This window comes from Acinetobacter sp. YH12231, assembly GCF_013417755.1.
GTDB classification, from domain to species: domain Bacteria; phylum Pseudomonadota; class Gammaproteobacteria; order Pseudomonadales; family Moraxellaceae; genus Acinetobacter; species Acinetobacter amyesii.
Window position 1 is genome coordinate 1 of sequence record NZ_VPDJ01000010.1, and the last position, 54,572, is coordinate 54,572.

73 protein-coding genes and 1 pseudogene (1 of these 74 running past the window's edge) are annotated in these 54,572 nt (G+C 40.1%); 56 read left to right on the forward strand and 18 right to left on the reverse strand.

Annotated elements, in window-relative coordinates; translation table 11 throughout:
- Positions 1-111: 111 nt before the first annotated feature.
- The 9 genes from FTV11_RS07230 to FTV11_RS07270 form a co-directional block, all read right to left on the reverse strand.
- Complete coding sequence (locus tag FTV11_RS07230; RefSeq protein WP_180073655.1) at positions 112-723, reverse strand: hypothetical protein; 612 nt, start codon at positions 721-723, stop codon at positions 112-114.
- A 105-nt stretch (positions 724-828) separates the two neighbouring features.
- The gene (trpC, locus tag FTV11_RS07235) at positions 829-1,635 is read right to left on the reverse strand and encodes an indole-3-glycerol phosphate synthase TrpC (protein WP_180073656.1); all 807 of its coding nucleotides are present in this window, start codon (positions 1,633-1,635) and stop codon (positions 829-831) included.
- Positions 1,636-1,651: 16 nt separating this feature from the next.
- Positions 1,652-2,698, reverse strand: a complete 1,047-nt coding sequence (trpD, locus tag FTV11_RS07240) for an anthranilate phosphoribosyltransferase (RefSeq protein WP_180073657.1) — start codon at positions 2,696-2,698, stop codon at positions 1,652-1,654.
- Between the two features lie 18 nt (positions 2,699-2,716).
- The gene (locus FTV11_RS07245; protein WP_078190263.1) at positions 2,717-3,301 is read right to left on the reverse strand and encodes an aminodeoxychorismate/anthranilate synthase component II; all 585 of its coding nucleotides are present in this window, start codon (positions 3,299-3,301) and stop codon (positions 2,717-2,719) included.
- 116 nt (positions 3,302-3,417) lie between these two features.
- Positions 3,418-3,621 carry an AlpA family transcriptional regulator gene (locus FTV11_RS07250; RefSeq protein WP_111884584.1) on the reverse strand — a complete coding sequence of 68 codons (204 nt, stop codon included), beginning with the start codon at positions 3,619-3,621 and terminating at the stop codon, positions 3,418-3,420.
- A 94-nt stretch (positions 3,622-3,715) separates the two neighbouring features.
- Positions 3,716-3,973: a hypothetical protein gene (locus FTV11_RS07255; protein WP_180026396.1), complete on the reverse strand. Its 258-nt coding sequence runs from the start codon at positions 3,971-3,973 to the stop codon at positions 3,716-3,718.
- Positions 3,970-5,109 (reverse strand): hypothetical protein, encoded by a 1,140-nt coding sequence (locus tag FTV11_RS07260; protein WP_257223201.1) that lies wholly within the window; start codon positions 5,107-5,109, stop codon positions 3,970-3,972. Before FTV11_RS07260 ends, FTV11_RS07255 begins: the two co-directional genes overlap by 4 nt.
- A gap of 57 nt (positions 5,110-5,166) precedes the next feature.
- Complete coding sequence (locus FTV11_RS07265) at positions 5,167-5,844, reverse strand: ERF family protein (protein WP_180073659.1); 678 nt, start codon at positions 5,842-5,844, stop codon at positions 5,167-5,169.
- Complete coding sequence (locus FTV11_RS07270) at positions 5,844-6,269, reverse strand: hypothetical protein (RefSeq protein ID WP_257223202.1); 426 nt, start codon at positions 6,267-6,269, stop codon at positions 5,844-5,846. The genes FTV11_RS07265 and FTV11_RS07270 overlap by 1 nt, the downstream gene beginning before the upstream one ends.
- A 231-nt stretch (positions 6,270-6,500) precedes the next feature.
- On the opposite strand from FTV11_RS07270, the gene FTV11_RS07275 reads away from it, so the two are divergent.
- Entirely contained in the window at positions 6,501-6,848 is a 348-nt protein-coding gene (locus FTV11_RS07275; RefSeq protein WP_180073661.1) for a hypothetical protein, read from the forward strand.
- Here FTV11_RS07275 and FTV11_RS07280 read toward each other — a convergent pair.
- From FTV11_RS07280 to FTV11_RS07300, 5 genes are all read right to left on the reverse strand, one after another.
- Entirely contained in the window at positions 6,845-7,174 is a 330-nt protein-coding gene (locus FTV11_RS07280; RefSeq protein ID WP_180073662.1) for a hypothetical protein, read from the reverse strand. The genes FTV11_RS07275 and FTV11_RS07280 overlap by 4 nt on opposite strands.
- Positions 7,175-7,860: 686 nt before the next feature.
- Positions 7,861-8,331, reverse strand: coding sequence for a hypothetical protein (locus tag FTV11_RS07285; protein ID WP_180073663.1), 471 nt, complete (start codon positions 8,329-8,331; stop codon positions 7,861-7,863).
- A gap of 10 nt (positions 8,332-8,341) precedes the next feature.
- Positions 8,342-8,935, reverse strand: a complete 594-nt coding sequence (locus FTV11_RS07290; RefSeq protein WP_180073664.1) for a hypothetical protein — start codon at positions 8,933-8,935, stop codon at positions 8,342-8,344.
- A 131-nt stretch (positions 8,936-9,066) separates the two neighbouring features.
- Positions 9,067-9,393 carry a hypothetical protein gene (locus FTV11_RS07295; protein WP_180073665.1) on the reverse strand — a complete coding sequence of 109 codons (327 nt, stop codon included), beginning with the start codon at positions 9,391-9,393 and terminating at the stop codon, positions 9,067-9,069.
- Between the two features lie 184 nt (positions 9,394-9,577).
- Positions 9,578-10,357 carry a LexA family transcriptional regulator gene (locus tag FTV11_RS07300; RefSeq protein WP_180073666.1) on the reverse strand — a complete coding sequence of 260 codons (780 nt, stop codon included), beginning with the start codon at positions 10,355-10,357 and terminating at the stop codon, positions 9,578-9,580.
- Between the two features lies 1 nt (position 10,358).
- Between FTV11_RS07300 and FTV11_RS07305 the strand changes: the two genes are divergently transcribed.
- The 48 genes from FTV11_RS07305 to FTV11_RS07540 all read left to right on the forward strand — a co-directional run bounded on the left by FTV11_RS07305 (position 10,359) and on the right by FTV11_RS07540 (position 45,189).
- Complete coding sequence (locus FTV11_RS07305) at positions 10,359-10,538, forward strand: Cro/CI family transcriptional regulator (protein ID WP_180073667.1); 180 nt, start codon at positions 10,359-10,361, stop codon at positions 10,536-10,538.
- 90 nt (positions 10,539-10,628) lie between these two features.
- Complete coding sequence (locus FTV11_RS07310) at positions 10,629-11,075, forward strand: phage regulatory CII family protein (RefSeq protein WP_180073668.1); 447 nt, start codon at positions 10,629-10,631, stop codon at positions 11,073-11,075.
- Positions 11,076-11,130: 55 nt separating this feature from the next.
- Positions 11,131-11,388, forward strand: a complete 258-nt coding sequence (locus tag FTV11_RS07315; protein ID WP_257223203.1) for a hypothetical protein — start codon at positions 11,131-11,133, stop codon at positions 11,386-11,388.
- Positions 11,385-11,681 carry a hypothetical protein gene (locus FTV11_RS07320; RefSeq protein WP_180073669.1) on the forward strand — a complete coding sequence of 99 codons (297 nt, stop codon included), beginning with the start codon at positions 11,385-11,387 and terminating at the stop codon, positions 11,679-11,681. Before FTV11_RS07315 ends, FTV11_RS07320 begins: the two co-directional genes overlap by 4 nt.
- A complete protein-coding gene (locus FTV11_RS07325; protein ID WP_180073670.1) occupies positions 11,681-12,514 on the forward strand; it encodes a YdaU family protein in 834 nt (277 codons plus the stop codon). The genes FTV11_RS07320 and FTV11_RS07325 overlap by 1 nt, the downstream gene beginning before the upstream one ends.
- Entirely contained in the window at positions 12,511-13,254 is a 744-nt protein-coding gene (locus tag FTV11_RS07330; protein ID WP_180073671.1) for an ATP-binding protein, read from the forward strand. The genes FTV11_RS07325 and FTV11_RS07330 overlap by 4 nt, the downstream gene beginning before the upstream one ends.
- A 151-nt stretch (positions 13,255-13,405) precedes the next feature.
- Complete coding sequence (locus FTV11_RS07335; protein ID WP_180073672.1) at positions 13,406-13,663, forward strand: hypothetical protein; 258 nt, start codon at positions 13,406-13,408, stop codon at positions 13,661-13,663.
- Positions 13,660-13,965, forward strand: a complete 306-nt coding sequence (locus FTV11_RS07340; RefSeq protein ID WP_180073673.1) for a hypothetical protein — start codon at positions 13,660-13,662, stop codon at positions 13,963-13,965. Before FTV11_RS07335 ends, FTV11_RS07340 begins: the two co-directional genes overlap by 4 nt.
- Complete coding sequence (locus FTV11_RS07345) at positions 13,962-14,429, forward strand: hypothetical protein (RefSeq protein ID WP_180073654.1); 468 nt, start codon at positions 13,962-13,964, stop codon at positions 14,427-14,429. Before FTV11_RS07340 ends, FTV11_RS07345 begins: the two co-directional genes overlap by 4 nt.
- A complete protein-coding gene (locus FTV11_RS07350) occupies positions 14,422-14,760 on the forward strand; it encodes a DUF1064 domain-containing protein (protein WP_180073674.1) in 339 nt (112 codons plus the stop codon). Before FTV11_RS07345 ends, FTV11_RS07350 begins: the two co-directional genes overlap by 8 nt.
- Positions 14,761-14,770: 10 nt before the next feature.
- A complete protein-coding gene (locus tag FTV11_RS07355) occupies positions 14,771-15,322 on the forward strand; it encodes a hypothetical protein (RefSeq protein ID WP_180073675.1) in 552 nt (183 codons plus the stop codon).
- A 151-nt stretch (positions 15,323-15,473) separates the two neighbouring features.
- Positions 15,474-15,779, forward strand: a complete 306-nt coding sequence (locus tag FTV11_RS07360) for a hypothetical protein (RefSeq protein WP_180073676.1) — start codon at positions 15,474-15,476, stop codon at positions 15,777-15,779.
- 1,237 nt (positions 15,780-17,016) lie between these two features.
- The gene (locus FTV11_RS07365; RefSeq protein ID WP_180063595.1) at positions 17,017-17,238 is read left to right on the forward strand and encodes a transposase; all 222 of its coding nucleotides are present in this window, start codon (positions 17,017-17,019) and stop codon (positions 17,236-17,238) included.
- Positions 17,239-17,363: 125 nt separating this feature from the next.
- Positions 17,364-17,579 (forward strand): cold-shock protein, encoded by a 216-nt coding sequence (locus tag FTV11_RS07370; protein WP_180073677.1) that lies wholly within the window; start codon positions 17,364-17,366, stop codon positions 17,577-17,579.
- A 2-nt stretch (positions 17,580-17,581) separates the two neighbouring features.
- Positions 17,582-17,794, forward strand: coding sequence for a hypothetical protein (locus FTV11_RS07375; protein WP_180073678.1), 213 nt, complete (start codon positions 17,582-17,584; stop codon positions 17,792-17,794).
- A 54-nt stretch (positions 17,795-17,848) separates the two neighbouring features.
- Complete coding sequence (locus FTV11_RS07380) at positions 17,849-18,277, forward strand: hypothetical protein (protein WP_180073679.1); 429 nt, start codon at positions 17,849-17,851, stop codon at positions 18,275-18,277.
- Positions 18,246-18,887 (forward strand): putative metallopeptidase, encoded by a 642-nt coding sequence (locus tag FTV11_RS07385; protein ID WP_180073680.1) that lies wholly within the window; start codon positions 18,246-18,248, stop codon positions 18,885-18,887. The genes FTV11_RS07380 and FTV11_RS07385 overlap by 32 nt, the downstream gene beginning before the upstream one ends.
- 57 nt (positions 18,888-18,944) lie before the next feature.
- Positions 18,945-19,403, forward strand: a complete 459-nt coding sequence (locus tag FTV11_RS07390) for a DUF2280 domain-containing protein (protein WP_180073681.1) — start codon at positions 18,945-18,947, stop codon at positions 19,401-19,403.
- Position 19,404: 1 nt separating this feature from the next.
- Positions 19,405-20,940 (forward strand): phage terminase large subunit, encoded by a 1,536-nt coding sequence (gene terL, locus FTV11_RS07395; protein WP_180073682.1) that lies wholly within the window; start codon positions 19,405-19,407, stop codon positions 20,938-20,940.
- A 9-nt stretch (positions 20,941-20,949) separates the two neighbouring features.
- Positions 20,950-22,437 (forward strand): DUF935 family protein, encoded by a 1,488-nt coding sequence (locus FTV11_RS07400; RefSeq protein WP_180073683.1) that lies wholly within the window; start codon positions 20,950-20,952, stop codon positions 22,435-22,437.
- Positions 22,438-22,499: 62 nt separating this feature from the next.
- Positions 22,500-22,694 carry a hypothetical protein gene (locus tag FTV11_RS07405; RefSeq protein ID WP_180073684.1) on the forward strand — a complete coding sequence of 65 codons (195 nt, stop codon included), beginning with the start codon at positions 22,500-22,502 and terminating at the stop codon, positions 22,692-22,694.
- Positions 22,695-22,746: 52 nt separating this feature from the next.
- The gene (locus FTV11_RS07410) at positions 22,747-23,949 is read left to right on the forward strand and encodes a phage minor head protein (protein WP_180073685.1); all 1,203 of its coding nucleotides are present in this window, start codon (positions 22,747-22,749) and stop codon (positions 23,947-23,949) included.
- Between the two features lie 54 nt (positions 23,950-24,003).
- Positions 24,004-24,975, forward strand: a complete 972-nt coding sequence (locus FTV11_RS07415; protein ID WP_180073686.1) for a hypothetical protein — start codon at positions 24,004-24,006, stop codon at positions 24,973-24,975.
- A complete protein-coding gene (locus FTV11_RS07420; RefSeq protein ID WP_180073687.1) occupies positions 24,975-25,358 on the forward strand; it encodes a hypothetical protein in 384 nt (127 codons plus the stop codon). Before FTV11_RS07415 ends, FTV11_RS07420 begins: the two co-directional genes overlap by 1 nt.
- 3 nt (positions 25,359-25,361) lie before the next feature.
- Entirely contained in the window at positions 25,362-26,438 is a 1,077-nt protein-coding gene (locus tag FTV11_RS07425) for a major capsid protein (protein ID WP_180073688.1), read from the forward strand.
- 10 nt (positions 26,439-26,448) lie between these two features.
- Positions 26,449-26,805: a hypothetical protein gene (locus tag FTV11_RS07430; RefSeq protein WP_180073689.1), complete on the forward strand. Its 357-nt coding sequence runs from the start codon at positions 26,449-26,451 to the stop codon at positions 26,803-26,805.
- Positions 26,806-26,812: 7 nt separating this feature from the next.
- Positions 26,813-27,253, forward strand: a complete 441-nt coding sequence (locus FTV11_RS07435) for a gp436 family protein (protein ID WP_180073690.1) — start codon at positions 26,813-26,815, stop codon at positions 27,251-27,253.
- A gap of 7 nt (positions 27,254-27,260) precedes the next feature.
- Positions 27,261-27,776, forward strand: coding sequence for a phage virion morphogenesis protein (locus FTV11_RS07440; RefSeq protein WP_180073691.1), 516 nt, complete (start codon positions 27,261-27,263; stop codon positions 27,774-27,776).
- A complete protein-coding gene (locus tag FTV11_RS07445) occupies positions 27,751-28,173 on the forward strand; it encodes a hypothetical protein (RefSeq protein WP_180073692.1) in 423 nt (140 codons plus the stop codon). The genes FTV11_RS07440 and FTV11_RS07445 overlap by 26 nt, the downstream gene beginning before the upstream one ends.
- Before the next feature lie 9 nt (positions 28,174-28,182).
- Complete coding sequence (locus FTV11_RS07450) at positions 28,183-28,353, forward strand: hypothetical protein (protein ID WP_168377671.1); 171 nt, start codon at positions 28,183-28,185, stop codon at positions 28,351-28,353.
- Entirely contained in the window at positions 28,346-29,080 is a 735-nt protein-coding gene (locus FTV11_RS07455; protein ID WP_180026371.1) for a hypothetical protein, read from the forward strand. The genes FTV11_RS07450 and FTV11_RS07455 overlap by 8 nt, the downstream gene beginning before the upstream one ends.
- Before the next feature lie 212 nt (positions 29,081-29,292).
- On the forward strand, positions 29,293-29,811 hold the full coding sequence (locus FTV11_RS07460) for a Rha family transcriptional regulator (protein ID WP_180026370.1): 519 nt from the start codon (positions 29,293-29,295) through the stop codon (positions 29,809-29,811).
- Positions 29,812-29,852: 41 nt separating this feature from the next.
- Positions 29,853-30,443 (forward strand): hypothetical protein, encoded by a 591-nt coding sequence (locus FTV11_RS07465; protein WP_180073693.1) that lies wholly within the window; start codon positions 29,853-29,855, stop codon positions 30,441-30,443.
- 56 nt (positions 30,444-30,499) lie between these two features.
- The gene (locus tag FTV11_RS07470) at positions 30,500-30,781 is read left to right on the forward strand and encodes a hypothetical protein (protein ID WP_078193403.1); all 282 of its coding nucleotides are present in this window, start codon (positions 30,500-30,502) and stop codon (positions 30,779-30,781) included.
- A 97-nt stretch (positions 30,782-30,878) separates the two neighbouring features.
- On the forward strand, positions 30,879-31,928 hold the full coding sequence (locus FTV11_RS07475; protein WP_257223204.1) for a hypothetical protein: 1,050 nt from the start codon (positions 30,879-30,881) through the stop codon (positions 31,926-31,928).
- A 70-nt stretch (positions 31,929-31,998) separates the two neighbouring features.
- Positions 31,999-35,235, forward strand: coding sequence for a tape measure protein (locus FTV11_RS07480; protein ID WP_180073694.1), 3,237 nt, complete (start codon positions 31,999-32,001; stop codon positions 35,233-35,235).
- On the forward strand, positions 35,232-35,636 hold the full coding sequence (locus tag FTV11_RS07485; protein WP_180073695.1) for a hypothetical protein: 405 nt from the start codon (positions 35,232-35,234) through the stop codon (positions 35,634-35,636). The genes FTV11_RS07480 and FTV11_RS07485 overlap by 4 nt, the downstream gene beginning before the upstream one ends.
- Positions 35,636-37,606, forward strand: coding sequence for a hypothetical protein (locus FTV11_RS07490; RefSeq protein WP_180073696.1), 1,971 nt, complete (start codon positions 35,636-35,638; stop codon positions 37,604-37,606). Before FTV11_RS07485 ends, FTV11_RS07490 begins: the two co-directional genes overlap by 1 nt.
- Positions 37,607-37,615: 9 nt before the next feature.
- Positions 37,616-39,229 (forward strand): hypothetical protein, encoded by a 1,614-nt coding sequence (locus FTV11_RS07495; protein ID WP_180073697.1) that lies wholly within the window; start codon positions 37,616-37,618, stop codon positions 39,227-39,229.
- Between the two features lie 54 nt (positions 39,230-39,283).
- Entirely contained in the window at positions 39,284-40,582 is a 1,299-nt protein-coding gene (locus FTV11_RS07500; RefSeq protein WP_180073698.1) for a hypothetical protein, read from the forward strand.
- Positions 40,579-40,875, forward strand: a complete 297-nt coding sequence (locus FTV11_RS07505; RefSeq protein ID WP_180073699.1) for a hypothetical protein — start codon at positions 40,579-40,581, stop codon at positions 40,873-40,875. Before FTV11_RS07500 ends, FTV11_RS07505 begins: the two co-directional genes overlap by 4 nt.
- On the forward strand, positions 40,872-41,258 hold the full coding sequence (locus FTV11_RS07510) for a hypothetical protein (protein ID WP_180073700.1): 387 nt from the start codon (positions 40,872-40,874) through the stop codon (positions 41,256-41,258). The genes FTV11_RS07505 and FTV11_RS07510 overlap by 4 nt, the downstream gene beginning before the upstream one ends.
- A 17-nt stretch (positions 41,259-41,275) precedes the next feature.
- On the forward strand, positions 41,276-43,363 hold the full coding sequence (locus FTV11_RS07515) for a hypothetical protein (RefSeq protein ID WP_180073701.1): 2,088 nt from the start codon (positions 41,276-41,278) through the stop codon (positions 43,361-43,363).
- Positions 43,356-43,589 carry a hypothetical protein gene (locus FTV11_RS07520; RefSeq protein WP_180073702.1) on the forward strand — a complete coding sequence of 78 codons (234 nt, stop codon included), beginning with the start codon at positions 43,356-43,358 and terminating at the stop codon, positions 43,587-43,589. Before FTV11_RS07515 ends, FTV11_RS07520 begins: the two co-directional genes overlap by 8 nt.
- Before the next feature lie 58 nt (positions 43,590-43,647).
- The gene (locus tag FTV11_RS07525; RefSeq protein WP_180073703.1) at positions 43,648-43,905 is read left to right on the forward strand and encodes a holin; all 258 of its coding nucleotides are present in this window, start codon (positions 43,648-43,650) and stop codon (positions 43,903-43,905) included.
- Entirely contained in the window at positions 43,889-44,395 is a 507-nt protein-coding gene (locus FTV11_RS07530; protein WP_180073704.1) for a lysozyme, read from the forward strand. The genes FTV11_RS07525 and FTV11_RS07530 overlap by 17 nt, the downstream gene beginning before the upstream one ends.
- Complete coding sequence (locus FTV11_RS07535) at positions 44,396-44,692, forward strand: DUF6527 family protein (protein WP_180073705.1); 297 nt, start codon at positions 44,396-44,398, stop codon at positions 44,690-44,692. It abuts the gene before it with no gap.
- A complete protein-coding gene (locus tag FTV11_RS07540; RefSeq protein ID WP_180073706.1) occupies positions 44,692-45,189 on the forward strand; it encodes a hypothetical protein in 498 nt (165 codons plus the stop codon). Before FTV11_RS07535 ends, FTV11_RS07540 begins: the two co-directional genes overlap by 1 nt.
- A gap of 52 nt (positions 45,190-45,241) precedes the next feature.
- Here FTV11_RS07540 and FTV11_RS07545 read toward each other — a convergent pair whose 3' ends face one another.
- Both FTV11_RS07545 and FTV11_RS17085 read right to left on the reverse strand, forming a co-directional pair.
- On the reverse strand, positions 45,242-45,574 hold the full coding sequence (locus FTV11_RS07545; RefSeq protein WP_180073707.1) for a GrlR family regulatory protein: 333 nt from the start codon (positions 45,572-45,574) through the stop codon (positions 45,242-45,244).
- Between the two features lie 80 nt (positions 45,575-45,654).
- Positions 45,655-45,783, reverse strand: a complete 129-nt coding sequence (locus FTV11_RS17085) for a hypothetical protein (protein WP_257223205.1) — start codon at positions 45,781-45,783, stop codon at positions 45,655-45,657.
- A 264-nt stretch (positions 45,784-46,047) separates the two neighbouring features.
- Here FTV11_RS17085 and FTV11_RS07550 point away from each other — a divergent pair, with 264 nt between their 5' ends.
- The gene (locus FTV11_RS07550; RefSeq protein WP_111884537.1) at positions 46,048-46,230 is read left to right on the forward strand and encodes a hypothetical protein; all 183 of its coding nucleotides are present in this window, start codon (positions 46,048-46,050) and stop codon (positions 46,228-46,230) included.
- A 118-nt stretch (positions 46,231-46,348) separates the two neighbouring features.
- The gene (locus tag FTV11_RS07555; protein WP_180073708.1) at positions 46,349-46,543 is read left to right on the forward strand and encodes a hypothetical protein; all 195 of its coding nucleotides are present in this window, start codon (positions 46,349-46,351) and stop codon (positions 46,541-46,543) included.
- 321 nt (positions 46,544-46,864) lie between these two features.
- Here FTV11_RS07555 and FTV11_RS07560 read toward each other — a convergent pair.
- A pseudogene (locus tag FTV11_RS07560) lies at positions 46,865-48,068 on the reverse strand (tyrosine-type recombinase/integrase).
- 1,071 nt (positions 48,069-49,139) lie between these two features.
- Here FTV11_RS07560 and glnA point away from each other — a divergent pair.
- Together glnA and FTV11_RS07570 are read left to right on the forward strand one after the other, a co-directional pair.
- On the forward strand, positions 49,140-50,555 hold the full coding sequence (gene glnA, locus FTV11_RS07565) for a type I glutamate--ammonia ligase (RefSeq protein WP_180073709.1): 1,416 nt from the start codon (positions 49,140-49,142) through the stop codon (positions 50,553-50,555).
- A 96-nt stretch (positions 50,556-50,651) separates the two neighbouring features.
- On the forward strand, positions 50,652-50,930 hold the full coding sequence (locus FTV11_RS07570) for a hypothetical protein (RefSeq protein WP_180004871.1): 279 nt from the start codon (positions 50,652-50,654) through the stop codon (positions 50,928-50,930).
- A gap of 86 nt (positions 50,931-51,016) precedes the next feature.
- On the opposite strand, the gene FTV11_RS07575 is transcribed toward FTV11_RS07570, so the two are convergent.
- Positions 51,017-51,931, reverse strand: coding sequence for a polysaccharide deacetylase family protein (locus FTV11_RS07575; protein ID WP_180073710.1), 915 nt, complete (start codon positions 51,929-51,931; stop codon positions 51,017-51,019).
- Positions 51,932-52,134: 203 nt separating this feature from the next.
- Between FTV11_RS07575 and FTV11_RS07580 the strand changes: the two genes are divergently transcribed.
- From FTV11_RS07580 to FTV11_RS07590, 3 genes are all read left to right on the forward strand, one after another.
- On the forward strand, positions 52,135-52,620 hold the full coding sequence (locus FTV11_RS07580; RefSeq protein WP_180073711.1) for a chorismate lyase: 486 nt from the start codon (positions 52,135-52,137) through the stop codon (positions 52,618-52,620).
- Positions 52,621-52,642: 22 nt separating this feature from the next.
- Entirely contained in the window at positions 52,643-53,524 is an 882-nt protein-coding gene (ubiA, locus tag FTV11_RS07585) for a 4-hydroxybenzoate octaprenyltransferase (RefSeq protein ID WP_180007667.1), read from the forward strand.
- 122 nt (positions 53,525-53,646) lie between these two features.
- Positions 53,647-54,572, forward strand: partial view of a S9 family peptidase gene (locus FTV11_RS07590; RefSeq protein WP_180007668.1) — the 5' portion only. 529 nt of this gene lie beyond the right edge of the window; the window shows 926 of its 1,455 coding nt (coding positions 1-926); the start codon lies at positions 53,647-53,649; its stop codon lies beyond the right edge, outside the window.

Sequence of the window (54,572 nt, forward strand, 5' to 3'; positions counted from 1 at the left end):
ACTGAGGATCAGAAAGCTTGTTTGAATCGATGTATTTCATCCGCAGATTATGCACGAATGCTAAGAAATCCGGAGTGCAAATATTAACCAAAAAGAAGATCGTTTTTTGATTTATGAAAGAGATCTAATATCATTTTTCTGTGTCAGGTTCTTTATCGCATTTTGGAAAAAATCATTCATATCATCAAAATCATTTATTGCTGCATGGAACATGAATAGATTTATTAAATATGGCTCATCAGCTAAATTCTTTTTCAATAAATGAGGGTTATCTTTATAAAAAATCTGTTCAAAATAATTTAATTTTTCCATGGAAATAGGGTGAGATTTAATATTGATTGGTTTTGATAAAGAATTTTTATGTTCTTTAGAAATAGAATAATAGGTTGAATTTTCAATATTCTTGTTTTTAGTATTGATTGAGTAATTAATGACTATTGGTAAGCCTTGATAACTAACGATTTCAATTTGATTCTTATTGAAATCATAATTTTTGCCCTTTAGCACGTTAGTATTTATATTTGGAAAAATTTGATTTAGGTCAATCTGCGCAGCAATGATGCCTTCGGGCATAGTGGAAATATTAAAGTAGAGGATATGATTTTGGTCAATAAGATACGGTGAGCCTGTATACAGAGTTATATTTTTTGCCCAACTTAACTGGTGTAGTGAAACCAAGATTAATGAAATGAATAGAAGAGTAGAAGAAATAATCGACTTCATTATTTTTAATTCTCAATTGAATAAAATTATAAAAAGGATGTGTAATTTTTTTAATATGGATGCAAAAGAGAAAAAGGGTGAGCGAACTCACCCTACATATTTCATTTATATTTTATCAGGCACACCAAACAGCTCTTTAAAAGCCTGATCAGGGCGTGGTTGCTTCATAAAACTTTCACCGACCAAGAAGGCATGAATGTCATGTTCTTGCATCATGGCTACATCAGTAGGTGTTGCAATACCGCTTTCTGTTACAAGTAGGCGAGAAGGCTCAAGTAACTTCTTCAAACGTAATGATGTATTGAGGTCAACATCAAAAGTTTTTAGATTGCGGTTATTGACGCCAAGTAGACAGTTGTCAGAAAGACGCATTGCACGCTCAAGTTCTTCTTCGTCATGTATTTCAACCAACACGTCGAGATTGTGCTCAAAAGCAGTTTTCGACATTTCTTCGAGTTGTTGATCAGACAAACAAGCCACGATTAATAAAATACAGTCCGCATGTAAAGCGCGTGCTTCAATTACGCCATAAGGATCAATTAAAAAATCTTTACGTAGCGCAGGTAAGTCACAGTTCGTACGTGCAATCTGAATGTTTTCATCGGCACCTTGGAAAAAGTCGACATCAGTTAAAACAGACAAACATGCCGCACCAGCATCTTGATACTGCTGCGCAATTTCAGCAGGGTTAAAGTTTTCACGAATAATGCCTTTCGATGGTGATGCCTTTTTAATTTCAGCAATCACCCCCGGACGTTTAGAGCCGAGGTTTTGTGCAAAACCTCGAATGGGTGTAGCTGCTTGAGCTAGCTCTTCGACATCTTTATAGCTACGTTGTTTAAGACGGGCTGCAAATTCTTCTTTTTTACGGTCAACAATTTTACCTAAAATTGTATTGGCGATATCTACCATGATTTGAGTCCTAATCTTAAGCTTCGTATTCTTTTAAAGTTTTCGTAAATTCAGACAAAATGCCCATTTTCTCTAGTGCTTGACCGCCATAAATAATGTCATGTGCTAATGCAACACCTTGTTTATAGCTATTGGTTAAGCCTGAAACATAGATACCGGCACCTGCATTTAGGGCAATCATATTCGCGGCTTTATCACCGAGTGCAGATTTGTTTTTACCTAAAGCATCTTTGATCAATTTTAGACTTTCCGCAGCACTATCTACAGATAGACCTGTTAAGGTTTGCGACTCTATATCTACAGCTTCCGGCTGAATTTCCCATTCAGTGACTTCGCCATCCTTGAGTTCAGCAACATAAGTACTTGATGCAAGGCTAATTTCATCTAAACCGTCTTTTGAATGCACCACCAAGACATGTTCTGCACCGAGTTGTTTTAAAACTTCAGCCATAGGACGACATAATTCTGTAGAGAAAACACCAATCACAAAACGTTTTACGCCGGCCGGATTCGTAAGCGGGCCAAGTAGGTTGAAAATACTACGGAAGCCCAATTCTTTACGTGGACCAGCAGCATATTTCATGGCTTTATGATGATTAGGTGCAAAGAGGAAACCCACGCGCATTTCACGAATACAGCGTTCAGTTTGCTGCATGTTCAGGTCAAGGTTAATTCCTGCCTGTTCTAAAAGATCAGAAGATCCTGATTTTGATGAAACACCACGACCGCCATGTTTGGCAATGGTTGCGCCTGCTGCTGCAATGACAAAACTAGACGCAGTAGAGACGTTAAATAAGTTTTGACCATCACCACCTGTACCAACGATATCCACCAAATGTGGCAGATCACTGACATCGATTTTGATCGCAAATTCACGCATTACACGTGCTGCGGCAGTGATTTCATCAATACTTTCACCTTTTTGGCGTAAGCCCATCATAAGTGCGCCAATTTGCGCATCGGTCGCTTCACCTTGCATGATGGTACGCATCACTTCTTCCATTTGAGGTTGAGTGAGTTCAATATTTTTCGTGATGTTATTTAAAGCTTGTTGAATATTCATAATATTTTTTGCACTCGATTAAGCGTAAATTTCTAAGAAGTTTTTAAAGATTTGATGACCATGTTCACTAAGAATTGATTCAGGGTGAAACTGCACGCCTTCGACAGGCAATGTCTTATGTTTAACGCCCATGATTTCTTCCATCGTGCCATCTTCTTCATTGGTCCAGCAGGTCACTTCTAAACATTCAGGCAAAGTCGCTTGATCAATCACCAAAGAGTGATAACGCGTTGCGGAAAATGGAGAAGGGAGGTTGCTGAAAATACCTTGATCGCTGTGATACATGTCAGATAAACGACCGTGCATCACTTTTTTAGCGCGAATAATATCGCCGCCAAAAGCTTGTCCTATGGCTTGGTGGCCTAAACACACACCCAGTAAAGGAATTTTTCCCGCAAAGTGTTGAATCGCAGGAATTGAAATACCTGCTTCACTTGGCGAACAAGGGCCAGGACCAATGACTAAATACTTCGGTTGCCATCGCTCGATATCTTCCAATGTCACGGCATCGTTACGTACAACTTTTACTTCCTGATTTAACTCGCCAAAATATTGGACGATGTTGTAGGTAAAAGAGTCATAATTGTCGATCATGAGAAGCATATCAAGCGTATCCCTAAGAAATTTATACTAATATTTTGTTTAATGTTTTTTTGTTACCCGCAACGTTACCCGTTTTAAGAACTTCAACTTAAATTAGGCACAAAATATAAAGCCTGCTAAGTGCAGGCTATATTATCAGATTCTTGTTTGTATTTTTCGACTTCTTTCTTCACTTGAGATTCGTGCCAAAAAACATCTTTTTCGCTTAAACGGATTGGCTCGGGAAGCTCTCCTTGCTTTAACATTCTATAGAACTTAGTTTTCCCAACAGAGAGAAGTTTCATAAAATCATTAGCCCGAACTCGACGATCAATTTCCATCAAGACACCTCCTTTAAAATTTGTTTCACTGATTCAAGAAAATCCTCAGAAATACTTTCATGTCCTATATCTGTATCTTTGCCGTTGGGATCCATCACGCCACCTTTAAAATAAGGGCCTGGGCTTGAAGGCGAAGAATAAATTCTTTGCCATTCTTTAGCCATAATTTAAGAAAAAGCTCATAACGCTTTTGAGCAGCACCATTCATGTTTCCCGCATTATCAATCTTCAAACCAGGTTTATTTGCTTTAGTGAAAACAGCTTCACCAACAATTTTATTAATTACGCATTGATATCCATCACTTGCTAAAAACATTGTGAAGGCCGGGACTAATGATTTAGGACAAATCATGAACTCACCTCACTTGCTTGACTCTCAAGCTCGAAGCGACGCTTTTTAACGTAGTCCATTAACTTAGGTTGTATTTCAGGACTACGCGCGGAAACATCAATTTCCAAGGCATCCAATGCAGTTAAGTCTGGTGCATTCTGAATCTGAACCATCAGTGAAGGGGGAGTTTTAATTTCAGCTTCTGCAGGTGCAAGCTCACGTAGGCGCTTATGAATAGCATCCAACAATGGTTTACGCTGTACTTCTGTCCAGTTGCGTGTATAGCCGGTAAGGGCGGTGGCTTCTTTAGGTGTTTGAGCATTTGTTGCACTGGTTATTAAATCTTTCAAAAGATTTTGATATTCATCATCTATTGATTCACTAGCTAACTTTTTATCTGCTACTAACTTTTCAGCCTCAACTTGCAAACGCTTGAGTTCTTCTACACTCAAGTTATGAGCGGTATGTTCTGGCTTAGGTGTATATTGCTCAGGATCTAGTTCAAGCAGCTTGTCCTCAGTTAACTTACATAAGTGCTGAGTGTGTTCACGTTCTAAATGACCATTTGCCATAAACACCGGACGTAATGCCAAGACTGCTTCGTTGGTGGTACATGCATTAATTTGCATAGTGAACTTTTCAACCAGTTTCACTGGATGTGTTTCAATTTCTTCAACTGCAGATTGTTCGAATGTCTTTGCTTCCACATCATTTGAAGTTGAATTTTGAACCTTATCCGACTCATCAATTTTAGATTTACGTGTGCGTTTTTTAGATTGCTCCGGTATCTCAATAACATTCGATGCACGATATACACGATCAAATAGCTTACAAAAAGCTTCGGCTTGTAACTTTGCATTTTCCAAATCACGCTGGGCAAAACCTCGAGCAATCGATTGATTCAAAATTTCATGGCATACCACATATTTATAGTGATGAATTTCACCGCTGGCCTGGACAACAAAAATATCATCACCAACCTGAACTTCATCTAGCTTAAGATGTTTAGTAAAGGTGATGCCTGCAACTTCTATAGTTTCAATTTTGATGCAAAACTCATAACCCTCTTTAGCAAAAATTGTCGCTGGAAATTGATCCAAATCATTAAAATCTAGCATGTCTCCAACAGGGCGACACATAACATGTTTCCCAGCCATTAGAGCTTCGTATGCGAGAGAGCTTGTAATAATATTATTCATTTTTAGTTCACTCCCTTAATGTCGAACATTACTTTGCTGTTGATGATTATTTTGCTGTGGAGGCGCTTCCGACCAACCCATCTGATCCGCACGAGCACGACAAGCCTGACGAATTTGATTGTTGAATTTAGTATTACCAAAGGTGTTAATAGCTTTATCTAAAGTTTCAGGCTTCTTCGCATTTCGAATAGATACCAACGCATCTTGATAGCGCTGATCTAACGGCTTTTGCTGTGCAGTGTTTACCGGAGCTGATTGACGCTGCTGACCTTGATTGGATTGGCCTCGGTTGGACTGCTGGTTTACTTGGTTATGATATTCATCAGTGTCATAGTCTTTTGTGTCGTCAATTAGGAACATGCCATTAAGCGCATATTTCCTTGCATACGAACTTGAGGTACCAAACGCCTGTGCTACATCCATTCCTTTCTTTTCAATTTCCACACCAGCATGTGCCGTGACAACAGTTTCTTTACCCTCAGCATCAGTAAAAACTACTTTTGCAGTAACCACCACAACTGGACCAACTTGCTGAACTTCATCAGTGATAATTAAGGTGGAGTTTGTGGCCTGGAGTAGTGGTTTAACAGCTTCAAGGATATCCTCGCAGCTACGGTAGTGAAATTTACCGAAATTGTTGTACTTACTTTTTGGCGCTTTCAGTTCTAACTGGATTTGTTGTAAGGCATTCATCACACTTCTCCCAACAAACGATTTTTAATCATGTGCTGCACCAACATTTCATTGATGTTGCGGTGGTCGTTGTAGTCCGTGAAGTCGGGGAAAGGGTTGCCGTATTCATCGGTGATGTGATCTACGGAGAGCTGGGTAATTTCAGCAGTATCAAATTCACTACCGGGTACGCCGTAGCTGTCTTCAAATGGTTCAAAGTCAAAGCTTACGTCTAGGGTGAAGTTATCTAGACGGATAACTGCATTACCTGAGTTTTTAGAAGTGAGTTCCATTGCAGCGACGGTAGTAACTTCAGGAATGTTTTTGTGAATTACCTGAGTGTTACTTAAAGCAGGCTTATAGGCACACGCTAAAACACCGATTGTTACGGTTGCAGCGACAAGTGTTACCTTGAGGCTATTGAAAGGGGTTAAGGTTTTGTTCATACTTATCTCGCAGTTTGCAAAGCACATCGGAAGGTAGAAGAGTCGATGTGCTTTTTTGTTGTCTGATGAGATAAATACTACTTTAAGTAGAAATATTGTCAATACTTTGTAGAATTATTTTCTACTTTTAATAGTTTTGCTTTATGTTAAGCAAAAGAAAACCCACATGAGGTGGGTTGGATGTAGTTATGCTAAGCTCTCACTTCTCCTAATAAAAATATGAGTATTTAAATGTTCAAATTCTACTCTTTAATCATGATTGGCTGTGCAACAGTGATGACGTGTCATGCGAATGCTGACCAATCAACTTTTGATGAAAATGTGCAAGTTAGATGGTATGAGGCTGTTAAGCATTATGATGATGTTATGAAAAGAGCAAGCATAGCCAAACAAGAATACGACAATTGCCAGAAAAAAATAAATTGTGATGCAGTTAAAGCAAGATCATCTGATGCGTATTATGCAAAAGTTATCGCTGATGCCAAAGCAAGACTAGACGCTGCAGAACGCGATCTTTATCCTAAGATAGAAAAAACTGATGCCGGAAATGCCCAACAGACGTTAACTTCTAAACCTTAGTTACATTGAATGTTATATTTCGATTTGTATGAGTTGAAAGCATTCATTAGATCTTTAGAATGGTCTGTTTCATGAGTACCCTCAAGCTTGATCATTAAAGGTTTGTATTCTTGTTCATATGCAGTAGGGAAGTCACTACAAATAATTTGCTTACGAAGCTCATTTTCTGTTGCGGGACCCACCAATTGAGCTTGATACCACATAAACTTTGAATCAAGTTCTTTATACTCCAGTAGTAATTGTTCACGCTCAGGATCTGGATGCTCAGGCTCATAGCAGCCAAAAATTCCAAAAGTGATTAAACATAAAAATGAGATGGTTTCCATAGGTTCAAATTCTTCTAAGTTGTGGCTAGTCTAGTAGGGCACGTGATAAAAGAAAACCCACGCAAGGTGGGTTTAAAAAGGTTTATTGTTTGGGGGTATAAGTCAACTTAATCCAAAAATGCCTAATTTGATATGGATATCCAGAATCTTCATGTTGATGTGACGTATCAAAATACAACTTTCGATGAGGTATATCTTCACATTGAATACCAATTTTTTCTGGATCACCGCTTAAAAACTCCCTCCATTCAGAAATGGATGTTAGAGCTTTTTTTTGTGTATTCTGGTGATAAATAATAATACCTCCTCGATACCCATTATCATTTCCTCTACTATATCGAGATGTTAGCTGTTGAAAACCACCTAATGTATTTTCATTACCTTTTTGAAGTTTGCATTCACCAAACCATGTGAAAGGAGGATCATTTAAATTTATATCTACATGACCGTTACTATTGCCATCATGGGTGACTGGATAACCACTGCTTCTTAATCCACCTACAATGAAAGTAGTAATAAGATCTTCACCTTTATCGTGTAGTTGATTGCATTGTAGTTCAAGTTCGCTTATTTGGTATTCAAGATCAATATAGAATTGTTCTATGTAAGCTTCATAATCACGCTTAATTCTTGCCCGTTTTCTTAATAAAATGCTTCTTTCAAAATGATTGGAAATATCAAATCTTTCAATAACTTAAGACATTAAGATCTCCTGAGAGTTCTTCCGAAATCGAAAAAAATGTAGTTACCATATTAGAGAATTCAGATTCACTAATTACTTCTTCAGTAAAAGGATTAATAAATTTATTTTCGATAATAAAATCAGTAATCTCATCAAAACTTAATATAATGCTTTCATCAGACTCGAAGTCATGCGCCTCAAATATTTCTACTAGAATATTTACTCTTTCGTCAGTTAAGATCGCCAAAACTAATTTAAAGAAATTAGGCGATACCTCCAAAGGAACTGTTGTAAGTTCTTTCAACCGCGAAAAAGTAAGATGCTTTAAGTTTGCAGGGTTAGATGATTTAGCTAAAAAATGAAAAATTTGAGTTGAGCTTTCATATGTAAGAACTGAAAGCCTGTCTTCAAAATCCATAAAACATCTTTCGCGCAAGCGCGAAAGATATTTTTGATTTAATAAATTATTATTCATAAGCTTTAACTTATTTAGAAAAAGCAATTAATTTATCGACCATATCATTCATATCCTTAGCAGAGTTTACTGTTATGGTGACATTAGTTAATACAGGAGTTGGTAAACTTAAGATATACCAGCTACCTTTCAGTAACAAATCCTTTTTATCATTGAACTTTTTACCACCATAAGTTTTTTTAATATCATACGGTTGTATACTAGTTGATGCAGCACCGGCAGTATGGTAATCGCCCTCACGCACATCATCTATTCCTCCGCGTGCTATTTCCCGATGAGCTACACCATCATCAGTTTTAAATGCTAATTCTTTAATCACTCCAGATTGCTCTGAATACAATTTAGGTACGCAAGGGAAAAGGTTGATACCAGTATCTTCTATGGTATGACCCATACCAGTTATTTGTCTAATTAAATTAATAAGTCTAGCAATCTCTGCCCTTAAATTTTCATCTTGAAATTGATTGGCTAAATCTGCAGATATAATAATATTTTTTTTATCAGTATCAAAAATTATTGAATTAAAACATGGCAAATCAACTGTTTTAAAGGCGAAAACCCTATCATATTCCTCATCCAAATAATCTTGTTTTAGTGCAACCACTCCCAAATCAACTTTTGTTGATAACGAGCGTATAGATTTAAATGTATAAAAAATCAAGTTACCAATTTGTGTTTTTATAAACTCAAATTCTAAAGAATTATCTAAAATTTGTGAATAATCCCCATCAAACTCTAAGGAGTATTGATTGATTTTGGAAAAATATCATTATAGTTTTTAGGATTCTCATAAATAGTTAAAAACTTATCTCTAAATAAAATTGTAGAAAAAACATCTGTATTGAATGCCTCAATAATTTTGTCTAGAATTTCGTTATTAATGACACTATCTGAAAGTTCAGAAATCAGTTTATAGGTGTCCTCCCACGAACTTTTTGTATTTAATAATCCGCTATTTTTAAAAATAGTATTAATACTACCTCGTAGTGTATAGCCTCTATTTTTATAAAATCTCACGACACCTTGAATATATGCCTGCTTTTCTTCAAATGAATAAGACATCTTACCCCCCCTAATTAAAATTAAAAATTACAATACAACTCACAAAACTACTCAAGCCACATATAGCGGCTTTTTAGTCACCACTGACTTTCTTTACAACCTTTTATACATCCTAACCGCTTTACCTGAGCAGCATGTAGCGATTCATTAATTGATTACTTACTAATCACCGGTGACTTACCTTTTAAACATCCCGATACAATCCAACAACCTTACCAACCAACTTACAACCATCCTCTAAAGCAATGGTTTTCTCTGGCCAGTCAGGGTTCAAAGGCTGCAAATACATATTTCCGCTCTCGACAATAAGCTTCTTAAAAGTCGCTTCACTATCGCCTTGGCAAGAAACAATAACTAAATCACCTGTTTTTAAATCCGTTATTTGAAAGTCAGGATTTACATAAATCTTATCGCCAGGCCTAAAGTCGGGGAGCATTGACTCACCAACCACTTCCAAACCATAGCCATTCTTTCCGCATTTAGGATTTGGCGGTAACCATTCTTCAAACTGTGTACCTGCGGGTACGGAATCAACAGTAGTCCATGCACCGGCTTGTACCCATGAAATAACTGGTACTAATCGACCTGCAACTGGAAAAGGATTCGTTACATTTGGTTCTAAACCAGTGCCATGATCTAGATAACTAATATCAACGTTAAATTTATCAGCAAGAATCTGCATTTTTTCTTCACGCGGCTTTGCAATACCAAGCGTATATCTACGAGCCATCTCATACGTTACATCAATAGCATCTTTCAACTGATTAACAGTTGTAATAGGAGATCCTTCCTTATCCATAAGGCCTTTAAGTCTTGATGCAAATTCAAGATATTTTGCTGTCTGCACTTTGGATTTCTTTCCATTTTCTACCAATGGTAGAAGTTTACCTCGTATTTTTAGTTGCACCAATTCTATTTTAGGTAGTATATTATCTTCTACTTTAAGTAGTTTTAATGAGTGCATTATGTCAACTCCAAAAGATGCTTTAGAAAAAGCGATAAAAATTGCTGGCAATAAGTCTGCATTAGCCCGTGGATTAGGCATAACACCTTGGGCTCTAAGTAAATGGAATTTCAATAAAATTCCTGAAGAACGTTGTTTGCCAATCGAAGAATTAACTAAATCTAAAGTTAAAGCTGAGTAATTGCGCCCAGACATTAATTGGACCTTCATTCGTTCTACTAAAAATAGTAATAACCCAGCCCTCCAATAACCACGTTCAAAGGACACCGATATGAACATATTGGATGCTGCTTACAACACAGTTCACGACTACCAAGGTGGAGCGAATGCATTAGCGCCACGAATGGGCATCAAAAGCCCAGCGGTACTGAACAGTAAAGTGAATCCCAATACGGAAACACACCACATCACCTTGCTTGAGGCTTCTAAACTTATGGAGCTGACAGGGGATTACCGAATTCTGCAAAGACTGAATGCTCATCACGGAAAAGTGGCCATTAACTTGCCGAATATTCCCGAATGTCGAGATACAGCGCTGACGGATTTAGTTCTGAGTTTTGGAATGGGCGGCGGGGATATCTACACGCTATTCAAAGAAATGATGGCAGACGGTCGAATTACGCGTGGCGAAGCAATTGATATGTCAAAGGTCATTCACATGCTGCACGAAATTTTGGCAGAGCTCGAAATGCAAATAAACAAATGCGTCGAGCAATAAAAAAGCCTGATCTCGAACATCAGGCTTCCAATTCAATTTATGAGGGAAATCACAAATGAATATGAAATCAAATATACCACAAAACAATGACATGGCAAACGATGGGTTTCTTAATGGCGACATCGTGGTCTTCACAGACCCCATCAAACCAGGCCATCTAATGACTGTACATAAAGTCCAAGGTGATGGTGTGTTATTGGATGGAAATCATAACTTTGCGCTGAGCCATTTAGTGCGTCATGCAAACGTAGCTGAATTATGCGCTAAACGCCGCTTAACGGCTGTGGAAATGGCAATGGGAGAGGTGTCATGAACATAGATATTAGCGATGTATCAGACTTTATCTGGAAAGCAAGTCAATCTGAATTGAATCAAATAGCAGATGAGCTGGTTGATAACGGCTATGAGTTTGAATGTGCTGAATGTGAAACCCATGAGTGTGCAACGTACGATTCAACAGAAGACATAGAAGTAGCAAAACGCTTATTTCTGCAAAACCTTGCGAATCGTTTAGACCTGTTTGGTTTGGGTGACATGCTTTCAGAGCTTAAAGATGAATGCGATCAACTCGGTGTGAACCTTAAACTTGAGCGGAGTGTTGCCTAATGCACTACTACAAAAAGAACATTGGTGACTATCGCTCAGCTACAGCTCATTTAAGTTTGCTCGAACATGGTGTCTACAATTGGCTTTTAGATACGTATTACCTGAACGAAAAACCTTTACCGCTCAATGAGCGTGAGCTTTTTCGCATGGCGCTAGCACGTACTAAAGATGAAAAGAATGCAGTACGCGACATTCTTATTGAGTTCTTTGTGGAAACCGAAAACGGTTGGGTTCATAACCGTTGTGAAAGCGAAGTAAAAGCGTATCACGCTAAAGCAGAAACCAATCGCAAGAATGGTGGGAATGGTGGCAGACCTAAAAAGCAAGCCAAAGAAAACCCAAACGGTTTTCAAATGAATGATAAAGAAACCCAGTCGGTTAATTTTGGCATCCCACAAGAAACCTTAACCAAGAACCAAGAACCATTAACCATAAACCAAGAGAATACACACACAAACGCGCAAGAAGATTTTTCAGAAAGCGATCACTGGAAACCAGATCTTGAGCAACTGGCGATTGCCTTGAGAACCACAAAATATTCTCAACGAGTTTGTGAAATCCTAGGCATGGAAGATTTTCAATTCCATCTTGGGAATTTTAATACTCACCATGAAAACAATCACCAGCTCACTGATAACCAAAAACTTCGGAAGTTTGCACAGTGGATTTTTCAGGAATTTGAAAAACAATTGGCCAAAGCTGAACGTGAAGCAACAAAAACGAAAAACCATACCACTGAAAAACAAAATTCTCGAAACGTAAATGATGCTTGGGGTGAAGTTCAACAGTACGCACCTGCCAGTGACAACGTTGAATTGGAGGATTTGGTATGAACGCATCAATCCTGAATACAAAAATTCATATGAGCACTGAGTTTTGTGAAGCTCACAAGGTTCAAAAAGTTCGAATTGGGCAAACAGCAATTTGCAAGCAATGTGCTTCAGAGATTTTAAACAAAGCTCACAAAGATCACGAGGTTGAAGTAAATCGCATGGTTCGCGAAAAGCATTTTGAGGGGGCTAAATTACCAGCTCGTCATGCGAATAGCGGCTTCAAAGATTACATCGTAAAAAACATTGGTCAGCAAAACGCCAAGCAACACTGCACAGCATTCACAAAGGACTTCAAGCAAGGCGTTAACCGCAATTTGATCATGGTTGGCCGTACTGGCACAGGCAAAACACATCTGGCATGCGCTGTAGCTCGGAACATCTTGGAATCACGCAAATATGCACGTTACATCACGTCTGAAGATATGGGTAACGAAATTGCCAACGCATGGAAAAAAGCTGATGACAATGAATCAAATGCAATTCACCGATTCACCGAATATGACCTGTTAATTCTTGATGAATACGGCTTGCATGACCGTCACGAAAATCGATTGCAGCTTGTACACAAAGTTTTATATGCGCGTTATGACGCTGCTAAGCCAACCATGTTGATTTCAAACATGACCATGGCTGAGTTGCAAAAGGATTTGGGTGATCGTCTTTGGTCGCGGTTTCAACATGATGGCTTGGTGATCGTTGAGTGTAATTGGGCCGATCAACGTGTAGGAGGTGGGGTGTGAAGGATCAGCATGACAATAAAACCGTGGATTGGGTGGAAGTCATGGCTCTGCGTTCAGCCTATCGTCATGGAATCAGAACACCAGAGACTCGTGAAGCATGTCGAATTTACATGAGCGAGCGTAGAAAAAAGAAAGCAAAGCAGGTGGCAGCATGAGCATAAGCCAATCACACGGACACATGTTTGAAACAACGATGGATATTCTGCTGTTTATCGCATTCAGAGGTAAGGCGACTTATGTGCAAGATGTGCTTGATAACGTTGTGACCAATACGAGTTATCGAACTGTGCAGCGATACGTAAATTCTTTAGAAAAACTCGGTTATGTGCTCGGAGATGGGAAAAGAAACTCCCTTCAAGGCTTCTTGCCAACGGATAAAGCAAAACAACTATTTGGGGTGAAGTTATGAATCTAACAATCGAACAAATGCGGGAAATTGTGGCGGGTGCGCCTGATAAGACAGCAGACCATTATGCAATTGGAGATTGGGGTAATGCCTACTTTTCTTTGGAATTTGGATCTGTTTGGCGTGCTGAAGAAAAAGACTGGTTTGATTCTGATTATTCGACTTTAGATGAGTTGGGTTGTGATTATAAGTTTGCAATTCCTCTTGATAACCTCCGCGCCGCAATAGCAGACCACGACCAAACCGACTATGTAAGTGACATTGCTAATCATATAGCGCCGACTACAAAGGTGATTGAGAGATGAGTGAAATTAAGGACGTGAAGCCATACACACAAGCCGAGCTAGATCAGCAGGCGATTTGGGCGAATGAATTCGATCAATGGTGGGAAAACGAAGGTCAATACCAGCGTGCAGGTGGTGGTCAATATGAGCGAAGTTTTGCTTGGTGGGCTTGGTTGAATCGGGAGCAAAAGCAACAAGCCATCATCGACAACCTAAAAGCCCAACTCAACAACATGGAGGCTTGTTATATCGAGGTGAAGAAGGAGTTGGATGATGCGGTTTATTTGAAAGATGAACATCGTAAGCGTCGATGTCAGTTAGCAAGGGAACTTACTCAGAAATCATTGCGACTGACTCATGCTGAATTTGAATATAAGCGGATTAAAGGGCTTCAAGCAAAAGACTGTCTTCAAATTATGCGCTTAACAGCAAAAAATGAAAAATTGAGCGATGAATTAAAAGCCCTGCGAGGTGCCAATGACTAAATACAACAACAAGAAGGTGATGCTTAATGGCATCACTTTCGATAGTCAAAAAGAAGCAAGGCGTTATCGGGATTTGTCGCTGTTAGAGCGTGCAGGGGAGATTAAGGATCTGGAACTGCAAAAGGCGTTCATTTTGGCTGAGTCGGTCAAGTTTGAAAGTGAGCCAAGACGCAAACCAGCAATCAAGTATGTCGCAGATTTTGTTTATCAGGAAAAGGGGCAGATGGTTGTTGAGGATGTTAAAAGCAAAATGACGCGGAGCTTGCCAGTTTACCGTTTGAAAAAGCACTTAATGAAATCGGTTCATGGTTTAGAGATTAAAGAGATTTAGGGGAATAGGGATGAATGCAGTAACAGAAAAATTTGAACCGTTTGAGTGGTTGACCAAAGGTATTACAGCGAAGTCACCAAACTTTGAACCACAAGCGCATGGTACTGGGGAGAAGCCATTGAATTATGAAGATCGTTTGGGTGCGATTGCGAGTATGGAGACGCAGCTTGCAAAGTCAGTTACAGCGCTTATTGTCTTTGATGGGAAGTGTGAAAGTGATTATGAGTATGTGCGTAATCACTTGGTTAAAATTATGTTGGTCAATGCTAAGGATGATAAGAAGCGTGAGCCTGAGCATATCACCATGAATCATTTGGCATACTTGGTTGCACGTATGGTAATTGACTTTGCTTTGAATCCCGAGCTTGAAGGGAATTTCACAGCGCAAGGTCGATTGTATTATGCGGGTATTAATTCGATGCAGATGCAAGCCGAACTTTACCGCAAGACGTGGAAGCCATACGAAAACCTAATGAGTTTAGCACTTGAGTCTGCGATTGATGAGGCATCTGAAGCTATTCAGAAGTATAAGAAAAATACTTACAAAGAAATGCGAGCATAGGGATTCCATTATTTCGGAAACCAAGGTATAGTTTCACTATACTGGTCGTATTACGCAGTTTTTGACCATGACTAAATTAAGCTCGCCAAATGGTGGGCTTTTTTATTTTGTGTGCTATAAATTGATCTCAAAACAAAAATGGGATAAATAAATGGACATGGATCGAATCAAGGCGCGACTAAATAGTATATATGATGAGTTTTTAGTGCATGAGAATTTCCCTTTAATTAAAGATAATAAGCCTAAATTAATGGCTATTTTCTTAAGCCAAGCAGATAAGTTGTTTAAAGGCAGCTATTCTGTAAGCGGGCATATGGGTGTTTACTCGTACTATAAAAATCGTGATCAAATTTTAGAAATTAATTTAAATGAAGCGCCAGACTTTAATAATCGTGAAGAGCTTGTGGATTGGTTTGCAGAAAAATTACATGAAGGTCTGATAAATTTAGGTCAATAAGTACGAATCAAATACAACCCGCACTAAGCGGGTTTTTTAATTTTAGGAGATCTACATGCTCCGGTTTTTAATGTGCTTATTCGGCCTTCATGGCGTGACTGAGATCGATTACACGGTTGATGATGAAGAAATCAAAGTGTGTCGAGAATGTTTAAAAGAGGTGAAGGGATAAAAACCCCATTAAAAAATGGGGCCTGAATAAGAATATATCACCTGTGCTTTATTATAGATTAAAAGGATCATATTTCGTGTCCTTGATTTCTAAACCCACTAAAACTGCTGACAAGGCGAGAAGCCCTGAAATTTCTAAAAAGAATATGTCATGTGAAATTGTTGCTAATACCAAACAAGCCACAGATACACAAATAAAAATGCCTAATACGGAATAAAGAAAAGATATTTTCATGATGATGTATATATTCAAAAAATAAAGCGTGATCAAATTAACATAAAATTTAAGTTGTTATTAACGTAAATTATACACAAACAATACACTTTAATCGAAACCTTAAATAGCTGAACGTATTACGGCACACAAAAGCCCCTCGCATTCTAGATGTTGAGGGGTTTTTCTTTTCTTATTTGGTGGTTGGTATGGCTTATATCGTAGTGGGTTTAGTTTCATTCTTATTTGGGTACGGGTTGTGCTTTAAGTGGTTTAAGAAAGACATTGTTGAAAGTAAGCCGATCGCGTTTAACGAAGGTGTTTATGTAGCATCTAAAAAGAAGATTGAGCCATGACAGATAAAGTACAAGCGAAACAAGACTTAGAAATTTGCATGAAGTGTTGCAATGCTTATCAACCAAATATTGGATAGCTAGCAGAAAGAGAATATAAAAATCACAAATATAAATAAAATTGAAATAAATTTAGGTAAATATTAATATATCTGATATAGTGTGTTTGATCGAATCCGTAAGCGGAACGGTAGTGTTTGAGTTGTTAACGGAATTGCGTATTCCCTCCATTCTGATGTTCAAGCATCAAATTCAAACAGTTAACGCATAGCATGAATTCGCATCATGCCGATCAAGGGAAGCCTGCAGCTATCCGTGGGTTTTCCTTAAATTTTATTTTTAAGATACTAATTTAATTTTTATATCTTTTTTAAATTTCACAGCTACTGTAAATATCATAAGTTTAAATATCTTCTTAAGTGAATTATCTCCAACCTTACAATTGGTTTTATCTTTAAATACTTTCTTGTTTGCAAAAGCTCATCACATGAGTGATTAAATGAACATTTCAAATGGGTGGACAACCGCCGCAGCAATCAATGGCGATGTTATACGTGTAAACATTATTCCATTAAACAAAATTCAAAGCACAATGAATGGCCATACTTGGGTTGAAGTTGCAAAGCAAGTTGAACTTGAGTCAGGCAAAAAAATTGAACTGAATTTAGATGGTAAGTCTTTTTATACTGAATTGAATAAGCTTTATAAACTGTACTCTTAATTCGTCAACATTATTCAATACGTCACATAGAGTAAGATTTTTAATTTATTATTTGTTTTTTACATTTTTAAACTAAGGGTATTTCGAATTTTTCTCTATCACAAAAAATCTATAAGGAAAAATATATGTCTAATTTAACTACTGGCACTGTGAAGTGGTTCAATGATGCAAAAGGTTTTGGTTTTATTGCCGCAGATAATGGTAATGAAGTTTTTGCACATTTTTCTCAAATTATGTCAAATGGTTTTAAAAGCTTAGCTGAAGGGCAACGGGTTCAGTTTTCACAATCTAAAGGACAACGCGGATTTCAGGCAAGTGAAATTGTAGCGATTGATGATTAATTATGAATACGCCATTAAATAAAGTAATGCTGGACGTAGTTGATCAACATGGTGCTGTTTATACAGTAGAAGCTATGTGTGAAAAATCAACTGACGAGCCAAATAGTTTCGGTGATTGTGTCCGTTATCTAAATATAGATGATGAAATAATTAAGCCTAGTTTTGATATGCATTTTTACAGTGATAAAACTGGGAAAATTTTTAAGTTGTCTTGATTTGACTAAGTAATTCAAAGAATCTCCTTCGGGAGGTTTTTTTATGGGTGAAATATGGAACCTGATGCATATAAAGCGCTAACCAAAAAGATTTCTCCCAAAAAGAAACCACGCACCAGGCCATTACCAAAAGCCAGTGAAAAATACTTAGAAGCATTTGAGCGGTTAAAAGAAATATTAGACCGCATGGAAATGAAGTATGAGGAGTACTTTCATTTTAAAAGTACAAAGCACTGGCGTTTTGATATACACCTCATTGAACATCGCATGCTAATTGAAATAGCAACTGGTCCATGGTCTGGCGGTCGCAAGGGCAAACTTACAACAAAAGCTTGGAGTGTTGATCGTTATGACCATGCTGAAGAATTGGGGTATCGATTTCACAGGTTTGAACTTGCAGATATCAACATGGGTCGTGCAACGGCCTGGCTAAGACATTTAAAGGCATCACATGGAACAGATCAGACCATTCCCGCCGACTGAACTTATAGATCAGGCTGAGGAAGAAGACGCTATACGTCTTGCACCAGCACAAGAATTATTGGCCTGGGTGAAAGATAATTACCTAACTATGGGTGGCCAACTACATAACCCAGACCATGATCATATCGCTGAGCTGATTCATGATAACGAAGAGTTTTTAGCATTTGCGTGGGCATCATCCGCGGCTATGGCCAAAAAGCGCATGGTACTTGGTCAATGTGAAAAAGTGATGTTTAACCAAGGCGGATGGAAGAAAGCCCGTCAAGAACAACAAATGCGAGACTGGTTTGGTTTTGTACCTCAGTACTTAATCACGATTGATGCAGCATTTTGTGAGCAAACCTCTGATCGTGAATTCTGCCGTTTGATTGAACATGAGCTTTATCACATTGGTGTTGAGCGCGATGAAGATGGTGAGATCATTTATAGCGATACGACTGGCTTACCTAAGCATTACTTAGCTGGCCATGATGTTGAAGTGTTCTTTGGTGAAATACGTCAGCACGGAATTGATAGCTCAGTACAACGATTATTGGACATTGCTAAAAATGCTCCATTTGTATCGGAGACAAACATTGCAGCGTGTTGCGGAAACTGTGTGATTAACTGAGCCGAAAGGCTCTTTTTTTGTCCGTCTTCTTTGACGTACTTTGACGGATAGAGGGAAATGGCTACTTTAAATAAAAAGCAAAAACTCTTTATTGTACGGTCACTTGCACAGTTCAATACACCTCAAGAAACCGTAGTGCTCGTCAAAGAAGAATTTAACATTGATGTGAGTCGTCAGCAGTGTGAGGCTTATGACCCAACCAAGCGCGTAGGCAAAGATTTAAGTGCTGAACTAAAAGCAGAATTTGATATCTCTCGCAAAGAATTTTTAGAAGCACCTCAAAATATTCCAATAGCAAACCTGACAGTTCGTTTACAACGACTGGAAAACCAATACCAAAAACATGGAAAAAACCGTGTTGCTGCCTTAAGCATTCTTAAGCAGGCTGCAGAAGATATGGGTGGCAAGTACACCAATAAAACCGAGGTGACAAGCGAAGTAACCCAAACCACGGTTACCCAGGCCACTCCTGAGCAGGTTGAAGATGCAATAAGGAAGGCTAAAGAGGAATATTAAAATGGATCTACAAACACAGGTTGAAAAGAAGCTGTGTGAGGATGAACATTTATATTTCACACGGCGTTTCTTTAAGCCACGCATGGGCTTTAAATTCACCGTAAATTGGCACCACGTCTATATTTCATGGATTATCGACCAAGTCATTGCTGGTGAAATAGCCAACGTTGTGATTAATGTTCCACCTGGTGCAGGTAAAACAGAACTCATGACTAATTTGATTCCACGCGGCCTGGCATTAAATGCACGTTCACGATTCCTTTACTTATCTTTCTCCCAATCCTTAGTTGAAGGTGTTTCTGATGTGGCTAGGGATATTGTTAAGTCAAAAGACTTTCGTAGCATGTGGGATCTGAATGTATCGAATAGCACAGACTCCAAGAAAGAATGGAAGATCACAGTTGAGGACTACGATGTTGGTCATGTGTACGTAGCTTCAATGGGTGGTCAAGTTACAGGACGTCGTGCTGGCACATTGGCTGATGACGGTTTTACTGGTTGTATCACCATCGATGACCCATTAAAGCCTGAAGATGCTTTTAGTAAGATTAAGCGGGATGCGGCGAACCGTAAATTGTTGAACACGGTGAACTCACGTAAAGCGAAGTCTGATACGCCAATCATCATGATTATGCAGCGGCTCCACACTGAAGATCCGACTAACTTTGTAATGACTGGAAATCTACCTGGTGAATGGACTCAAATATCTATCCCAGCACTGATTGATGATGAATATATTGCAACCTTGCCAGAACATATCCAAAAGCTTGTACCGCGAGATGTTGAGTGTGATGAGCAGGGTCGTCAAAGCTATTGGCCTAAAAAGGAATCCTTACAATCGCTACTTCAGTTAGAGAAGGGTGGTAAGGATAAGGAAGGTGCAACCGTCTCACGTTACACCTTCAGCAGCCAATACATGCAACAACCTAAGAAATTGGGCGGGGATTTAATCAAGTCAGAGTGGTTTGGGTTCTATAAAGAAATCCCTACGCTTCAGTGGCGTGCAGTCCTTGTAGATACGGCTCAAAAAACCAAAGAGCACAACGATTACTCAGTATTTTTACTTGTTGGCCTGGGTATTGATGGAAAGCTTTATCTACTAGATCTATTGCGTGGAAAATGGGAAGCACCAGAACTTAACCGTCAGGCTAAAGCTTTCCTCGATAAACATAAGGAATATACATGGGAAACCAAGCCTATTCGCTATATGAAAGTAGAAGACAAGGCCTCGGGTACTCAGCTAATCCAAACTCTAGGGACATACTCCGGTGTTGCTGTCATACCAGTACAGCGTAATACAGACAAGCTATCCCGTTTCATGGACGTACAAGTCCACCTTGAAGCGAACTATAAAGATAAGCCGGAAGATCGCTTTGTGATGGTACCTAAGGATGCACACTGGGTTGGTGCATTCTTTGAGGAGTGTGAGGCCTTTAATGCTGCATTTACTCATGACCATGACGACCAAGTTGATACTTTGATCGATGCAATTGAAGACGCAGTAATCGCAATTAATTACAGCCCTCCGGCTGCATAGGTTTTATTTATGGCTAAGAAAAGAAAAAATCCTGAGAATAAAAAGCCGGAGTCTGGTGCACTTTATTCTCATGAGGCTGAACAGGCTTTAATCAGCTATCTAACCAAAATGCCTGACGGTGATGATGTGCTACGAAAAGCTGGTGTTACTCGTCCACGCCTAAAAGTCATGATGTATGACGATGAGATTTATCAGGCAATTGAAAAACGCCAAGATAAACTTGAGAGCGCGGCATGGCGTGTAGAACCAATGGATCGACCTGAATCTAAAATCATTATGGAGCATTTGCGTGAATGGTGGTCAGAGATTCTACTTGGTGCACAGAATGCTCGCTGGTACGGGTATTCGGTGTTAGAAGCCATCTATACGAAGCCTGAGGAGCCGAGCTTGCATATTGATGGCGATACAATTACACCGTTTATTGGGTTTAAGTGGATTGGTGAAAAACCTATGCAATGGTATGAGCCGAAAAATGATGGACGTTTATTATTGCTCGCCAATTACAACGCAACTCGGCAGGATCAGGAAGTTGACCAACGGTTTAAGCACTTTCTAACACGTTGCAAATCTACTTATGAAAATCCATTAGGCGAGGCTTTATTAAGTCGACTGTACTGGGTGTGGTTCTTTAAAACATCGGGCTTCAAATTCTGGGCAAAGTTTGTAGAAAAATTTGGTTTGCCAATGCTGGTTGGTAAAACTGCTGGCAAGACTACAGATATGCGTGACGCACTACTCAAAGCTCATGCTAGCTCGGTTATAGCTCTAAGTGGTACGGATTCAGTTGAAATCCAAACTGCCAATACCAATGGCAATGCTTCTCAAACATTTGAAGTGTTTGATAAGAATCTTGAACGTCGTATACAGAAAGTCATCTTAGGTCAGACATTGACAAGTGGAACTGATGGAGCAGGCTCAAGGGCTTTAGGGGATGTTCATCTAGAAGTACAGAATGCGAAGTATAAAGCCGACGTGCGAATGATTATGCCTACGATCCAAGCCATTATTAATGCGCTATGTGATATCAATGGCTGGGAGCGTCACCGGGTTATCATTGGTGAAGAGAAGTCACTGGAAGAGCCTAAAGCAGACCGTGACGTGAAGTTAAAAAATGCTGGTGCAGTACTAACCCCACAATACTTCAAACGTGAGTATGGTCTGGAAGATGGTGATGTTGCTGAGATAATCCAATCTCTTCCAAATACACAATTCTCAGCGATACCTAAACGTGCATTTGGCTTTAAAGCCCAGGCCAATAAACTTTCAGCTGAACAGCAAGAAGTTGAGGAATTAACCGATGGCCAAGTTGACTTACAGCTTTTGACTAATGAGCAGATAAAGCAGCTCGCTGCTGAGTCGGATGGTCCTGAGGGCCTGGTATTTAATTTGATGCAGTTGATTCCTACAGCATCTGAATCTCAGTTTAAGGCCAATTTAGATCAAGCTTTATATGCGGCGGATATATTGGGTTATGCGACAGCACAGAATGGTAAATGAGCTAGCTTTTATGTTTAGGCGATGTCATTCTTACTGAGAGTATAAAAATTAGTGAAACTAAAATGAGTTGTAAATATTGTGGCGGAACAACACTGTTTGGTCAGTGCCAGCATTCCAATTGTGGTGCCAGACAACAGAAACAAAATAAAGCAAAAATTGAAAAATCTACTAATGGTTGGCTAATACTTATAGGTATAGCTCTATTCTTAGCTGTTTTGCAGTGGATCATTAATACTATTGGTAGTTTTTTCAAATAACTTTGCAACTTCATTAAGCCTCCAATAGGAGGCTTTTTTATGGGTGAAGCAAATGCAACCAGTCACGTTCCTTGAGGCGCTTCAGTACGCGCATGATAAAAAGATTGTGCTGCCTGATGAGTTTTACTCAATGGACTTAAAGACTCGGCAGATGGCGACAACTGTGAGCTTTCTGTCGAGTCTAGAACAAGTTGAGATAGTTATTAAGTCGCTCAATAAAACATTGGCCAATGGTGGTACATTCAACGACTTTCGGAAGCTGATTGAAGAATCTGAAATCATTTTGCCAAAGCACTATCTGGACACTGTATTTCGTACCAATATCCAAAGTGCTTATGGTCATGGGCGATGGCAGCAGCAGAATCGAAATAAAGCCAAACGTCCTTATCTAATGTACTCGGCTATCGATGATAGTCGTGTTCGTCCTGCACATTTAGCTTTGAATCGAATTGTATTGCCGATTGATCATGCATTTTGGTTAACGCATTACCCGCCATTAGGATTCCGCTGCCGCTGTACAGTCATCGCACTCACAGAGGCTCAGGCACTCAAATACGGTATTACACCTGATGATAAGTTGCCTGAAGTTGCAGAAGCATTGGACTGGTCATCTCATCCATTGCAGTTTGGTGATCTAGAGGCATTGGTAGATAAAAAGATCAATGTGTCAGTGCTAGATAAGGAATACCTCCTCGAGCAGAAAGAAGTCATCAAGGCTGAATGGACTGCATCGAAAAAGCTTATGAGCCTATTTGCTCCTATGGATGATAAGACTCGGGACTTATTCGATAAGGTGGCCAATAAATTAATTCCATTAGATCCATCGATTCGACCAAGTGCTATTCGTACTTTCTTGGACTATGTGCAAGGCAATGACCAGGCAATTACAGGCTATTTGAATAGCAAAGCTATTTCTAAGGCTGACCAAGTGCTTAAGCAATGGTTGGTTCAGGATATGGAAGCGATTCATACTATTGCCAAAAACACTGCTGAAGTTGTTACCGGCACAACCACACTGGCTTACGCAGCTTCACTTGAAGTGGGCAAGGTGGTGACCTTGGATGCACCAATGCTTTTGGCAGGTCAGTCAAACATCATGATTCAAATTGAGAATGCCAAAGGCCTGGGGATTAATCTTGAAAAGCTAAATGCCGGTGAAGGGGTCTTGCTACCTTTGGGAATAACTTTTGAAGTTGTTTCGATGGAGATGGTTGAAGGGGTGATGGTTTATACACTGAAGGCATTGGTAAATTAAATTGAAATTAACTAGAGACCGTCCGAAAGGGCGGTTTTTTTATGGAGCATGAAAATGCCAATAGATGAAAAACAGGATCACTACTGTTTTCGGTTGGGGGATTTAAGTGTTGATCCAGCTGAAGATGGAAAAAAGAAGCGAACCTTTTCAGGGATTGCATATAGCGGTGAAGTTATTACAGATCACTGGTATTGGACACGCGTTATCTTTGATTTGGACAGCATGCAAATTAAAGGGCGAATCCCTGCATTACTTGAGCATAGCTCTCGACAACGCGCAGGAGCCATCAATAGCCATACGATTAGCCATCAAGATGGTTTAGTAGTGCAGGGTGATCTGATGAGTAATGAGTTTGGTGCTCAGGTTGCTCAGGATTCTGACGATGGCTTTCCATGGCAGATGTCAGTTCGAATTGAGCCAGCAAAAACTGAAGAGGTAGCCGCAGATCAGACGGTCATCGTGAATGGCAAGACTTTGCAAGGACCAATCACAGTATTCCGTGGTGGTCGTATCCGCGAAGTTTCATTTTGTGCTTTAGGTGCAGATGAAAACACCATGGCTGTGGCTGCAAGTCATAACCCACAAACGTTTAACCCAACCAAAGAGGACACAGACGTGACCGAACTTGAAAAAGAAAAAGCTGCTCGTGAAAAAGCAGAGCAAGACCGCGATGCTGCACAAGCCGAACTTAAAAAGTTCAAAGCAGATAAGCGCGAAGAAGATATCAAAGCCCTTGAAACGTCTTTGAATAAGCAATTCAGTGCTGAAGAAAAAACGTCATATACCAATATGGACGATGGTTCATTCGCATTTATGGCACAGCAATTAAAGCAATTTTCTGCAGGTAGCCAGCAACCACCATCTGGTCAGCAACAACAGCAGATCCAACCGCAATTCGCACACTTATTCACTCATCAAGCGAATAGCAATCAAAGTGGGCAACAAGGCCAAGGCGATCAGCAAGGTACAGCCTTAGATCATGCGTTTAACCAATTTGCTGCAGCGCAACAAGGAGCAAAAAATTAATGGGAACCATTACTCAAACAATCACGACTACACAGCTTGTAGTCGGTGATGGCGTTCGTACAGAAAACGCCAAAGTAAAAACGGCGACTGCATATAAGCGCGGTGATTTGTTGAAGGTGGCTACAAACAATCTCGCAGATCACCCCGTGGTAACAGAAGGTGTGGTTGGTGATTGGAATGCCATTGCTAATACAGATATGACTGTGGAGCAGTCTACTTACCATGCAGCCAATGGTCTGGAAATGCCAATTTACGTACAGGGTGCATTTGATATTGCTGTGGTTACTGTGAAGGGTACGCCGTTAACGGAAGCACAATATGATGCGGTACGTGCCCAGGCCTTAATTAACAAAATTGAACTTCGTAAAGTCGTGGGGAAATAATCAATGAGTCAAACTTTTACATTTCAGAACGCACCGGTTGAACTACTGGATGTGCCTCAGTTGGTGCTGTTAACAGATACCACTCAGAAGGTAGACACGTGGTTAATGGATCGCTTCTTTCCTCAACGTGTCTCGTATACCAAAAAAGAAGTTCCTGTAGGTGAGTTAAATACAGCGACACCGCTTGCACCATTTGTAACGCCTACAGCTGCTGGTCGCCAAATTAAAGTAGGTGAGTCTGGTAACGTTAAATTCGTTAAGCCAGCATATTTAAAGCCGATGATGACGGTATTTCCAAGCGATGTTCAAAATACAGCACTGATTACCCAGTTGCGTAAATTTGGTGTGATTGCCACAGGTTCAAACCGTTTAAGCGATGCAGATCTTCTATTGATTGACCAGGCTCAAAAGGCTTTATACCTGCGCCAGTCCATTGAAAATCGAAAGTTGCTGATTGCTCGTGATGTATTGCTCTATGGTAAGACAACATTCGCTTCTGCTGACTTCCCAATGTATGAAGTAGATTATGAGCGTAATGCAGCTTGTACATTTGCTCCATTGATCAAATGGGGGCAAGCGGGTGCTACACCAGTAAAAGATATCCAGACCATGATTGATCTATCAGTAGAACATTCTGGTACCTCTCCAATAATGGCGCTTACAACATCTAAGGTGTACAACACTTTAATCAAAGATCCAGAGTTTAAAGAGAAGTTCATTGCACCATATGCGGGTATTAGTGTTCCTTTGACTCCAACCTTTGATCAGATGGATAAACCGCAGTTCCGTGGTACGGTCGACAACATTGAAATTTGGACGTATGACGTTCAACACAGTATTGGTGGCGGTACACCAGATCGTTTTATTCCAGAAGACTTCTTCGGTCTAATCTCTGATGCTAATGGGTGGATTGCTCACTGTGCTATCCAAAACGTAGAGGCTTTTGGCCAAGCTCTAGAGTTCTATCTAAGCCAATGGCAAGAAAAGAACCCTTCAAGCATTCAGATGCTTGCTGAATCATCTCCACTGGCGATTCCAAACAATAAGAATGGCCTGGTAGGCGGTCGCGGGTTCGTATAAGGAAAATATTATGACGAAGTACATTGCAAAGCAGTCGCTTGGACACTTTCGTCCAGGCCAAGAAATCACAGGGCTTGAAGCTAAACAACTTCAGGCCCTTTTAGCAACTGGGGTTGTTGAAGAAGAAAAAGCTCCAGAAGAACCTAAGGCTGATGGTTCAGCCGCACGCTTAGCTGAACTGGAAAAAGCCAATACTGATCTTATTGCAGCAAATAAGCTGATGACTGATGAAAAGGTCAAATCAGATCAGGAGAATGGTGAGCTTAAAGCGAAGGTTGCAGAGCTTGAAAAAGCATTGGCTGCATCTGACGCTGCCCTGAAAAAAGCAACTGCCGAAGCGAAGAAGGCTGCTACAGAAGCCAAGTAGGTGATCCATGTATGCAACTAAATCTGATTTGGTGGTGCGATTTGGTGGTGAACTAGAACAGCTGTTGATGATGCTACCAAACGTCACTGCTGTAGATGATGCAATTCAGGATGCGACAGAGGAAATTAACGGTCACATAGGTGGCCGTTATTCTTTGCCGCTACCTAACGTGCCAAGTAACTTGAAACGTATGGCATGTGATATTGCACGCTATCGCTTGTATTTCCAGCAACCAACTGAAGAAGTCCGAAAGCGCTATGAGGATGCAATCTCATTCTTAAAGCGCGTGGCTGAAAACAAGGCACATTTACAGATCCAGTCTGAGGAATCGGACGAGATTATTGATGATGAGCCTACAAAGAAGCCAAGTACTTTACCTATCGGTAGTACTTATCGTGGTGGGGTATTTGGTGACGATGTCTTAAATATGATGCCTAGCATCAAGTGAGGCAATTATGGCGTTTGCAATCAAGATTGATTCAAATAGTTCAGCAATTGAGGCGGTAATGAGTCAATTGCTGGATATTGATGCTGAAAAAGCTCGACTTTATGAAGATATTTGCCTGGCATTAACAACCAGTGTTCAAGAAAGATTCATTGGTGGGTTTGATGTTGATGGTAACCCATGGAAGATATCTTGGCGTGCAAGCATGCAGGGAAGAGAGGGTATGCAAGGTGGTCAAACGCTACGTGATACTGGGCGCTTGATGAATTCTTACACATACAACGTTCTTTCGAATGGTGTTGAGGTTGGGACAAACGTCTTTTATGCGCCATACCTTCACTTCGGTGCTACGATTCTGCCAAAGACAAGCCAATACATTACCTTTGCTGTTGGTGGTCAATACAGAAAAGTAAAACAGGTGGTTAATCCTCCAAGGACACAATTAGGTATCAATTCTGCAGATGAAGAAATGATCCTAAATATCGTAGGAAGTTTTATAGATGAGTACCTTCTTCGCGGTACGTGATGAGATTGCAGAAAAACTGAAAGAAATTTCAGAATTTAAGCAGATTTATACCCCGCTAAATTCAGTAGTGGTCACAGAGATGTCTCAGGTCACTCCATCGGCGCATATCAACTTTGTACGTATAGATAAGAAAGCCAGCGCGGGTAAAGGGCGTATTAATCAGATAGGTCAACAGTGGGCTGTGACAGTGGCGTGTCGCAATGCTCAGTCACAGAAGAATGATGGTCGAGCAGTTAGTGATGAAGCAGGGCTATTAACTGAAAAAGTAATTCAACTTCTTTCAGGTTGGAAGCCGCAGTCTTCTCGCAATGAATTAGACCTGATTTCTGTGCGTGATGGTTATAGTCCTGGGTTTGCATACATCACTATTATTTTTGAATCACAAAAATTTATTTAGGAGCCATTCATGGCAAAACAATATAAAGCCCGGCAACCCGTCGGGCGTTTTTCTGCCGGCGATATTGTTGGTGGGCTGACAGAGAATCAAATCAGCAAATTACTTGCAGATAAAATCATTGAAGAAGTGAAGCCATCTGCTCCAAATAAACCCGCTAAAGAGGTAAAAACCGATGGCTAAAAATTATATTTCACTCCAAGGTAAATTCTATTTATCTGAAATAGCAAATGGTGTTGCAGGTGCCATGCGCCATATCGGTAACGTGCCTGAATTTGAGCTTGAAATTACAACTGATCAGGTTGAGCACACAGAAAGCACATCCGGTCAGCGTACAACAGACTTTGTGCTGACAAAGACCACCGGTGTTAACTTCTCGGGGCAACTTGAAGAAGTGGATGAAGCAAATCTTCAGTACATTCTGTCTGGCATGAAATCCGATGTTGCTAGCGATACAGTGACAGATCAAGCGCTGGGTACCGTGAAAGTCGGTGAAGAAATTAAATTAAATGGTTATAGCCTTACAACAGTTTCGTTTAAAGCTGGTTCTACAGCAGTGGATGAAAGCAAATATGACTTAGATGCTGTATTTGGTACTGTCATCTTTAAAGAGGCGATTACTGAGCCGGTCACCGCCACGTACACCACTGGTGCTGTAAGTCATACCACCATTGCGAGTGATTTCAATAAAGAATATGAGCTGTTCTTTAAAGGGATTAACACTGCAACTGGCGACAATATGGCTGTTCGCTTATGGCGCACCAAAAAATCACCAGAAACCACTTTCCCATTGATTCACGAAGAACTTGGCCAGTATGAAATTTCAGGTCAGGCTTTATCAGATGTCAGCAAAGGATCAGATGAAACACTTGGTCTATATGGCCATGTTGTGACAATTCCGAAAGCTTAAACCTATTCAGGCACAAAGAAATACATGGGCGCATAAGCGTCTTTTTTTGTGCCTGTGTTTTAGGTGACCCCCTGTAGGGTTTTACGAAACCCTTGACAAGAATCTATATTTTTCAAAGCGAAGCCGGCCTAACAAGTCGGCTTTTTTAATGCCTGTCTATTATTCCAAGTGCATTCGATAGATAGGTTCACACTCAACTCAAGGAGTTATACATGAATGCAAAAATTGAAGTTTTAAAAATTGTTGAAGTTGATAATGGGGTTCCCAAAACAACCACACTACAAATAGCCCTAGGTCTAGGTATTCAGCATAAGTCTGTAATTCAATTGGTGAGAAGTTATAAGTCAGACTTTGATGAGTTTGGCCCATTGGCATTTGAAATGCGGATGGGTGCACCACTTCCACAAGGTGGTTATGGCCACTCTTTACAGTATGCGGTGCTCAACGAGCAGCAAGCAACTTTACTCTTAACGTATATGCGAAACAGCCCCAAAGTTCGTGAATTTAAAAAAGCATTGGTAAAGGCGTTCTTTGAAGCTCGCGCCTTATTGCAGACTGATTACTTCTCACTTGTTCAGAAGCGCGAGGCCTTAAATGCAAAACTTGAATGCGAAAAAGATATCGCAAGTGCATGCGGAAAAGGCCTTTCTGAGTGGAAGAAACAGCGAGACACCTTGCAAACAGCGATAGCAAATGTAGATCGACAAATTCAACCATGTCTTTTCGATTAACAATCTATGCCACCTACGGGTGGCTTTTTAGAGATTCAATCATGAATGATTTCTTTTTAGCGAATAATCGCTCGATCACAATTAAAGTGCTTGGCAATGATGTGGAAGTGAAGCAGCTGCAGATGCAAAACTTTGATATCTGGTCACCGATTGCATCAGTTATTCGTGACAGCCTAAAGCAAAGTGATTATTCAGATTTAATCGGCGCAGGCCTGATAAAAGATTATGGCGCTCATGTATTTCAACTTTGCTCAATGTGTACAAACACTGAAATAGAGACGCTATTAGATCTCGCTGAATCAGATCCATTGGAGTTTAGTCATTTGTTTCAACACGTAATCGAAGTAAATGGTGCGTATTTCAAAGAGGACATTAAGCCAGGCCCTAAAAATCGTAAGAAGAAAGGTAGTGTTGAACAAACTTGGTTTGATTCATTCCAATACTTGATAGCGTATGGCCATAGACATGAAGATATTCTGCAGATGACCTATGGGGCTTTTGTTGGCTACTTAAAGGCGGCTGAAAAGTATCAACGCAGCCGAGGAAAGTTTGATTCGAACATAATTCGGGTAGCGCACCATGCAGATAAAAAAGGATTTACAACGTTCCAAGATGAGCTAAGTAAACATTGAGGTAAGTTACTATTTTCACTTAATATGTGATCAATAATTATATTGAGGGTGTTGGGGTGAAAAAGTTAGTTTTGATTTTGGCATTATTTATGTCAGCGCAAGCATTTGCTGTAGATATGAGAGCACTGCGTGGTAGCAATGGCTTTGTTGAGCTTGGCAACTCAGAAGCAAAACTCAAGGATGTACTTGGACAACCTGAGTCCGTAGATACTCGTGTAGTGCATGATCGTAATGGCTGGCCTCATAAAGGCATTATCTATACATACAAAGTGGATGGCCAGCTATACACAATTACCATTATTGGTGGCAATGTTTTTAAGATTAATTGGGAGCGCTGAAGGCTCAGTTTTTAGAAAATTCAATTAATTAAAAGTATCAATGTATATCTTTTGTTAAATTAAATGAGTATCTTATTCCGCTGTTTAAGAGGGAATAATGATGAAAAAAACTTTGGGTCTTTCTTTTTTAAGTTTTATATTAGTGGCTTGTGGTGGAGGTGGAGGCGGGTCTTACGACACATCTCCAGACGGTGGAACAGCGGGGAGTGGTGTTAATAATTCAAGCTTTGATAGTTTTACTCAATTTAATTGGGGTTCTGTACAATTTAAGACAGGCTTTGCAGAAATTATAAAAAATGCCCGCAATTCAGATATCTTGTATACGAATTATAAGAAATTAGAACCATCAAATGTTGAATTATATAAACGCCCAATTCTTAGTAAAGATGGGTTATATGAGCCAGATCAAACTAATTACCCTTTGGGATATCGGACTTATAAGATAAATAGTGTTTCGAAAGATGGTAATACTTTCAATAAAACACCATATACATTAAAAGGACTGAATCAGTTTAAAATTCAAGAAACTGGTGAATGGATAGCATTGGATAATGTGGTGATCAGCGAAAGAACGGCTGTTTACTGGAATATTCTTGCTAAAGAATATCCTAATAGTGTTTGGTTTAATTCAGGTGAATTAGGAAAACAGTTCAAAAATTTCTTGGCTTCAAGTAATGTGACTAAGTTCCCAACAGGCTCAAAATGTTTTAAGTCATCAAAGACTACTTATTCTTTACCCTATTTTGTCATTACTAATTTAGATGCGAAACCTTATATCAATGGTCAATTTATTAGTACTTTTGATCAATTCTTGAAAGTGCTTGGTTCAAATAAAGTTTCAGGAAATTGGGGTGGAACACCATGGGCTTATCAAAAAATGTATGATGGCTCTGAATATTATGCAGCAATTATTTATGCAAATATAAATAATAAATTAAGTGAAGGGTTTTGGGATAAATCTCCTAATATTACATTGGAGAGTAGATTGAAGGAATACACTGATCTACTTAATCAACCGTATGTAAGCTTGGAGGATAAAATATCTTTTAACGCAGGAATCGAAGAAGTCAATAAAGAGTGTACGTATTATAATGATATTGCTGCGAATACAATTGAAACGTTGATTATCCAAAGTTCTGAAAATTAATTCTATTAAATTCAATATTAAGAAACCCGCTAATTGCGGGTTTTTTAATGCCTAAATTTTGAGGTTCGCTATGTCCGGAAAAAATCTAACGTTCAAACTTATTCTTGATGGCGATAGTAAAGGTCTGGTATCTGCTGCAAAGCAGTCCGAAGATGTAACGAAAAGACTGTTTGATTCAATTAAGTCTGAATCAGAGAAAATTAAACAGGCTTCAGAAGCAGCATCTAGCCAAGTTGGAAATATCATCCCAAAGGGCACGACTGAATTAGCTGATAAATTAACTCAATCTCTAACAGCTGCAACTGGAATCATTCAGGATGCGGGGGATAATGCTAAATCCACAGCAGGTAATTTTACTGATTTTGGGAATAAGGCTGAAAAAGCATTAGGTCAATTAAAAAGTGACTTGACCGAAGCTAAGCGGAATTTAGAGGCATTCTCCAAAACAAATGCATCACCAGCCGATATTGAAGTCGCACAGCGGCAAGTCGATCAACTTGAAAAAGAAGTTCAGCAAGCAGACCAAGCATTTAACGATTTTCACGCTGAAGTTGGCAGGGCAAATAATAATTTAAAAGAAACTGATAATGCTGCTCAAACCGCTCAGAAAGGTATTGCTGGACTTAAGACTGGGTATACGGCTCTTGTTGGTGCTATGGCTGCTCTTGGCATTGGTCTTGGCATTAAAGAATTAGCAGAAGTAGCGGACTCATATACAAATCTATCAGCACGGATCAACATTGCGACAAGTGAAGGAGGTAATTTTACCCAGGCCATGGTGGGTGTTCATCAAGTCGCATTGATGACAAATACAAGCCTTGACGCCACAGCTGGCCTATTCACGAAAGTGAATGACGTTGGCAAGCAAATGGGAATGACCCAGCAACAAACATTAGATCTCACAAAAACCATCAATATGGCCATCCAAACAGGTGGTGGATCTGCTGCTTCGGCTGATGCTGCAATCACTCAGCTTACACAGGCCTTGCAATCTGGTGTACTTCGCGGTGACGAGTTCAACTCGATCATGGAACAAGCGCCAGGGATTTCCAAAGCCTTGGCTCAGTCACTTGGTGTGACCACCAGTGAATTGCGTAAGATGGCAGAGAATGGTGAGTTAACTGCGGAGAAGGTTATTAATGGCCTTCATAAACAATCTGCGGCTATTGAGGCGGATTACGCGAAATTTCCGACAACTATTGGAAATGCATTACAGCGTATTTCGACACAATGGCAAATTTTGATCGGTACCATGGATCAGGCGAACGGGGCATCAGCAACTGTAGCGCAATGGTTGGTAACTCTTGCTGATAATATGGGTATTGTTGAAATACTACTTAAGGATGTTGGCTCTGGTTTTGTTTGGATTGGTGATCAGCTTTCATTTATTGATGTATCCATTTTTGAAAGTCTTAAATCTGCGCTATCAAGTGCTTACGATGCAATCAAAGAGGTGGTTGTAGTTACTGCTGATTTGAGTAAAACAATTACAGAAATATTAAGTACATCGCTAACCAATGTTTTATCTGTCCTTTCATCATTTACAGGTGAAGCAACAGCAGCAGGAGAGCAAGTTAGTTTCCTTGAGCGAATACTTCAAGGGCTATCTATTACGTTTGGTTTTATTGCGGATGGCGTAACAGCAATAAAAATCGGTGTAAATCTCCTAGCAGGAGCATTCTTCGACTTAGCATCAGCAGCGAATAGTGTCTTATCGGCAGTCACATGGGGTGATGTTAGTAAGCAATTTGCATCAAATGCAGATTTGATGAAAAGCAAGGCTAAAGAATATTACGCTGAGGCTGATAAGGATGCGGTTGCCTTTGAATCTAAGGGTTTGCAGCGGTTAGAGGAAGCTGCGCAAACCCAAGAAGAGAAGAATGCACAAACATTACTTGAGGCTAAAAGCTTGGTTGACCAGTTGCTCTTGGAAGGCCAGCGAGAACTCGATGGGAAGAAGGTAACTGAACAAGAAAAGTTAGATGCTGTTCAAGCCTATGCAGAAGCCGCGATTGCAGCCAATAGCGGTGCAATGGATGGTGTAATGCAAGCTGATCTGATGACGAAGGGTTACATCGTCACTTTGGATGAAGCTGGGAAAGTTGCTATTCAAACTTGGGATGCAAATGCTACAGGTGCCGAAAAGGCAGTACTGTCAGCAGATAAAGCGCGTAAAGCTGCGGCGACATTAAAACTTGATCTATATGAGCTAAAGAATGGTGTTACCGAAGCATTTAATAGTAATGCAAAAGTTCTAAATGATTTTGCTAATAATGTTGAAGCTTTAGGCTTAAAGGGAGAAGCAGCTGGAGAGGCTGTATATCAAGCCTGGTTAAAGTGGCTTGAAACAGCTCAAAGCCAAAATGAAGTAGATCTAGCAATATCAAAACTTCAGGAGTTTGGTAAAACAGGGCAGATGTCTGCGAAACAAGTTGAACTTGGTATGTTGGCAGTACGCCAAGTAGTATCCCAATTACCAGCAGACTTGGACCCAGTAGAACAAGCTTTTGAACGCCTTGGTATCAAAACAAAAGAGCAGCTTAAGCTTGCAGCACAAAGTGCCTTAGCAGATTTCAATACCATTCAATCAAGTGGAGAAGCTACAGCTGAAAGCTTGCGACAAGCGTATGAGAGAACTATGCAAGCTGCAGCAGCATCAGGTGATCAGGCAGTCATTGCTGCAACTCAAGCCAAAGCTGCATCTCTTGGTCTTGAAGTCCAAATTGATTCATCAGGCAAAGCATCAGTCAAAAGCTATGGCGAGCTTGAAGAATCAATTCATCGTGTACGCCGTGCTTCAAGTAACGCTGAAGATGGATTCCGCAACCTTGGCCAAACTGGTCGAGATGAAGCGGATTCTGTTAAAAGCGCGTGGGAAGAAGCGGTTAGTGCAGCATCGAGTGGAATGCATGAGACTCGAAAAGGTACCAAAGGCAAGATGGCTAAAAATACCGGGGATATCGAAGCTGAGCTTAAAGCCATGGGATATTCAGATGCAGCTGCTAAACAGTATGCAAAAGATATCTATGAAGGGACCAAAGGTGTAAATGGCTACAAGTCGTCAGGCTTTGGCTTCTTTGGTGGTTTAAGCAACGTAGAGCAAGTGAATGCGGAGTTGGAGCGTATGCAGCAATATGCGCCGAATAATGTGTCTACCAAGGCGAGTGGATTAGGCTCTTCATCAAAAACCATTTCCTACGAACTTAAATTGGGTAATGAGACTGTGCAATTAACAGGATCAGCTGAGAGTCAGTCGAGTCTTGAGGCGATGCTTAAAGAGTTGGGTACATTGAGTAAATCAACATGAAAATAAAACGCATCTCAACATCAGAAACCGTCTCAATTGAAGACGGTTTTTTTTGGTCTGATGAATTTAGCTGGAAGGCTAAAGAGCAGTCTTTGGAATATGCCATGGATGGTACGCCGATTATTCAAGAAGGCACCAAGCTATCAGGTCGGCCAATCTCTTTAGAGCCTGCTGACAGTGGGATGGGGTGGGCTTCATTAGGTGTTGTCCGTAAATTGCAGGCCTGGTCAGTGCTCAATGAGCAGTTTCAGATTCAGTTTGAATGGGCGCATGACACACGGAAATTTAACGTGGTTTTCAATCATGTTGACGGTGCTTTAGAAGCCACACCTGTGAAAGGTATTCCACCGGTATCACTTGATGACCACATGAACTTAACGCTCAGATTTTGGAGTGAATAATGCCAATTGAAACCAAAGATTTAGTGATCTATCACGCTGAACGTGACACCGATAATGCTGATGGTGGTGGGAAATATAACGGTCAGATTGTGGCAGACGGTTTAAGTAATAACCTATTCAATGACATTTCTGAATTGGATCGTACTGTTGGTGATGTATCGATGCGTAAGATCTTCCCAGCTGTGACCACGAATGACACTGACTTACTTATGGGTGCCACGGTATTTGTATCTGAGCTACCTGAAGATCCAAACGTATCAGCACTACTATTCAGCACCGAGTCATGGACCGACGAACGCCAGGCCGCACAAAACCGAGTTGAAAATTACTTGGCTAAAGGTGGCCAGATTGCCGGCACGCCACTTGATACGCACTGGCAAGGCATGTCATCACTGCAAGTGGTAATGTTTCCACAAGAAACTGAATCCAGTGTCGGTGATACGATCGTGTTGATTTCAGATGAAGGAAAAGCACTTCAATTTGAACAGTACGTGCGAATTACTAAGGTTGATACCCGCACAGCAGTGATGGTAATCGATGGTAAAAATGTCGAATACAAAGTTGCGACTTATCAAATCAATGACCCTTTGGAGCGTGACTTTGTAGGCTTATCGGCTCGTCAGTGGTACGCCGGTAATACACAGTCTAAAACCATCCTTCGCGATACGCTTGTTGCTGATACTGGTTTGTATTACTCATCAACTCAATTGGCATCTGATGCAACCGTGGGTGAATACACGGTTAATGCGGATTCAATGTTTACCCAACTGATCCCATCTGCTCAGAGTGAAACACCGATTATCGATGTGAATGCAGCAGGCGAAAGCGTTGTTTTGGTGCCGGGTAACGATGGTTTGATAACTGTGAATTATCCATCGCAAGTCGTGAGTGAAAGCCAGAATCTATATATCGGTTCTGCAGTAATGCCAAGCTCTTTGACATTCACAATTCAAGGGCAATCAATCACAGATCAAGGTGGTTTACTCAAGAACTCTTTGGGCACACAGGTTGGTACGATCGACTATCAGCGTGGCCTGGTGAAATGGACCTCAGCAGCACCAACCGGCACCATGGGTTTAAATATTACGTTTAAGCCGGCGGCTGCACCGAATCAGTATTACCAGAGTAGTGCCATTCCGGTGACTCAGAATAACCAAAGTACCAATTGGTCAGGTGTATTGATTCCGATCGCCGCACCCGGTGCATTGTCTATTTCCTATATGTCTCAAGGTAAATTTTACGAGTTGAAGGATGATGGGTCTGGGCAGCTAAGAGCAGCAAATAGCTCCTTCGGGTCTGGCATGATCAATTACGAGACTGGATCATGGCTTTTAACTGCAGGTGCATTGCCCGATGTGGATAGTGTGATTCTGCTGAATTGGGGAACGCCGATCGTGACATTTGTCCGCTCAAATCTGAGTGTAGATAAAGCAGCCTTTGAGTTTGATCTAGGTCATCTAGGGGTATTACCAGGCGTGACGATTAATTGGCTGCTTGAAGGAGAAGCCAAAACAGCTACTTCTAATGCACAAGGTAAATTCACTGGTGATGCTGCTGGCTCAATTAATTATGCCTTAGGCACAGGCAAGATTATTCCCAATAAACTGCCGCAAAAATCTACCGTTTTTAATGTGATCTATAACTTTGGTACTTCGCTTACGCAAACCAAGAATGATGTTACCCCAGACTCAAGTCAAAAGCTGGTATTCACGATTGGTACAGGCGCTGCGATTCAACCCAACAGTGTTGAGTTAGAAATTCCTGTGTCTACTGCGACAGGGAATCTTGAAACCAATGTATTGCTGACTGATGTACCTGTGACCAGCTCGCTTGGCAATCTAGTGAATAGTCGAAGTGAAGTGCAAGGTTCAATTAACTATACGACAGGGCTTTGTGAGGTCACACCACAAACGGTTCACAAGCAATTTATTACTAAATTTGAAGCTGCTGTTACTTATGGTACCGCTTAGGGGATTTCTATGACTTTTTATAGTCCACAAACATCCAGTATTGTTGGCGAAGAAATTACTTTAAAAGCATTCAATACTGTTGATGTGAAAGTAAAGTATCGCGACACTTCAGGTTCAAATTCATCCACACATACAATTACAGCAGATAAATTAAAACTTGATTTATCCTCAGGTTTTGATGAGCAGATCTTAACGGGTTCAGCCCGTTTCAAAGTCGGTAATGATACATTTTTAGACCGCTCAGGCTTGTTGTATCGCAATGTGGATCCCGCTAATAACTCAGGTATTCAGTCAGGAGTCATCCAATATGGTACCGGGGTTGTCGAAATTGATAGCTGGACGCCGAATGCTGACAACAGTATTCAGTTACAGTCATTGACCACGACAACGGATCTACCACCAGTCAATAAGATTGCATTTCGTACACCGGTTATTCCACTTCGGGTACAGTCTTTAACTGTGGTCGTGGGTACGCTTGAACATGGTCAACTCACACTGACTGCTGATGAAAATGGTGTGATTGAGTCTTCACGTGCTCACGGTAAAATGAATTGGGATAACGGTTTTGTGCAGATTTATTTCTACACCAAGACCGAAATCACAGCTGCTAATCGTGCAGAGATAGAAGCATATGATTGGTACGATCCACTGCTTGAATATGATGAATTGGGTAAAGCCTATATCAATGTGCCAGTATGGGTGGATGCTTCAAGTGTTCGCTACAATGCGATTGCTTATACCTATCTGCCGATTGATTCTGAGTTATTGGGCTTGTCTGCTACGCGCTTGCCGATCGACGGTCGTGTGCCGATTTTCCGTGTAGGCGGCATAGGTATTGTCAGCTCTACAAAATCACAAGAATTGCCAAGCGCAATTGCCGGCACGACTTATGATTTAAATGATCAACGCATTGCATGGTGTGAGCTTGAAGATGCTAATGGTGTGAAAGTTGGATATGACTTATATACCGTTGATTATGATTATGGCCGTGTGACATTGGGTGGTGATTTTACGCTGTTGAGCTTGGTTGAGCCATTGTCTGCAAAATATCGTTATCAGGACATGGGGCAAATTCGTGATGTGCAAATTAATGGCCAAGTCACTTTTACTAAGCCTTTGACGCATGACTATGATGCTGATAATACGATTGTAGGCTCTGCACTGGTTATTAATGACATGCAAGCGCGTTATACACGGAAGTTTGTGCAGGGTTCGTGGAGTAATGCCTGGGCAGATGAGCCAAGCTCAAGCATTTTAGCCAATTACAACGACTCGCTATACCCACTTCAGGCCACCAACAAAGGCGCTATTCAAGAGCGCTGGGCATTGATCTTTACAGGTGAACAATCATTCCGCTGTATCGGGGAATACTCTGGCCAGATTGGTACCGGTACCACTAATGCAGATTATGCACCAATAAACCCGGTGACTGGTGCGCCATATTTCACTATCAAGAAAGAAGGTTGGGGTAGTGGTTGGGCCAATGGGAATGTCCTGCGTTTCAACACCGTGGCTGCAAATTTTCCTGTCTGGGTGATTCGCACCGTGAAGCAATCCGAACCAACAGTGATTTCAGATCAGTTCCAGATCATGCTGCGCGGAGATATTGACCGTGTTGTTTAAAAATTTAAATCAAATATGACCGCTATATGCGGTCTTTTTTATGGATAAAATAAAATGGCGACAGACGTAGATGTACAATTTTTTAGCCACTTAAATGGCTTAACCCTTGGCAATAACTGGGGTGACTTGACCCGTTTACTTGATACCTGTTTAGTAAATGGGTTGCCGCTCACAAGTATTACTTCTGCCTCAATTGATGCTCAAGGAGATATCACACTTAATTTATATGCAGCTCACAATTGCATGTTATTTCAAATTATTGAATTAACTGGTTTTGCTCCAAATGAGTTAAACGGTAAATATCGGATTAAAGGTGTGCCAAGTTCAAACCAATTGATTCTAAAAGCAGATCATGTTGGCAAAGCCGTTGCTGTTGCAGGCACTGCAAAACTTGCTTCACTTGGCTATGACATTATTTTTCGTGACGCAAATGATGTGAAGCGCGTATATCGTGCTAAAAATCCAAGTGCACAGCATCCATTCATTCGTGTTGATGAGAGCTTAACAAGTCCAGAAGGTGTCACAGGGTTATATAATTCAAGCTATGCAAAATATGCCATGGTTGGTCTGCTGGAGCACATGAATCATATTGATGATTATGAAAATCCTGATGTACTTCAATTACCATTTTATCCAGCTGATCCAGCAAAGAATTGGAAAATTACAGGGTCAGGGAGTGGTGTTATTCGTGGATGGTGCCGCTGGCATTGGGCTCGAAATGCAGATGGATATAGTTCAGGGAATGATAGTGTTTCTCCAGCTAATGGAAATCGCACATTCACTTTGTGCGGGAACAGAGATGCACTCTACAATTTTGTTAGTTTTTCATCAGGTAATGTCAAACAGCTTTTAGGTTGCGGGCTTTATGAAACACCGTACGCTGAAGGCTCCACTAACCCAAATTGGTTTCTCATGGGGCCAACAGACGATAGAACAGCCGGCACTTCTATAGACCACACAAGCATCACAGGTGGCTGGCCTCTAATGTATGGACACTCAAGTGCAAAATTTCTTATCAATGATTTTGAGATAGGAAATAAACCACATCAGTATGCAAATCCAATTGCTCCCAATAAACAACCATCTGGGGCTGTAAACTCTACATACCCAGATGATTATAGAAGTGGGGATAATGACTTGGTAAGCAGCGGTTATTATGTAATGCAGATTCCATTTACTGATGAGATGAGAATCCGCGGGGTGCTAAAACACATTCACTTTGTTGGTGGAAAAGTGGCAAAAAATATAACTACGCCATCAATTGAAGATAAGGCCATGTATGTCTATGACGGTAGTGTTGTTAGTTCCAGAGGGACAGGGGGGTGTTATTTCTACCTTGGAGATATTGAATGAAACCTTTCTCAAGAAAAGTAATGCCCTTGTCTAGTTATTTTCAAAAATTTACCTTGAGTGATGTCACCGGAACTATAAAGGGTTCAATAAATAAATTTGGCCAAAAATATCAAGACGCAACTGTTGTTTTATACAGCAAGGCCAATCTACAGCCAATTGCGGTGAGAAAGCCTGATCAAAATGGCAATTATCAGTTTTTAGGGCTAAATACAGACCTAAAGACTTTCATTGTTGCTTTTGATAAAAAACAGCAATTCAATGCCGTCATTCAAGACAATGTGGTGCCAAAATGAGTAAGACATCAATCAAAGCCCGGCTTGCCATGATTCAGGCCTTTGCGAATTTTATGGATAGCGGTAGTCAAAGTGCTACCGTTATTTTTTATGAGGGTGTGCAGCCAGCCAGTCCTGCTATTGCAGCAGATTCAAACAATGCCTTGGTCACTTTGGTGTTTCCTGAGCCTTGCATTAAGGAAACCACAGCCACTTATGTAGAGCTTCATCCAACCGACACAGCAACCATTATTAAAACCGGCACTGCAGCATGGGCGCGTATTTTTAACGGTGCGGGCGAGGTGGCAGCGGATTTAACCGTGGGTACTGATATATCGCTAGCAAATACCAATTTGGCTTTGGGCGGCACGTTGTTTATCCAGTCCATCAAATTAAGACCTTAAATTAAAAGGGTGCTCATGTGGATTTTAAAAATAAGCTCGGCACCGTTGATGCTCACAACCTAAACTTAAATTTCAAGCCTGATAAAACTGATAGCCATAACATCATTCTGAATTTTGAGCATCTAGCCGACGGCTCGACCAATCTCAATTTCGGTGATGATGTTTCGGCTGTAATCAATACAGCACTTGATACTGAGTTTTCATTTGAAGTCGCGGTGATCTATGCGGAGAGTGGTGCAAATACCGCAGTCATAGACACGGTACTCGATACTGAATTCAGCTTTGAGGTTGTTGCTGTATTTAGTGAAAATACTGATGTTATTGGCCAGATCGATGCGGTTTTAGATACGAGCTTTAGTTTTGAAATCGAAGCAGTATTTGTTGAAAACTTATGCATTATTGATGCGGTTTTAGATACTGAATTTCAGTTTGAGGTTATAGCGCTGTTCGATATCAACCATCTGGTGGGTGTGTCGTATGGCTTTGACATGCGATATCAGAAAGCGATTGCATGCCTGAGCACCACAGAAATACCATGGGCCAAACCAATATTAAGAGTCTCAAATGAGGCTCTTTTTTATGATCAAGGCTTGGTGATTTCCAATCAGACAAATATTCAGTATGAGCAGGCAGGGTCATTAACCCAGGCGATTAGATCCTTGCATGAGCAGGCAACCGGTTTAAGTTCTGATGCTTATATTGTTTGGGAAGAGGGCGATAAACGCTTTATTCATCAGCGCTACTTGCATCAAGAAACAATCAAGCTGCGCCATAACCGGGAAACGGTCTGGCAAGAAATGATTCGTAGGCGTAAGACTTTTACTTACTCGCATGAGGTAGCACAGGTCTTTGAAAAGCGTTTCTCGTTCGAATGGGGTAAAAGCCTTGAGATCATCACTAAGTCGGATTTGCCATGGGATAAAGCCAAAGCGATTCATTATCGCAAGCATCCTGTTTTGCCTTGGCCAAAGCCTGAGCTACCTAAATATGAAGGCGGTACAGATCTAAATTTCATCTGCCTATGTCATGACGTCGATTCACACAATGTTGTTTTAAATTTTGGTGCAGATGACTGTATTCCAGCACTGCCGAAAAGGAACTGGTGGTATATCGTGAATGTATTAACAGCCGAGCGATTGGATACCGGCGAGAAGATAAAGGTCATGGATGGTACATACAGTACCAGCCGATCCCAGTGGTGCTGGACCTACTCAATTACCGTAGCTCATACCGAAAAAGACAAGCTACAGCCGATCAATGACCTACCAGTGATTCTGAAATTGATGATCAATGGCTTTGAGCATCATGTATTACTTGAGACTGAAACGGAAACGATTAAGTTCGCGAATAAGTCTTACACTTATGATGGCCGAAGTGTTACAGCTCTCAATGCAGCGGATTACGCAGCTAAACGATCATTTATTCAAGATAATGAGCGAACGTCGGTGCAGTTAGTTCAGGCGGAAATTGATCGAGCACAATCTGGTACCGAGCTGGACTGGAAGTTGATTGATGACGTTGGTTGGATCGTACCGGTTGAGAGTCTGAGCTATGCCGAACTTGCACCAATGGACGCGATTAAACAAGTGGTCGAAGCTGGCGGAGGTTTCATCTATAGTCAAAAATCAGGTAATACGCTTTCAATCTTGACTCGTTATAAAAAGGGCTATTGGGATGCAATGACTGTAGACGACTACGATATTCTAATTTCACAAAGTATTGTGATTCAACAGACCATTGAGCAGAACAAGGATTATATCGCCGATTACAATGCCATTAATGTTGTGAATAGTCGAAGTGGCGACAGCTTGACTGTGAAGCAGCGCAATACTGCAGGTGATATTCCTCTTGAAGCTGTGACTGGCCCAATGTTTGATGTCGTGTCGGGTGCAAGCTTTGGCAAGATGGAGTTAATCAAAGCCAATATTCAAGAATTCCACACCTTGTCAGGTTTGCCGGTCTCTCAAGAAATTGGTGAGATGTTGCCAGGTAAAACTGTGGCATTCCATGGACAGTGGTGGGGAATCATTGATTCTGTGAGTGGTTCATTTAACCATGGCAAAGTGACTGAATCCATTAAAGTGGAGCGCATCCATCGTGACTAATCCTTTATTTGAACTTCGTAAACTACTGAGCCCGACGCATGTTGAGTTAATTGGAACAATCACTTCCGCTAGCCATCCTGAATATCGTGTTCAAGTGAATGGAGGATCTGGACCAGTACTTTGCACAAGCGGGACAGCCTACAACATTGGGCAACGTGTATTCATTTCAAATCAACAAATCTTACGGCCAGCTCCATCAGGTCAACACAGTCAGATTGAAGTCTGAATCATTGAAACAATGGCACCGAAAGGTGCTTTTTTATTGCCTAAAATTAGGGGGTAACATGTCTGAAACGACAGCAGCGGTGGCAGAAACATCAGCTGCAGCTTTGGGATCAAAAGCAACAGTGACCGGTGGAGCAGCAAGCTTTGCCGGTTTTTTTATGGGCATTGATTGGATGGGGTGGGTAGGTATAGGTGTTGCCGTGCTGGGCTTACTCATTAATGTTTATTTCTCATGGCAACGAAATCAGCGCGAAAAAGAAATTCACGAGCTCACTAAGCGAAAACTAAACGGTGCATGCAATGTCAAACAAGACTAAATATTGGACGTATGGATTAGCAGCTTCGGCTGCTTTTTTTGTGGGCTTAGAAAAGTATGAAGGTTACTCAGCAAAACCATATAAAGACAGTGGTGGGGTTGTAACACAGGGCATTGGATCTACAACCAAGCCAGATGGTAAGCCAATCAAAATGACTGATCCACTAATCACACGCAAGACCGCTCAAGAATGGGCAAAAGCGCACGTGTCTAAAGATGAGATTGCATTTCGAAAGTCGCTTGAAGGAGTGAAGTTGTCTCAAATTGAATACGATACATACCTGGACTTCTCTTACAACTTCGGTGCTGCGAATTGGCGCTCATCTTCAATGCTGCGCAACTTAAAGCAAGGTAAGTATGTGCAGGCATGTAACTCATTACTCAAGTGGAAGTACGCTGCCAAGCGTGATTGCTCTGTTCGCTCAAATAACTGTTATGGCGTGTGGATTCGACAGCTTGAACGTCATTCTAAATGTATGGGAGCGCAGTGAATGGGTGAATTTAAGAAAGTAAGCAATATTTTGCTTGAGTCAAATGGCATTTATTTTATTGAGTGTCCGGGATGCAAAACCTTACATCCTATCCATGTTGGTGAACAACATCGCATTCGATGGGGCTTTAATGGGAATTTAGATGCTCCAACATTCACGCCTTCATTGATGGTAAATCAGGGGCATCCAAGCCAGTGCCACTCATTTATCACTGATGGGAAGATTCAATTCTTATCTGATTGCAATCATAGTTTAGCTGGGCAAACAGTTGATTTATTGCCAGTGGAGGAATTCTAATGTTTCAGACATTTTTAGCTAAATTTTATGAAGCCGTCATTATCTTTTTGGCGGCTTTTTTATTGCTTGCACTTATCGGCTTTGGTGTGCAGACATGGCGAGTTTCAAACTGGCAAGATGATTACGCATTACTTGATGCGAAATATAAAACCGATCTAGCCAAGGCTGAGGCATTAACTGAAAAAGCGAAAGCAGATGCTATCGCAAAAGAAAAACAATGGTCTGAAAAGCTACTCAAAGCGGAGATTCAGCATCGTGATGATATCAAACAAATTATTGCTGATAGCAATAGCGCTAAGTCCGCTATTGATCGGCTGTCAAAGCAAATCGATACAGCCTCAAATCGTATGTCCACAGCTACCCGAGAAACCATCATTGAGTACGCCAGTGCCAGTGGTGTCGTACTCGAAAAATGCGTCAATGAGTATCGAACAGTGGCGCAACGAGCTGATGAACACGCAGCTGATGCAAAACGATTAAATGATGCTTGGCCATAATAAAAAGCCCTCAAGTGAGGGCTATGTTTTTTAAATTACTGCTGAACTGCTACTAGTTAGACTCTTTAGCAATGTGGCCTATAAATTTAGCTTTAATGACCAGTGGGACAGACTGGATATTTTCTACATGACCTTTCATTAGATAGCCCTCAGGCTCTGGGTGACATGTAAGATTAAGCTTAAGTTTGCCAACATTTCCGAAGAGTGAGTGTGCTTCAACATTGTGTTTGATAAACTCAAACACGACCTGTGTATCATTTATTTCGCCAGTATATGAATATATAGTATCGCCGCCATTGGCTATGTTGTTGTCCACAACCAAAATTCCGGTGCCAAAATCAATATTAATACTTTTAAAAATAAGTAAATAAACACCGTTATTCATTAGTGTTCTCGATATAAAAAACTGAGAGTAATAGTTTGATATTAAACGTATTAAAAACTAAATGATGAGTTTTTAATAATTCATTCAGTGGTTGATGTCTGAGTTTCAGCATCATTTTCAAGGGCGCATTTAGATTTTTTCTTGGCTTTTATTTTCTTGTATAAACAGCCAGCTAAAATACTTACACCTAATAGTTTTAAAATTTTCATTTCGAACCTGCTTTTTTAATTGGAGATTAAATAAATAGCATTCAATATTTATTTTTTCAGGTTATTTTTGTAATAAAATATAATTAAGAAAATTAAAATATAAAATTTATTTGATTTTTAGTTATAACAGGCTATTAAATATAAGAATGTATTTTACTAAAAGTTTAATAATATTTCTTGATACATTTAAATAGTATCTATATATAAATAAAGGGTCCAATCTGTATTTGTCACTAATGCTAATGACAAATATAGGAAGTAGTTATGCCAAACTTTAAACAGCCAGGTTCTAAACAGAATCAAGATTCACATAAACAACCTGATAGTGATCAGGAAAATCAACCGCAAAAACAGCAACAAGTTAGTGAACATCAGAGTAAACATGAGCAAAAAAAAGATCAGGCTCAAATAAACAAAGAGCAACAACAAGATAAAAAAAATAATTGAGTTGTTTTTTGTCTCTGATGCAGGGTTAAAGGGGGAGCTGACCACACCTCCTTTGACTTTGAGTGATTTCTAGTTGCTTTATCCCGTTAATAATCATTATGTTTAAAAGGTGAATGTCATGGATACAAAACTAGTTGTTGAAGTAACAAATTTGAATTTTAAAGAAATATTGTTGAATAAAGAATTTCAGCAGAATAATAATGATTATAAGCATTGTAATAAATATGATAAGTTTTGCTACCATTTTATTTTAAATGCAGATGGTGGAAAGGCATATTTTAAAAAGTTTTTATATTTAGGTAAATGTGTTTAATAATTTTTGTAATGTAAATTAAATGTCTTATAACTATGTTCTAAATACATAACCCAGTGCTGTTTTTTAACGTTTCTGTTAATTAAAATTTATTTATTGTTTAAAACAGAAGGTTGAAAACAAAACATAAAGGTAAGTTATGAGTCTGCACACAGAAAGCGTTAATTACTATTCGGCATCAGAAGTTGTAAAGAGATATGGTCAATTCTGAAAGAACAAAATCTCTATAATATTCTAGGCTTGTACCACGTAAATGCTGAATCTATAGAGGGTTGTATAAAGTACTTCAAAGAAAGAAGTACCCAGCAACAATAGAAGGCTTTATTGTTTCCATCTATCTACCATATCAGCCCAATCTTGCATCATTTTCCTACGATCAGCCAAATATTTTGCGTGATTGTATGATGCTCGGGTTTTATTATCGTCAGCATGTGCAAGTTGAGCTTCAATCCATTTCTCATCATAGCCATATTCATTCAGCAAAGTAGAAGCAGTAGCACGCAAGTCGTGAGCTGAAACATCTTCAATAGCTAAATGTTGAAACATTCTATTTAGGGTCATCTGGTTAAGCATTGAATCCGATTTATAAACCGAAGGGAACACATAAACTTTATTACCAGAATTTAAATATTGGTTTTTTAGAATTGCGTAGACTTGTTCCGACATCGGAAGAATATGTTCGCGGCTTTTCTTCATGGCAGCCTTAGGAAAAGTTACGATGCGATCGTCAAAATCTACCCAAGACCATTCCATGCGACGTATTTCTATGGTTCTAAGCATCGTGTAAAGCAGCATAAGACCAGCATTTTTTACCGTTTCAGTGCCGCCGTAAGTTTCTAAGCGAGTTCTGACCTTGATACGCTCATCTTTACTTAATGCTCTTGCATGGGTAACTTCAGGGCGGATAACCACATCACGAACAGCATATGTTGGATCATTCTCAGCGCGTAGGGTAGCAATGGCATATCGCATAACAGCACAAATAAACTTCCTATTCTGTATTGCTGTAACCTCACCAGTGCCACGATTCTTTTGAGATCTAACTCGTTTAATAGTATTTTTCAAAATACCTAAAACATCAGCTGACGTTACGGCTTTAATGTCTTTAGATCCGATAGCCGGAAATACATCTTTTTCCATAGAAACTGAAAATTGGTTTTTGTAGTTTTCAGTCTTAGAGCTTAGGCGCTCTGCATTATTCTAAAGCAACATTTTTAAAAGTATTTGTTAGTTTGCTTTCTTCTTCAAGTTTGAGCTGCTTTCTCTCTAAAACAGGGTGAACTCCTCTAGCAAGTTTTGCCCTCATTTCTTCACGCAAAATGCGAGCATCAGCTAAACCGATTGATGGATACTCACCAAGACTCATAGATGACTCTTTACCTTGATGCGTAAATTTAAAACGCCAAACTTTCGTACCTGATGGGCGAACTTCAATATACAGGCGATCTGAATCTAATATTCGGTAAACTTTCTCTTGTGGTTTAAGTGTTTTAATTTTTGCATCTGTAAGCTTATTGGAGGCCATACGGGTAACGAACGGGTAAATTTAAGGTTACCCGCAATATTACCCGTAAATGTACCGGATTAAGAAGAACTAAAAGGAACTAATACAAACCTATTTTGTAACAAATCAGACTGTTATGTAGGTCAAAGGAACTAATGGGGAGTAGTGTGAATCTCAGTACTTTTTTTCGATCATCAAAAGCATGAGCGTATTAACCTTTGAAATTTATGCACTTAACTGTGCTTAGAATAGTCCGAAATGATTCTAAATAGTTGTATATTGACCCAAATATCGTGTGGATATTTTAAATAGAAAAATAGTGAAATATTTAGAATGCAGCCAATCATAGCAAATATTATTCAATTTCTGCTGAACAATTTCGCCAAAGTTCATCGCAACTGAAATCATTTCAGCAAATTATCGACTTATAAATTTAGGATTTAAGTTGAACAAAGCAATAGGCTGAATTTAAGTGTTTAAAATGTGTTCAATTGATATTTTAAAAAGATCTGCTTACTGTCGTTAAAAATTGCAATTCAGGCTCTAGCTGGAAAAATATGAACCGTTTTGAAGCAAAATCACCAAAATGGAGCACAATTAATGCAAAGGTAGATTGATCAAAATTAAAACAAAATGGTTAAATCTACTTCAAAAAAAGAGTGCTTTAAGGGCTCAAAAAACCTAAATATCGATCATGAATATAGTTATCACGCTGGTATTTTCCCAGCCATAACTAGCTAAACCATTAGTTTCTATCGTATTTAAATTCGACCTTAAAGCTTTAATAAAATCCCAATAATTTTATCGTTGAAAGCGATTAATCATTTTGGTGCATACTGGTGCAAAACCAAGTTGCACTATTTTGATACACCTGCGAGAAGTTTTTAAACAAAAGTGATGAAGAGTGGCTGAATATGGTGCATTTACTGTTACACACAGTATAATAGTCGAAAAGCAAGGAGCTAAAATCTTCTATTCTGATAAGGAATTCAGTATTTTAGCTTAGCTTTTAAAAGTTGGTACGGTAATTGCTTAATAACTACCAACTACTAACACGCACTTCAGTGTGCACAAAAAAATCATCGGAGCAAAATGAGCATGGCGAACAAGGTCCTTCAACTCATCCAAGAAAGTGGCGCAAAATGGGTCGATTTTCGCTTTACTGATACTAAGGGTAAAGAACAACACGTAACTTACCCAGCAGATTCAATCGACGAAGATACGTTTGAAGATGGCAAAATGTTTGATGGTTCTTCAATTGCTGGTTGGAAAGGCATTGAAGCATCTGACATGATCTTACGTCCAGATGCAGAAACTGGTTTTATCGACCCGTTCTTTGCAGAAGCTACAGTTGTTGTGACTTGTGACGTTATCGAACCTTCAACTGGTCAAGGTTATGAACGTGACCCACGCTCTATTGCTCGCCGTGCGGAAGAATACCTAAAATCAACTGGTATCGGTGATACTGCTTTCTTTGGTCCAGAACCAGAATTCTTCGTATTTGACGAAGTAAAATGGGACATCGATATGTCTGGCGCGCGCCACACATTAATCGCTGAAGAAGCTGCTTGGTCTACTGGTAAAGATTACGAAGCAGGTAACTCTGGTCACCGTCCACGTGTGAAAGGTGGTTACTTCCCAGTTCCTCCTGTAGATTCTTCACAAGATATGCGTGCAGAAATGTGTGCAAAAATCGAAGACATCATGGGTCCAGGTCGTGTAGAAGTACATCACCATGAAGTTGCATCTTGCCAGCTTGAAATCGGTGTAAGCTTCAACACTATGGTTCGTAAAGCGGACGAAGTTCAACAATTCAAATATGCTGTTTGGAACGTTGCTCACCAATATGCTAAAACTGCTACGTTTATGCCTAAACCAATGGTTGGCGATAACGGTTCTGGTATGCACGTTCACATGTCAATCTCTAAAGATGGCAAGAACTTGTTTGCTGGTGATGAATACGCTGGTCTTTCAGAAATGGCGTTGTACTTCATTGGCGGTGTGATCAAACACGCTCGTTCATTGAACGCAATCACAAACCCATCAACTAACTCGTACAAACGTTTAGTTCCACATTTCGAAGCGCCGATTATGCTTGCTTACTCAGCACGTAACCGTTCAGCTTCTATTCGTATTCCTTATGTTTCTAGCCCTAAAGGCAAACGTATCGAAGCACGTTTCCCAGATCCAATGATGAACCCGTACTTAGGTTTCGCTGCGCTTCTTATGGCTGGTCTTGACGGTATCCAAAACAAGATCCACCCAGGTGAAGCTGCTGACAAGAACTTGTACGACCTTCCTCCTGAAGAAGAAGCTAAAATCCCTACAGTGGCTCATAGCTTAGATATGGCGCTTGAAGCTCTTGCAGCTGACCATGATTACCTTCTTAAAGGTGGCGTGTTCACTAAAGAAATGCTTGATGCCTACATCGAACTTAAAACTGAAGAAGTTCGTCGTCTTAACACGACTACTCACCCAGTTGAATTCGACATGTACTACAGCTTGTAATTCTGTACAGAATTTCACTGTAAAAAGACCCGCCTTGTGCGGGTTTTTTTATGGGATGGGTTAAGATAAGGCAAAGAGTTGAATGAATATCTAAACATGGCAAAACCGCGAAAAAAACATACCGGTTTTTTCCCTTGGATTGATCCAGCAGATCAGGCAAAGGGATTTAAACTTAACTTCTCAGAAGTAACTTATTTGGAAGTGGGCATAACAGTTGAAGGTTATAAACAGGCTCAATTTGTCGAGCTGAAAAACCCAGAGCTGGCATTGGAGTTTGATTACCCTGAAAGTTTTTATATTACGACCGAAGGGTTGGTTTTAATAAAAACGCCGCAAGGCAAGTTTGAAGCCATTGCCAAGACAGATAACTTTTAATTCAATACTAAAAAAAATTGAACTGAAAAAATGACCTACAACGTTGCAGGTCATTTTTTATTGAGCATCTGTCAATTTACCAATCGTCATTGCAAACCATGCTGTTTTAAATTGTCGATTTCATATGGTGCATCTTCGGCAGGGTAGCGTAAGTTTTCTAATCCTTTTGTTTTGGCAATCGACCAAATCACACTTTCACCCGCAGGGATGTTTTGACTGTGCTGCGTATATAGTGGGTTTTGTAGGGCGCGCTCAGCTGAAATAAATGTCCAGCCATGCTGTTGAAAAGCAGTAATGGCATCCTTTAAAAATGCGGCATTAATGGCATTTACATGTAAAAGCAAAACATGCTGCGGTGAACGTTGTAAAGTGAGCTGCGCAAGCTGGTCATAATAATCTGCTCGGTGAAGCAGGTGAGCAATATACGCTTGTTTTAGACGCTCTAATTTGTCAAAGTCTTGCTGTTTGGCATAGTCGAGATATTTCCGGTTATAAAACCAGTCACTGGCATCAATACTCACACCGCCAATGCGGTATTGATGCTGCTCTAACCAGTGATAGACAGCATCACGTTTTTCAGCGTTATTACCTTCTTTTAAAAATGGATAACGGTAAATACGGATGTAATTCGGCAGCGTTTTTAGCACTGTATCTGCCTGTTCAATGCTGTGCAGATAATCGTGTACAGTGACATTTTCTTTATTCAGATTTTGGTGCAGTGCACTATGATTGCCAATCAGATGGCCAGATTGTCCCCACGCTTGAATCAGTTGTTTACCTTGATAATCGCCAATTTTAATCAGGCTAGGGAAGACAATAGTTTTGATTTGTTGATCATGCAGATGTTTTAAAATTTGGGCATTGATTTGTTCCGCTTGTGCGTTAAACACTGGATTTAATCCATCATCAAAACTGAGTGCAATAGATTTTGCTTGAACCGTGATATTGGCACAAAGTAAAACGAAAAAAATAAAAACATGTAGTGGGTTATATGGAAACATTATGCTTGTGTAATTTAGTGGTTATCCACGACATCATACTGTGTATGTGAGGTTTGTGTTGATTGCATATGTAATGAAGTACTTAAGCCGTTTTGGTTTTGCTCATTTTACTGAAAACAAGCTATGGGTCATGAAAAACGATGTTGAGTTGGTTACACTAAGGATTCGCTATACTCAGCAAATGCTTATAAGGGAAATGAAATATGCAGCGTCAAGCATGCGAAATGCGGGATAAAAGAATGTCTCGTGAATTAAGAACATGGTTGTATGCTTCGGGTTCATTAACCCAACAATTAACAGATTTTGCCCAAGGCGTATTTAAGGTTGAGCCGAGTATTGAGCAATTTCAACGTATGACGCTTCAAGATGCACGGTGGCTACAAATGCCAATACAGCACACAGCTTGGGTACGTGAAAGTTATTTATATGGCTGTGAAGCTGAGCCGTGGGTCAAGGCAAAAAGTATATTTCCAATCCTCAGTATACAAGGCCGTGCGCGGATTTTTCAGCATATTGGAAAAAAACCCATCGGACATTTTTTATTTCAACGTACCAATCCGAAGTGTGAGCGGCGTGTACTGTGGCTAGACGATGGTTGGACACGTCAGAGCTGTTATACTTGGCATGGTTGTAAATTTATAGTTCAGGAAACTTTTTTAGCGAGTTTTGAGCAATATTTGCAGAAATAACATTACCAGATGAAGGACAGTCATGGCCGTGGTGCAAAAGATTACTTGGCAGCAGCGTTTAGAAGCTTATTACTATTTATGTCGCTTCGATAAGCCAATTGGCACGGAACTGGTTTTTTGGCCAACTATGTGGGCACTGTGGATTGCCAATCAAGGAACACCGCAATTCAGTATTTTGATTCCTATGATTTTGGGTACGATATTTATGCGTGCAGCAGGTTGTGCGATTAATGACTTTGCTGACCGTAAAGTCGATGGTGCTGTGGAAAGAACCAAGCATCGTCCTCTAGCGACAGGCGTAATTAGCGCTAAAGAAGCCATATATGTATTCTTGATCTTGGTGCTTGCTAGCGCATGTATGTTGTTCTTTTTACCGATAGAAACTTTTTATTGGTCCTTTGGTGCATTGTTTTTAGCGTTCATTTATCCCTTTATGAAACGCTACACGCATCTGCCACAAGTATTTTTAGGCGCGGCATTTTCATGGTCGATTCCTATGGCTTACACCGCAGTAGGGCAAACACCTGATTTAACGTGTTGGTTATTGTACTTTGGTAATTTGGCGTGGACCGTTGCGTATGATACACAATATGCCATTACTGACCGTGAATATGATTTGAAAATTGGCGTGAAATCGACTGCGATTTTATTTGGTAAATACGATATTGAAATTATTTCATTATTGCAGGTGCTTAGTATTGTACTAATTGGTTCTGCACTGTATTTAGAAGATCTCTTGATGCCATTCGGTTTGGTCGCGTTGTTGGCTGTGGCTGCCGATTTTATTTACCAGTGGACTAAAACCAAAGGCCGTGATCCGCAGTTATGTTTTTGGGCGTTTCGCCATAACCGTTGGGTAGGGCTTATGATTTTTATTGGAATTTTCATGGCACTGACGCTTTAATGTCATTGATCTGAAACTGTTTAAAATGAGCTAAAGCATCCTATTTGGGTGCTTTTTTTTATGCATTAATAAAAAGGCATGTAGTTTCATGCTTAAAGAATAATGATTAAAAAGGATATTTTATGAAAAGTTCAAAAATAGCATTAGCTCTGACAGTTGCAGTTTCTATGCTGTCTTTAACCGCGTGTAATGACGATGATAATGACTCATCATCTTCGAATCAAAAATCAACATTTGTGTCTGAAGCAAATTATGCTTTAGATACTGTAGACAATACATCGTCCATTAAAGTCATGACGTATAACATGACCAATGTGCAGGGGAAAGCAGCAACAGCAACAGCCTTAGTATTATTTCCAAAAGCTACACAACCTAAAGATGGGTATCGTGTTGTGGTATGGGAGCATGGAACAGTCGGGGCTGGAGATGAATGTGCGCCAAGTAAAAATCTAATTCATCCACGTTTTAAAATTCTAGCTAATACGCTTATGGCGGCAGGTTATGTAATTGTGGCACCAGACTATGAAGGTTTAGGTACGAAGGGGGTGCATCCATACCTCAATTTATCGAGTGCGGCAAATTCGGCACTTACTGCGGTTAAAGCAGCAAAAGAACATTATGGTAAGCAACTCAATGGTCAGTGGATGTCGATCGGTCAATCGCAAGGTGGTCATGCATCCTTAGGGACGGCGGAATTTGCAAATACGGATGCAAACTATAAAGGGGCAGTGGCAGCCGCACCTGCATCGAGTTTGGGGACGATTATTAAGATCTATCTTGATCCTGCTTTAAATCTGGATGACAACGGCGTGAGTAAGGGCGTCAATATCTTAGATGAACAATTGCTTCAAATTCGTTACGCGCTTGCAAATAACATAATCAATGCACAGCAAGCAGATGCGTTAATGGGGCAACTTGCAGATGGCTATGCTGAGCTTTTGGCATATGCTGCATTGACCAGTTCGGGTATTAAAGCCTATGAGCCAAATTATGATTTAAAAAATATCTTTACTGCAGATGCTGGTGTTATTGCAGAAAAAGCCTATGG

Excerpts from the sequence above, each read along its gene's own strand:
- FTV11_RS07360 (WP_180073676.1), top strand. The coding sequence starts at position 15,474 with ATGGACATGGATCGAATCAAGGCGCGACTAAATAGTATATATGATGAG.
- FTV11_RS07575 (WP_180073710.1), bottom strand. The coding sequence starts at position 51,931 with ATGTTTCCATATAACCCACTACATGTTTTTATTTTTTTCGTTTTACTT.
- FTV11_RS07530 (WP_180073704.1), top strand. The coding sequence starts at position 43,889 with ATGTCAAACAAGACTAAATATTGGACGTATGGATTAGCAGCTTCGGCT.
- FTV11_RS07310 (WP_180073668.1), top strand. The coding sequence starts at position 10,629 with ATGAACATATTGGATGCTGCTTACAACACAGTTCACGACTACCAAGGT.
- FTV11_RS07250 (WP_111884584.1), bottom strand. The coding sequence starts at position 3,621 with ATGGAAATTGATCGTCGAGTTCGGGCTAATGATTTTATGAAACTTCTC.
- FTV11_RS07445 (WP_180073692.1), top strand. The coding sequence starts at position 27,751 with ATGAGTACCTTCTTCGCGGTACGTGATGAGATTGCAGAAAAACTGAAA.
- FTV11_RS07320 (WP_180073669.1), top strand. The coding sequence starts at position 11,385 with ATGAACATAGATATTAGCGATGTATCAGACTTTATCTGGAAAGCAAGT.
- FTV11_RS07410 (WP_180073685.1), top strand. The coding sequence starts at position 22,747 with ATGCAACCAGTCACGTTCCTTGAGGCGCTTCAGTACGCGCATGATAAA.
- FTV11_RS07375 (WP_180073678.1), top strand. The coding sequence starts at position 17,582 with ATGAATACGCCATTAAATAAAGTAATGCTGGACGTAGTTGATCAACAT.
- FTV11_RS17085 (WP_257223205.1), bottom strand. The coding sequence starts at position 45,783 with ATGAAAATTTTAAAACTATTAGGTGTAAGTATTTTAGCTGGCTGTTTA.
- FTV11_RS07260 (WP_257223201.1), bottom strand. The coding sequence starts at position 5,109 with ATGGCTGGGAAACATGTTATGTGTCGCCCTGTTGGAGACATGCTAGAT.
- FTV11_RS07330 (WP_180073671.1), top strand. The coding sequence starts at position 12,511 with ATGAACGCATCAATCCTGAATACAAAAATTCATATGAGCACTGAGTTT.
- FTV11_RS07580 (WP_180073711.1), top strand. The coding sequence starts at position 52,135 with ATGCAGCGTCAAGCATGCGAAATGCGGGATAAAAGAATGTCTCGTGAA.
- FTV11_RS07255 (WP_180026396.1), bottom strand. The coding sequence starts at position 3,973 with ATGATTTGTCCTAAATCATTAGTCCCGGCCTTCACAATGTTTTTAGCA.
- FTV11_RS07525 (WP_180073703.1), top strand. The coding sequence starts at position 43,648 with ATGTCTGAAACGACAGCAGCGGTGGCAGAAACATCAGCTGCAGCTTTG.
- FTV11_RS07495 (WP_180073697.1), top strand. The coding sequence starts at position 37,616 with ATGACTTTTTATAGTCCACAAACATCCAGTATTGTTGGCGAAGAAATT.
- FTV11_RS07295 (WP_180073665.1), bottom strand. The coding sequence starts at position 9,393 with ATGTCTTATTCATTTGAAGAAAAGCAGGCATATATTCAAGGTGTCGTG.
- FTV11_RS07570 (WP_180004871.1), top strand. The coding sequence starts at position 50,652 with ATGGCAAAACCGCGAAAAAAACATACCGGTTTTTTCCCTTGGATTGAT.
- FTV11_RS07355 (WP_180073675.1), top strand. The coding sequence starts at position 14,771 with ATGAATGCAGTAACAGAAAAATTTGAACCGTTTGAGTGGTTGACCAAA.
- FTV11_RS07345 (WP_180073654.1), top strand. The coding sequence starts at position 13,962 with ATGAGTGAAATTAAGGACGTGAAGCCATACACACAAGCCGAGCTAGAT.
- trpD (WP_180073657.1), bottom strand. The coding sequence starts at position 2,698 with ATGAATATTCAACAAGCTTTAAATAACATCACGAAAAATATTGAACTC.
- FTV11_RS07390 (WP_180073681.1), top strand. The coding sequence starts at position 18,945 with ATGGCTACTTTAAATAAAAAGCAAAAACTCTTTATTGTACGGTCACTT.
- FTV11_RS07400 (WP_180073683.1), top strand. The coding sequence starts at position 20,950 with ATGGCTAAGAAAAGAAAAAATCCTGAGAATAAAAAGCCGGAGTCTGGT.
- FTV11_RS07335 (WP_180073672.1), top strand. The coding sequence starts at position 13,406 with ATGAGCATAAGCCAATCACACGGACACATGTTTGAAACAACGATGGAT.
- FTV11_RS07280 (WP_180073662.1), bottom strand. The coding sequence starts at position 7,174 with ATGGAAACCATCTCATTTTTATGTTTAATCACTTTTGGAATTTTTGGC.
- FTV11_RS07325 (WP_180073670.1), top strand. The coding sequence starts at position 11,681 with ATGCACTACTACAAAAAGAACATTGGTGACTATCGCTCAGCTACAGCT.
- FTV11_RS07465 (WP_180073693.1), top strand. The coding sequence starts at position 29,853 with ATGAATGATTTCTTTTTAGCGAATAATCGCTCGATCACAATTAAAGTG.
- FTV11_RS07270 (WP_257223202.1), bottom strand. The coding sequence starts at position 6,269 with ATGAACAAAACCTTAACCCCTTTCAATAGCCTCAAGGTAACACTTGTC.
- FTV11_RS07550 (WP_111884537.1), top strand. The coding sequence starts at position 46,048 with ATGCCAAACTTTAAACAGCCAGGTTCTAAACAGAATCAAGATTCACAT.
- FTV11_RS07415 (WP_180073686.1), top strand. The coding sequence starts at position 24,004 with ATGCCAATAGATGAAAAACAGGATCACTACTGTTTTCGGTTGGGGGAT.
- FTV11_RS07420 (WP_180073687.1), top strand. The coding sequence starts at position 24,975 with ATGGGAACCATTACTCAAACAATCACGACTACACAGCTTGTAGTCGGT.
- FTV11_RS07285 (WP_180073663.1), bottom strand. The coding sequence starts at position 8,331 with ATGAATAATAATTTATTAAATCAAAAATATCTTTCGCGCTTGCGCGAA.
- FTV11_RS07305 (WP_180073667.1), top strand. The coding sequence starts at position 10,359 with ATGTCAACTCCAAAAGATGCTTTAGAAAAAGCGATAAAAATTGCTGGC.
- FTV11_RS07315 (WP_257223203.1), top strand. The coding sequence starts at position 11,131 with ATGAATATGAAATCAAATATACCACAAAACAATGACATGGCAAACGAT.
- FTV11_RS07435 (WP_180073690.1), top strand. The coding sequence starts at position 26,813 with ATGTATGCAACTAAATCTGATTTGGTGGTGCGATTTGGTGGTGAACTA.
- FTV11_RS07380 (WP_180073679.1), top strand. The coding sequence starts at position 17,849 with ATGGAACCTGATGCATATAAAGCGCTAACCAAAAAGATTTCTCCCAAA.
- FTV11_RS07230 (WP_180073655.1), bottom strand. The coding sequence starts at position 723 with ATGAAGTCGATTATTTCTTCTACTCTTCTATTCATTTCATTAATCTTG.
- FTV11_RS07365 (WP_180063595.1), top strand. The coding sequence starts at position 17,017 with ATGAACATTTCAAATGGGTGGACAACCGCCGCAGCAATCAATGGCGAT.
- FTV11_RS07425 (WP_180073688.1), top strand. The coding sequence starts at position 25,362 with ATGAGTCAAACTTTTACATTTCAGAACGCACCGGTTGAACTACTGGAT.
- FTV11_RS07490 (WP_180073696.1), top strand. The coding sequence starts at position 35,636 with ATGCCAATTGAAACCAAAGATTTAGTGATCTATCACGCTGAACGTGAC.
- FTV11_RS07485 (WP_180073695.1), top strand. The coding sequence starts at position 35,232 with ATGAAAATAAAACGCATCTCAACATCAGAAACCGTCTCAATTGAAGAC.
- FTV11_RS07475 (WP_257223204.1), top strand. The coding sequence starts at position 30,879 with ATGATGAAAAAAACTTTGGGTCTTTCTTTTTTAAGTTTTATATTAGTG.
- trpC (WP_180073656.1), bottom strand. The coding sequence starts at position 1,635 with ATGGTAGATATCGCCAATACAATTTTAGGTAAAATTGTTGACCGTAAA.
- FTV11_RS07265 (WP_180073659.1), bottom strand. The coding sequence starts at position 5,844 with ATGAATGCCTTACAACAAATCCAGTTAGAACTGAAAGCGCCAAAAAGT.
- FTV11_RS07300 (WP_180073666.1), bottom strand. The coding sequence starts at position 10,357 with ATGCACTCATTAAAACTACTTAAAGTAGAAGATAATATACTACCTAAA.
- FTV11_RS07350 (WP_180073674.1), top strand. The coding sequence starts at position 14,422 with ATGACTAAATACAACAACAAGAAGGTGATGCTTAATGGCATCACTTTC.
- FTV11_RS07500 (WP_180073698.1), top strand. The coding sequence starts at position 39,284 with ATGGCGACAGACGTAGATGTACAATTTTTTAGCCACTTAAATGGCTTA.
- FTV11_RS07405 (WP_180073684.1), top strand. The coding sequence starts at position 22,500 with ATGAGTTGTAAATATTGTGGCGGAACAACACTGTTTGGTCAGTGCCAG.
- FTV11_RS07555 (WP_180073708.1), top strand. The coding sequence starts at position 46,349 with ATGGATACAAAACTAGTTGTTGAAGTAACAAATTTGAATTTTAAAGAA.
- FTV11_RS07450 (WP_168377671.1), top strand. The coding sequence starts at position 28,183 with ATGGCAAAACAATATAAAGCCCGGCAACCCGTCGGGCGTTTTTCTGCC.
- glnA (WP_180073709.1), top strand. The coding sequence starts at position 49,140 with ATGAGCATGGCGAACAAGGTCCTTCAACTCATCCAAGAAAGTGGCGCA.
- FTV11_RS07245 (WP_078190263.1), bottom strand. The coding sequence starts at position 3,301 with ATGCTTCTCATGATCGACAATTATGACTCTTTTACCTACAACATCGTC.
- FTV11_RS07430 (WP_180073689.1), top strand. The coding sequence starts at position 26,449 with ATGACGAAGTACATTGCAAAGCAGTCGCTTGGACACTTTCGTCCAGGC.
- FTV11_RS07535 (WP_180073705.1), top strand. The coding sequence starts at position 44,396 with ATGGGTGAATTTAAGAAAGTAAGCAATATTTTGCTTGAGTCAAATGGC.
- FTV11_RS07540 (WP_180073706.1), top strand. The coding sequence starts at position 44,692 with ATGTTTCAGACATTTTTAGCTAAATTTTATGAAGCCGTCATTATCTTT.
- FTV11_RS07510 (WP_180073700.1), top strand. The coding sequence starts at position 40,872 with ATGAGTAAGACATCAATCAAAGCCCGGCTTGCCATGATTCAGGCCTTT.
- FTV11_RS07480 (WP_180073694.1), top strand. The coding sequence starts at position 31,999 with ATGTCCGGAAAAAATCTAACGTTCAAACTTATTCTTGATGGCGATAGT.
- FTV11_RS07370 (WP_180073677.1), top strand. The coding sequence starts at position 17,364 with ATGTCTAATTTAACTACTGGCACTGTGAAGTGGTTCAATGATGCAAAA.
- ubiA (WP_180007667.1), top strand. The coding sequence starts at position 52,643 with ATGGCCGTGGTGCAAAAGATTACTTGGCAGCAGCGTTTAGAAGCTTAT.
- terL (WP_180073682.1), top strand. The coding sequence starts at position 19,405 with ATGGATCTACAAACACAGGTTGAAAAGAAGCTGTGTGAGGATGAACAT.
- FTV11_RS07545 (WP_180073707.1), bottom strand. The coding sequence starts at position 45,574 with ATGAATAACGGTGTTTATTTACTTATTTTTAAAAGTATTAATATTGAT.
- FTV11_RS07385 (WP_180073680.1), top strand. The coding sequence starts at position 18,246 with ATGGAACAGATCAGACCATTCCCGCCGACTGAACTTATAGATCAGGCT.
- FTV11_RS07440 (WP_180073691.1), top strand. The coding sequence starts at position 27,261 with ATGGCGTTTGCAATCAAGATTGATTCAAATAGTTCAGCAATTGAGGCG.
- FTV11_RS07460 (WP_180026370.1), top strand. The coding sequence starts at position 29,293 with ATGAATGCAAAAATTGAAGTTTTAAAAATTGTTGAAGTTGATAATGGG.
- FTV11_RS07275 (WP_180073661.1), top strand. The coding sequence starts at position 6,501 with ATGTTCAAATTCTACTCTTTAATCATGATTGGCTGTGCAACAGTGATG.
- FTV11_RS07455 (WP_180026371.1), top strand. The coding sequence starts at position 28,346 with ATGGCTAAAAATTATATTTCACTCCAAGGTAAATTCTATTTATCTGAA.
- FTV11_RS07505 (WP_180073699.1), top strand. The coding sequence starts at position 40,579 with ATGAAACCTTTCTCAAGAAAAGTAATGCCCTTGTCTAGTTATTTTCAA.
- FTV11_RS07340 (WP_180073673.1), top strand. The coding sequence starts at position 13,660 with ATGAATCTAACAATCGAACAAATGCGGGAAATTGTGGCGGGTGCGCCT.